53 protein-coding genes and 2 pseudogenes (2 of these 55 running past the window's edge) are annotated in these 55,676 nt (G+C 70.6%); 25 read left to right on the plus strand and 30 right to left on the minus strand.

Features of this window, described 5'->3' with window-relative positions:
* The 3 genes from ACZ7L9_RS16725 to ACZ7L9_RS16735 all read right to left on the minus strand — a co-directional run.
* Positions 1-1,014, minus strand: the 5' portion of a protein-coding gene (locus tag ACZ7L9_RS16725; protein ID WP_471415892.1) for an aminopeptidase P family protein. It extends 114 nt beyond the left edge of the window; only the first 1,014 of its 1,128 coding nucleotides appear in the window; its start codon is at positions 1,012-1,014; its stop codon lies beyond the left edge, outside the window.
* A 160-nt stretch (positions 1,015-1,174) separates the two neighbouring features.
* Complete coding sequence (locus ACZ7L9_RS16730) at positions 1,175-1,834, minus strand: LuxR C-terminal-related transcriptional regulator (RefSeq protein ID WP_471415893.1); 660 nt, start codon at positions 1,832-1,834, stop codon at positions 1,175-1,177.
* Positions 1,822-3,051: a sensor histidine kinase gene (locus ACZ7L9_RS16735; protein ID WP_471415894.1), complete on the minus strand. Its 1,230-nt coding sequence runs from the start codon at positions 3,049-3,051 to the stop codon at positions 1,822-1,824. Before ACZ7L9_RS16735 ends, ACZ7L9_RS16730 begins: the two co-directional genes overlap by 13 nt.
* A 163-nt stretch (positions 3,052-3,214) precedes the next feature.
* On the opposite strand from ACZ7L9_RS16735, the gene ACZ7L9_RS16740 reads away from it, so the two are divergent.
* From ACZ7L9_RS16740 to ACZ7L9_RS16750, 3 genes are all read left to right on the plus strand, one after another.
* The gene (locus ACZ7L9_RS16740; protein ID WP_471415895.1) at positions 3,215-3,937 is read left to right on the plus strand and encodes an ABC transporter ATP-binding protein; all 723 of its coding nucleotides are present in this window, start codon (positions 3,215-3,217) and stop codon (positions 3,935-3,937) included.
* The gene (locus tag ACZ7L9_RS16745; RefSeq protein ID WP_471415896.1) at positions 3,934-6,576 is read left to right on the plus strand and encodes an FtsX-like permease family protein; all 2,643 of its coding nucleotides are present in this window, start codon (positions 3,934-3,936) and stop codon (positions 6,574-6,576) included. The genes ACZ7L9_RS16740 and ACZ7L9_RS16745 overlap by 4 nt, the downstream gene beginning before the upstream one ends.
* 224 nt (positions 6,577-6,800) lie before the next feature.
* Positions 6,801-7,178 carry a hypothetical protein gene (locus ACZ7L9_RS16750; RefSeq protein ID WP_471415897.1) on the plus strand — a complete coding sequence of 126 codons (378 nt, stop codon included), beginning with the start codon at positions 6,801-6,803 and terminating at the stop codon, positions 7,176-7,178.
* A gap of 7 nt (positions 7,179-7,185) precedes the next feature.
* Here the strand turns inward: ACZ7L9_RS16750 and ACZ7L9_RS16755 are convergent, their stop codons facing one another.
* The 5 genes from ACZ7L9_RS16755 to ACZ7L9_RS16775 form a co-directional block, all read right to left on the minus strand.
* Positions 7,186-8,118, minus strand: coding sequence for a LysR family transcriptional regulator (locus ACZ7L9_RS16755; RefSeq protein WP_471415898.1), 933 nt, complete (start codon positions 8,116-8,118; stop codon positions 7,186-7,188).
* A gap of 59 nt (positions 8,119-8,177) precedes the next feature.
* Positions 8,178-9,371: a glycine C-acetyltransferase gene (locus ACZ7L9_RS16760; protein WP_471415993.1), complete on the minus strand. Its 1,194-nt coding sequence runs from the start codon at positions 9,369-9,371 to the stop codon at positions 8,178-8,180.
* Positions 9,372-9,442: 71 nt separating this feature from the next.
* Positions 9,443-10,471, minus strand: a complete 1,029-nt coding sequence (gene tdh, locus ACZ7L9_RS16765; protein WP_471415899.1) for an L-threonine 3-dehydrogenase — start codon at positions 10,469-10,471, stop codon at positions 9,443-9,445.
* A 271-nt stretch (positions 10,472-10,742) separates the two neighbouring features.
* A complete protein-coding gene (locus ACZ7L9_RS16770) occupies positions 10,743-12,002 on the minus strand; it encodes a vanadium-dependent haloperoxidase (RefSeq protein ID WP_471415900.1) in 1,260 nt (419 codons plus the stop codon).
* 315 nt (positions 12,003-12,317) lie between these two features.
* Positions 12,318-13,013, minus strand: a complete 696-nt coding sequence (locus ACZ7L9_RS16775; protein ID WP_471415901.1) for a hypothetical protein — start codon at positions 13,011-13,013, stop codon at positions 12,318-12,320.
* A 460-nt stretch (positions 13,014-13,473) separates the two neighbouring features.
* On the opposite strand from ACZ7L9_RS16775, the gene ACZ7L9_RS16780 reads away from it, so the two are divergent.
* The 3 genes from ACZ7L9_RS16780 (at position 13,474) to ACZ7L9_RS16790 (ending at position 15,378) form a co-directional block, all read left to right on the plus strand.
* A complete protein-coding gene (locus ACZ7L9_RS16780; RefSeq protein WP_471415902.1) occupies positions 13,474-13,983 on the plus strand; it encodes a sigma-70 family RNA polymerase sigma factor in 510 nt (169 codons plus the stop codon).
* A complete protein-coding gene (locus ACZ7L9_RS16785; RefSeq protein WP_471415903.1) occupies positions 13,980-14,672 on the plus strand; it encodes an anti-sigma factor family protein in 693 nt (230 codons plus the stop codon). Before ACZ7L9_RS16780 ends, ACZ7L9_RS16785 begins: the two co-directional genes overlap by 4 nt.
* A gap of 208 nt (positions 14,673-14,880) precedes the next feature.
* On the plus strand, positions 14,881-15,378 hold the full coding sequence (locus ACZ7L9_RS16790) for a COG4315 family predicted lipoprotein (protein ID WP_471415904.1): 498 nt from the start codon (positions 14,881-14,883) through the stop codon (positions 15,376-15,378).
* A gap of 456 nt (positions 15,379-15,834) precedes the next feature.
* Here ACZ7L9_RS16790 and ACZ7L9_RS16795 read toward each other — a convergent pair.
* From ACZ7L9_RS16795 to ACZ7L9_RS16820, 6 genes and pseudogenes are all read right to left on the minus strand, one after another.
* Positions 15,835-16,637: pseudogene (locus tag ACZ7L9_RS16795) on the minus strand (IS5 family transposase).
* Between the two features lie 169 nt (positions 16,638-16,806).
* Positions 16,807-17,235: a TIGR03668 family PPOX class F420-dependent oxidoreductase gene (locus ACZ7L9_RS16800; RefSeq protein ID WP_471415905.1), complete on the minus strand. Its 429-nt coding sequence runs from the start codon at positions 17,233-17,235 to the stop codon at positions 16,807-16,809.
* 79 nt (positions 17,236-17,314) lie between these two features.
* Positions 17,315-18,139: an LLM class F420-dependent oxidoreductase gene (locus ACZ7L9_RS16805; protein WP_471415906.1), complete on the minus strand. Its 825-nt coding sequence runs from the start codon at positions 18,137-18,139 to the stop codon at positions 17,315-17,317.
* A 601-nt stretch (positions 18,140-18,740) separates the two neighbouring features.
* Positions 18,741-19,052, minus strand: a complete 312-nt coding sequence (locus ACZ7L9_RS16810) for a hypothetical protein (protein ID WP_471415907.1) — start codon at positions 19,050-19,052, stop codon at positions 18,741-18,743.
* Between the two features lie 389 nt (positions 19,053-19,441).
* The gene (locus ACZ7L9_RS16815) at positions 19,442-19,870 is read right to left on the minus strand and encodes a hypothetical protein (RefSeq protein WP_471415908.1); all 429 of its coding nucleotides are present in this window, start codon (positions 19,868-19,870) and stop codon (positions 19,442-19,444) included.
* 20 nt (positions 19,871-19,890) lie between these two features.
* Positions 19,891-20,523, minus strand: a complete 633-nt coding sequence (locus tag ACZ7L9_RS16820; RefSeq protein WP_471415994.1) for a TetR/AcrR family transcriptional regulator — start codon at positions 20,521-20,523, stop codon at positions 19,891-19,893.
* 160 nt (positions 20,524-20,683) lie between these two features.
* Between ACZ7L9_RS16820 and ACZ7L9_RS16825 the strand changes: the two genes are divergently transcribed.
* Positions 20,684-21,124: a VOC family protein gene (locus ACZ7L9_RS16825; protein ID WP_471415909.1), complete on the plus strand. Its 441-nt coding sequence runs from the start codon at positions 20,684-20,686 to the stop codon at positions 21,122-21,124.
* A gap of 102 nt (positions 21,125-21,226) precedes the next feature.
* On the opposite strand, the gene ACZ7L9_RS16830 is transcribed toward ACZ7L9_RS16825, so the two are convergent.
* Complete coding sequence (locus tag ACZ7L9_RS16830) at positions 21,227-21,691, minus strand: ATP-binding protein (RefSeq protein ID WP_471415910.1); 465 nt, start codon at positions 21,689-21,691, stop codon at positions 21,227-21,229.
* 158 nt (positions 21,692-21,849) lie between these two features.
* Here ACZ7L9_RS16830 and ACZ7L9_RS16835 point away from each other — a divergent pair, with 158 nt between their 5' ends.
* The gene (locus ACZ7L9_RS16835; RefSeq protein WP_471415911.1) at positions 21,850-22,704 is read left to right on the plus strand and encodes a helix-turn-helix domain-containing protein; all 855 of its coding nucleotides are present in this window, start codon (positions 21,850-21,852) and stop codon (positions 22,702-22,704) included.
* Complete coding sequence (locus ACZ7L9_RS16840) at positions 22,701-22,946, plus strand: DUF397 domain-containing protein (protein WP_471415912.1); 246 nt, start codon at positions 22,701-22,703, stop codon at positions 22,944-22,946. The genes ACZ7L9_RS16835 and ACZ7L9_RS16840 overlap by 4 nt, the downstream gene beginning before the upstream one ends.
* Before the next feature lie 88 nt (positions 22,947-23,034).
* On the opposite strand, the gene ACZ7L9_RS16845 is transcribed toward ACZ7L9_RS16840, so the two are convergent.
* Positions 23,035-23,919, minus strand: a complete 885-nt coding sequence (locus ACZ7L9_RS16845; RefSeq protein WP_471415913.1) for a peptidase S1 — start codon at positions 23,917-23,919, stop codon at positions 23,035-23,037.
* A 377-nt stretch (positions 23,920-24,296) separates the two neighbouring features.
* On the opposite strand from ACZ7L9_RS16845, the gene ACZ7L9_RS16850 reads away from it, so the two are divergent.
* Positions 24,297-26,759, plus strand: coding sequence for a GTPase-associated protein 1-related protein (locus ACZ7L9_RS16850; RefSeq protein ID WP_471415914.1), 2,463 nt, complete (start codon positions 24,297-24,299; stop codon positions 26,757-26,759).
* Between the two features lie 35 nt (positions 26,760-26,794).
* Here the strand turns inward: ACZ7L9_RS16850 and ACZ7L9_RS16855 are convergent, their stop codons facing one another.
* The 3 genes and pseudogenes from ACZ7L9_RS16855 to ACZ7L9_RS16865 form a co-directional block, all read right to left on the minus strand.
* On the minus strand, positions 26,795-26,938 hold the full coding sequence (locus ACZ7L9_RS16855) for a hypothetical protein (RefSeq protein ID WP_471415998.1): 144 nt from the start codon (positions 26,936-26,938) through the stop codon (positions 26,795-26,797).
* A 104-nt stretch (positions 26,939-27,042) separates the two neighbouring features.
* A pseudogene (locus ACZ7L9_RS16860) lies at positions 27,043-27,294 on the minus strand (MFS transporter); the annotation flags it as partial.
* 384 nt (positions 27,295-27,678) lie between these two features.
* Positions 27,679-28,542, minus strand: coding sequence for an alpha/beta hydrolase (locus ACZ7L9_RS16865; RefSeq protein ID WP_471415915.1), 864 nt, complete (start codon positions 28,540-28,542; stop codon positions 27,679-27,681).
* Between ACZ7L9_RS16865 and ACZ7L9_RS16870 the strand changes: the two genes are divergently transcribed.
* Together ACZ7L9_RS16870 and ACZ7L9_RS16875 are read left to right on the plus strand one after the other, a co-directional pair.
* Entirely contained in the window at positions 28,541-28,759 is a 219-nt protein-coding gene (locus ACZ7L9_RS16870) for a hypothetical protein (protein ID WP_471415916.1), read from the plus strand. The genes ACZ7L9_RS16865 and ACZ7L9_RS16870 overlap by 2 nt on opposite strands.
* 68 nt (positions 28,760-28,827) lie before the next feature.
* Positions 28,828-29,298: a hypothetical protein gene (locus ACZ7L9_RS16875; protein ID WP_471415917.1), complete on the plus strand. Its 471-nt coding sequence runs from the start codon at positions 28,828-28,830 to the stop codon at positions 29,296-29,298.
* Positions 29,299-29,360: 62 nt separating this feature from the next.
* Here ACZ7L9_RS16875 and msrB read toward each other — a convergent pair whose 3' ends face one another.
* From msrB to ACZ7L9_RS16895, 4 genes are all read right to left on the minus strand, one after another.
* Positions 29,361-29,768: a peptide-methionine (R)-S-oxide reductase MsrB gene (msrB, locus tag ACZ7L9_RS16880; protein WP_093899298.1), complete on the minus strand. Its 408-nt coding sequence runs from the start codon at positions 29,766-29,768 to the stop codon at positions 29,361-29,363.
* 9 nt (positions 29,769-29,777) lie between these two features.
* Positions 29,778-31,172, minus strand: a complete 1,395-nt coding sequence (gene murC / locus ACZ7L9_RS16885) for a UDP-N-acetylmuramate--L-alanine ligase (RefSeq protein ID WP_471415918.1) — start codon at positions 31,170-31,172, stop codon at positions 29,778-29,780.
* A 41-nt stretch (positions 31,173-31,213) separates the two neighbouring features.
* Positions 31,214-31,666, minus strand: coding sequence for an indole-3-glycerol phosphate synthase (locus ACZ7L9_RS16890; protein WP_389987176.1), 453 nt, complete (start codon positions 31,664-31,666; stop codon positions 31,214-31,216).
* Between the two features lie 149 nt (positions 31,667-31,815).
* The gene (locus ACZ7L9_RS16895; RefSeq protein ID WP_471415919.1) at positions 31,816-32,580 is read right to left on the minus strand and encodes a pyrimidine reductase family protein; all 765 of its coding nucleotides are present in this window, start codon (positions 32,578-32,580) and stop codon (positions 31,816-31,818) included.
* Positions 32,581-32,817: 237 nt separating this feature from the next.
* On the opposite strand from ACZ7L9_RS16895, the gene zapE reads away from it, so the two are divergent.
* The 4 genes from zapE (at position 32,818) to ACZ7L9_RS16915 (ending at position 37,009) form a co-directional block, all read left to right on the plus strand.
* Positions 32,818-33,957 carry a cell division protein ZapE gene (gene zapE, locus ACZ7L9_RS16900; RefSeq protein WP_471415995.1) on the plus strand — a complete coding sequence of 380 codons (1,140 nt, stop codon included), beginning with the start codon at positions 32,818-32,820 and terminating at the stop codon, positions 33,955-33,957.
* 83 nt (positions 33,958-34,040) lie between these two features.
* Positions 34,041-34,466 (plus strand): OsmC family protein, encoded by a 426-nt coding sequence (locus tag ACZ7L9_RS16905; protein WP_471415920.1) that lies wholly within the window; start codon positions 34,041-34,043, stop codon positions 34,464-34,466.
* Between the two features lie 136 nt (positions 34,467-34,602).
* On the plus strand, positions 34,603-35,982 hold the full coding sequence (locus ACZ7L9_RS16910) for an alkaline phosphatase PhoX (protein WP_471415921.1): 1,380 nt from the start codon (positions 34,603-34,605) through the stop codon (positions 35,980-35,982).
* 199 nt (positions 35,983-36,181) lie between these two features.
* Positions 36,182-37,009, plus strand: a complete 828-nt coding sequence (locus tag ACZ7L9_RS16915; RefSeq protein ID WP_471415996.1) for a polysaccharide deacetylase family protein — start codon at positions 36,182-36,184, stop codon at positions 37,007-37,009.
* Between the two features lie 45 nt (positions 37,010-37,054).
* On the opposite strand, the gene ACZ7L9_RS16920 is transcribed toward ACZ7L9_RS16915, so the two are convergent.
* Genes ACZ7L9_RS16920 through ACZ7L9_RS16930 form a run of 3 tightly spaced genes read right to left on the minus strand, consistent with a single transcriptional unit; the run spans position 37,055 to position 39,320 of the window.
* The gene (locus tag ACZ7L9_RS16920) at positions 37,055-37,723 is read right to left on the minus strand and encodes an ABC transporter (protein ID WP_471415922.1); all 669 of its coding nucleotides are present in this window, start codon (positions 37,721-37,723) and stop codon (positions 37,055-37,057) included.
* Entirely contained in the window at positions 37,720-38,598 is an 879-nt protein-coding gene (locus ACZ7L9_RS16925; RefSeq protein ID WP_471415997.1) for an ATP-binding cassette domain-containing protein, read from the minus strand. The genes ACZ7L9_RS16920 and ACZ7L9_RS16925 overlap by 4 nt, the downstream gene beginning before the upstream one ends.
* A 44-nt stretch (positions 38,599-38,642) precedes the next feature.
* Positions 38,643-39,320, minus strand: coding sequence for an AIM24 family protein (locus ACZ7L9_RS16930; RefSeq protein WP_471415923.1), 678 nt, complete (start codon positions 39,318-39,320; stop codon positions 38,643-38,645).
* 72 nt (positions 39,321-39,392) lie between these two features.
* On the opposite strand from ACZ7L9_RS16930, the gene ACZ7L9_RS16935 reads away from it, so the two are divergent.
* On the plus strand, positions 39,393-40,151 hold the full coding sequence (locus ACZ7L9_RS16935; RefSeq protein ID WP_471415924.1) for a peptidyl-tRNA hydrolase: 759 nt from the start codon (positions 39,393-39,395) through the stop codon (positions 40,149-40,151).
* 161 nt (positions 40,152-40,312) lie between these two features.
* Complete coding sequence (locus ACZ7L9_RS16940) at positions 40,313-41,659, plus strand: MbnB/TglH/ChrH family RiPP precursor modification enzyme (protein WP_471415925.1); 1,347 nt, start codon at positions 40,313-40,315, stop codon at positions 41,657-41,659.
* A gap of 325 nt (positions 41,660-41,984) precedes the next feature.
* Here ACZ7L9_RS16940 and hemQ read toward each other — a convergent pair whose 3' ends face one another.
* Together hemQ and hemG are read right to left on the minus strand one after the other, a co-directional pair.
* Positions 41,985-42,713 carry a hydrogen peroxide-dependent heme synthase gene (gene hemQ, locus ACZ7L9_RS16945; RefSeq protein ID WP_471415926.1) on the minus strand — a complete coding sequence of 243 codons (729 nt, stop codon included), beginning with the start codon at positions 42,711-42,713 and terminating at the stop codon, positions 41,985-41,987.
* Positions 42,714-42,717: 4 nt separating this feature from the next.
* Complete coding sequence (hemG, locus tag ACZ7L9_RS16950; RefSeq protein ID WP_471415927.1) at positions 42,718-44,205, minus strand: protoporphyrinogen oxidase; 1,488 nt, start codon at positions 44,203-44,205, stop codon at positions 42,718-42,720.
* Positions 44,206-44,332: 127 nt separating this feature from the next.
* On the opposite strand from hemG, the gene ACZ7L9_RS16955 reads away from it, so the two are divergent.
* Both ACZ7L9_RS16955 and ACZ7L9_RS16960 read left to right on the plus strand, forming a co-directional pair.
* Positions 44,333-45,313 (plus strand): DUF4349 domain-containing protein, encoded by a 981-nt coding sequence (locus tag ACZ7L9_RS16955; protein ID WP_471415928.1) that lies wholly within the window; start codon positions 44,333-44,335, stop codon positions 45,311-45,313.
* A 37-nt stretch (positions 45,314-45,350) separates the two neighbouring features.
* Positions 45,351-46,739 carry an FAD-dependent oxidoreductase gene (locus ACZ7L9_RS16960; RefSeq protein ID WP_471415929.1) on the plus strand — a complete coding sequence of 463 codons (1,389 nt, stop codon included), beginning with the start codon at positions 45,351-45,353 and terminating at the stop codon, positions 46,737-46,739.
* A gap of 37 nt (positions 46,740-46,776) precedes the next feature.
* On the opposite strand, the gene hemE is transcribed toward ACZ7L9_RS16960, so the two are convergent.
* On the minus strand, positions 46,777-47,850 hold the full coding sequence (gene hemE, locus ACZ7L9_RS16965; protein WP_471415930.1) for a uroporphyrinogen decarboxylase: 1,074 nt from the start codon (positions 47,848-47,850) through the stop codon (positions 46,777-46,779).
* A gap of 91 nt (positions 47,851-47,941) precedes the next feature.
* Here hemE and ACZ7L9_RS16970 point away from each other — a divergent pair, with 91 nt between their 5' ends.
* The 5 genes from ACZ7L9_RS16970 (at position 47,942) to ACZ7L9_RS16990 (ending at position 54,625) form a co-directional block, all read left to right on the plus strand.
* Positions 47,942-48,601: a DUF3000 domain-containing protein gene (locus ACZ7L9_RS16970; RefSeq protein WP_471415931.1), complete on the plus strand. Its 660-nt coding sequence runs from the start codon at positions 47,942-47,944 to the stop codon at positions 48,599-48,601.
* 256 nt (positions 48,602-48,857) lie between these two features.
* Positions 48,858-49,520, plus strand: a complete 663-nt coding sequence (locus ACZ7L9_RS16975) for a helix-turn-helix transcriptional regulator (protein ID WP_024488613.1) — start codon at positions 48,858-48,860, stop codon at positions 49,518-49,520.
* A 116-nt stretch (positions 49,521-49,636) separates the two neighbouring features.
* Positions 49,637-50,911, plus strand: a complete 1,275-nt coding sequence (locus ACZ7L9_RS16980; protein WP_471415932.1) for an HRDC domain-containing protein — start codon at positions 49,637-49,639, stop codon at positions 50,909-50,911.
* Between the two features lie 367 nt (positions 50,912-51,278).
* A complete protein-coding gene (locus ACZ7L9_RS16985; RefSeq protein WP_471415933.1) occupies positions 51,279-52,499 on the plus strand; it encodes a thiolase family protein in 1,221 nt (406 codons plus the stop codon).
* Positions 52,496-54,625, plus strand: a complete 2,130-nt coding sequence (locus ACZ7L9_RS16990) for a 3-hydroxyacyl-CoA dehydrogenase NAD-binding domain-containing protein (protein ID WP_471415934.1) — start codon at positions 52,496-52,498, stop codon at positions 54,623-54,625. The genes ACZ7L9_RS16985 and ACZ7L9_RS16990 overlap by 4 nt, the downstream gene beginning before the upstream one ends.
* Positions 54,626-54,694: 69 nt before the next feature.
* Here the strand turns inward: ACZ7L9_RS16990 and ACZ7L9_RS16995 are convergent, their stop codons facing one another.
* A protein-coding gene (locus ACZ7L9_RS16995) for a GDSL-type esterase/lipase family protein (protein ID WP_471415935.1) crosses the window boundary here: on the minus strand, positions 54,695-55,676 show its 3' portion. It continues 413 nt past the right edge of the window; only the last 982 of its 1,395 coding nucleotides appear in the window; the start codon falls outside the window, past its right edge; its stop codon occupies positions 54,695-54,697.

A 55,676-nucleotide genomic window follows, 5' to 3' on the forward strand; every position in this document is an offset into this window, starting at 1 on the left:
CGGCTCCACCGAGAAGCACATCCCGGGCACCAGCGGCTGTTCCTCACCCTCGATCATGTACGGCGGCTCATGGGTGGTGACGCCGATGCCGTGGCCGGTGCGGTGGATGAAGCGCTCGCCGTATCCGAACTCGGTGATGACGGCGCGGGCCGCCCGGTCGATCTCCTGGCAGGCGACGCCGGGCCGGACCGCGTCGAAGCCCGCCTCCTGCGCCTCGCGCACGATGTCGTGGACCCGCTGCTCCTCGGCGGTGGGCTCGCCGACATGGACCGTACGGGAGGTGTCGGAGCCGTAGCCGTGCTTGAGGCCGCCGAAGTCGAGCACGACCATGTCGCCCCGCTCGATGGTGCGGTCGCCCGCCTCGTGGTGCGGATTGGCGCCGTTCGGGCCGGAGCCGACGACGGTGAAGTCGACCTGGGAGTGCCCGAACCGCTTGAGCAGATCGGCCAGATCGGCGGCGATGTCGGTCTCCTTGCGCCCGGCGAAACGCACCTTGAGGATCTCGCCGTACGTGGCGTCCGCGGCGGCCCCGGCAGCCGCGAGCCGCTCCAGCTCAGCGGCGTCCTTCACCGCGCGCAGCATCGGCAGGGCCTCGGTGAGGGAGACGTACGAGGTGTCCGGAAGCGTCCGCTGCAACCCGAGCAGATGCATCGCCCAGGCGTTGTCGCTGATCCCGAACCGGCCCCGGTCGTCGAGCAGCAGGGCGGTGACGGCGTACGGGTCCTTGCCGTCGGTCCAGTCCCGCAGGGTCAGGGCCGGTGCGCCGACGGCCCTCTCGGCGTCCGGGGCCTCCAGGGTCGGGACGACGAGGACCGGGTCCTGGCCGGCGGTGAGGACGAGGACGGTGAGGCGTTCGGTGTTCACGGGCTGGTAGCCGGTGAGGTACACCAGGTCGGGTCCGGGGGCGACCAGCACGCCCGCGAGCCCGGCCCCGGCGGCGGTCTCGGCGGCGCGCGCCATCCGGGCCCGGTAGTCGTCGGCGGTGAACGGTACGGGCTGGTTCGAGCTGGACATGCGGACCTCCTGGCGACGCGACACGGCATACAGCATCCTGCCCGTGCGCTCCGGTCCGCGCGAGCGGGGATCAGGTTTCGCGGTGCGGGCGTACGCCGTTGTGCGGCTTTACGGCGACTCCTGAGCGAGGAACTCGAGCCCGGAAGCAGCCGCCACTCGCTCAGCGCGTGCCCTTGCCCTCCAGGTACGCCAGCACCGCGAGCACTCGCCGGTGCACCGTGCCGTCGTCCGGTTCCAGGCCGAGCTTGGCGAAGATCGAGCCGATGTGCTTGCTCACGGCCCGTTCCGTCACCACCAGTTCGGTGGCGATGGTGCCGTTCGCCTTGCCCTGTGCCATCAGTTCCAGGACTTCGCGCTCGCGCGGAGTGAGGCTCTGCAGGGGCTGGGCCGACGACTTGCGGGTCAGCAGCTGGGTCACGACCTCGGGGTCGAGCGCCGTGCCGCCGCCCGCCACCCGGTCAAGGGCCTGGAGGAACTGGTCGACCCGGCCCACCCGGTCCTTCAGCAGGTAGCCGATGCCCTGGGCGCCCTGGGCGAGCAGCTCGGCGGCGTATGTCTCCTCGACGTACTGGGAGAGCACCAGGATCGGCAGGTCGGGCATCTCCGCGCGGGCGGCGAGGGCGGCGCGCAGCCCCTCGTCACGGAAGGTGGGCGGGAGCCGTACGTCGAGCACGGCGGCGTCCGGGCGGTGTGCCAGCAGCGCGGGCAGCACCTCGGGCCCGGTCGCGGCGTCGGCCACCACCTCGTGGCCCGAGCTGGTGAGCAGCAGGATCAGTCCCTCCCTCAGCAGCGCGTTGTCCTCGGCGATCACGATCCGCACGGCAGCTCCACTTCGATTTCCGTCGGCCCCCCGGTGGGGCTGTTGATGCGGGTGGTGCCGTCGAGGGCGGCTATCCGTCGCCTGATTCCGACCAGCCCGCTGCCGGCGCGTTCGTCCGCGCCGCCGTGACCATCGTCGCCGATGGTCACCCGCAGGGTGCCGGGGGTCCGGTCGATCCGTACGGTCGCGGCCGTCGCGCCGCTGTGTTTGCTGATGTTGGTGAGGGCCTCGGCGATGACGAAGTAGGCGGCGGCCTCGATCGCGGCCGGCAGCCTTCGCCCGTCCTCGACACCGTCGAGCTCCGCGGTGACGGGCACGCTGACGTCGGCGGCCAACGCCCGTACCGCGCCGGCCAGTCCACGGTCCGTCAGTACGGGTGGATGGATGCCGCGCACCACGTGCCGCAGTTCCGCGAGGGCCTCCTCCGCGCCGTCCTGTGCCTCGTCGAGGCGGATGCGCGCGGCGGCCGGGTCGCGGTCGAGGAGCTGTTTGGCGAGGCCGATGCGCATCGACAGGGCGACGATCCTGGCCTGGGCGCCGTCGTGCAGATCCCGTTCGATGCGTCGCAGTTCGGCGCCATGCGCCTCGACCGCCCCGGCCCGGGTCTCGGTCAGCTGGGCGATCCGGTCGGCGAGCACGGTGGACGGCGAGGAGGTGAGCAGCGACCGGGTCCAGCTCGCAGACAGATCCGCGAGTACGCAATGCCAGCGCAGCACCCATCCCTGGCGCGCGGGCAGCGGTGTCCCGTACTCATCGGCGGCCCGCCGGTCCAGCAGGTGCACGACGGACAGCGCGGCCCCGTCGAAGAAGAGCCCGACCGGCCACAGCACCATCGTCAGGTAGCCGAGGCCGTTGCCCACGAGCGCTTGGATCGGCAGCCAGAGCGCGTCGCGCCAGACCGTCGGGTCGGTGAGGACACGCCGGACCCGCTCCGAGAGTTCACCGCTGTCCAGCGGCGGATACGGCGTCGGTGTGAACGGAACGCCGAGTTGCTCGGCCGCCCTGCGGCGTTCGAACTCCGCGAACCGGCGCAGTACCTTCGCGGCCTCGGGCAGGGCGGGCAGCCCGACGATCACGACGGCGAACAGCAGAACCGCCACCACCAGGAACGTGCCCAGGTATGCGAGCAGCGCGATCGGAATGCCGATGAACAGATAGCGCGAGGCATCCCACGAACGCCGGATGGCGACCGTCAGCGGGGCAGGAGTGGTGCTCATGACGCATCACGTTACGGGGGTTCACCCGCCGCCGGAGTGGGGGCCTCTCCCTGACCACGGTGGAGCTGGCTGTACCCCTGTCCGGGAGCGCACACCCTCGCCCGGGCACCCCGTTCCTCATAGCGTTTATGCAGGTCAGAAGGTGCGAAGCAGAGAAGGAACGGTGGAGTCGACGGTGGACACGATCACAGCGGCGCGGGCGACCGCGCTGAGTCTGGAGTCGGTGAGCCGACACTACGGACGGCGTGGCGGCGACCGCGAGGCGATCGCGCTCGACGCGGTGAGCTGCGCGGTCCCGGCCGGCAGCTTCACCGCGGTGGTCGGCCCCTCGGGATCGGGGAAGAGCACGTTCCTGCAGTGTGCGGCGGGCCTGGACCGTCCGACGGCGGGGACCGTACGGATCGGGGGCACCGATCTCGGCTCGCTGTCCGAGGCCGCGCTGACCCGGTTGCGCCGGGACCGGATCGGCTTCGTCTTCCAGTCGCACGCCCTGAATCTGGTGCCTTCGTTGAACATCGAGGAGAACGTCGTGCTGCCGCTGGTGCTGGCGGGCGCCGATCCGGCGGACGAACGGGTGCTGGCCCGCGGCCGGGATCTGCTGGCCCGGGTCGGCCTGGCGGGTCGCGGGGCGCAGGGCCCCGCGACGCTCTCGGGGGGCCAGCAGCAGCGGGTCGCGGTGGCGCGCGCGCTGGTGACCGAGCCTGATGTGATCTTCGCGGACGAGCCGACGGCGTCCCTGGACCCGGAGTCGGCGGCGCTGGTGCTCGGTCTGCTGCGGGACGCGGTACGGGTCGACGGCCGTACGGTCGTCATGGTCACCCATGATCCGGTGGCGGCGAGCTGGGCGGACGCCGTGCTGACGATGGACGGCGGCCGACTGCGATGAGCACGCGTACGGATACGGCTACGGACACGCGTAGGTCGCGCACCGATGTGCGGCACGGGGTGCGGCGGGCGTCGGCGTTCCTCGCCCGGCGTTCGCTGAAGACCCACCGCCGGGCGTGGGCGGCGGTGTTCGCGGCGACGACGGCCGCGGCCGCGCTGATCGGCGCGTTCGCCTTCGTCCTGGGTTCGCTGCTGCTGGCGCAGCCGCCGGTGGAGCGCTATGCCGGGGCCGACGCGGTGGTGGCGGCCGATCAGAAGGTGACGTACACGGCGAAGCCATGGGGCAGCGAGCCGCAGACCGCCACGACGTATCTGCCGGAACGGGTCCGACTCGACCGCTCGGCGGTGCAGAAGGCGGCCGCCGCCGACGGCGTCGCGAAGGCGGTCGCGGACGACTCGGTGCCGGTGGCCGTGAGCTCCGGGAGCGACACCGGGCGGGACGCGGCTTCGGCGGTCGGCCGGTCCTGGGAGTCCGCCGTGCTCACTCCGTACCGGCTGACGGACGGACACGCACCGAGGACGTCCACCGAGGTGGTCATCGACAGCGCACTGGCCACCGCTGCCGGGAGCAAGCCCGGCAGCCATGTGACATTGCAGTCTGACGGGACTGCCCGCCCGTACACCGTGAGCGGCGTCGCCGACACCGCGCACCGGGGCGCCGCCCCCGCCGTCTTCTTCACCGAGCAGCGGCTGACCGCCCTGGCCGGGCACCCCGGCACGGTCGATGCCATCGGCATCGTCGCCGAGAAGGGCGTCCCGGCCGGCACGCTGCGGGCGTCACTGGCAGCGGCGCTGCCCGACCGCGCGCACGGCGACCGCGGGATCCGGGTCCTCACCGGCTCGGAGCGCGGCCAGGCCGAGTACGTCGACGCGCTCGGCGCCCGCGGCGATCTGCTGCCCCTGCTCGCCTCCATCGCCGGAACCGTCCTCATGGTGGCGCTCCTGGTGATCGCGACCACTCTCTCCCAGGCGGTCCACCAGCGCTCCGGCGAAATGGCGTTGCTGCGCGCGGTCGGGGCGACGCCCCGGCAGCTCAGGTCGGCCGTCGGCCGTGAGGTGAGCCGGGTCGCCGGAGCCGCCGCGGCGCTGGGCGCGATCGGTGCCGTCCCGCTGGGGTTGCTGATGCGGTCGCTGCTGGCCACGGACCCGCTGCCGCTGCCCGTGCCGGTGTGGCTGCCGTTCGCGGCGGGCGCCGTGGCGGCGCTCCTCGTCACGCTCCTGGCCCGTCCGGTGTCGGTGCTCGCGGCGAGGTCCGTCACCCGGCTGCGGCCCGCCGCGGCACTGGAGGCGGCCCGCGCACCCGAACCGGGCGAGCCCGGCCGGGTGCGTACGGTCGCCGGAGTGGTGCTGGCCGTCGCGGGCGTCGGTTCGGCCGGCGCGGCGACGGCACAGAGCGGTCAGGCCGCCGCGGTGGCCGCGTCGGGTGCCGCGACCTCGCTGATCATCGCGGTGGCACTGCTCGGTCCGTGGATCGCCCGGGTGGCGATGCGGGTGCTCGGCGGGCCGGTGCGGCGGCTGGGCGGGGTCTCCGGCTTCCTGGCCGCCAGGTCCGCCGCCGCACACCATCGTCGGCTCGGTGCGGCGATCACCCCGATCGTGCTGGTCGTGGCCTTCGTCTGCGTCCAGCTGTCGGCGGGCTCGACGCTGGAACGGGCCGCCGGCCGGCAGGCCGCCGCCGCGCTCCGGGCGGACCTGGTGGTGACGGGGCCGGCCGCCGGGCTGCCGGCCGGTGCGGCCCGGGCGGTGCGCGAGGCCCCCGGGGTGACGGCGGCGACCGGTGTGCTGCGCTCCGGCGTCGTTCTGGCCCGTAGTGAGCTGGGCGATCCGGTGCTGGATCGGCTTCCCGTCCTGGGGGTGACGGCGGACCAGCTGTCCGGCACGCTCGATCCGCACGTCACGGCCGGTGATCTCGCGGACCTCACAGGCCGGGGCACGGTCGCGGTCGGCGAGGACCGGGCCGCCGACCTGGACGTCGGTACCGGCGACACGGTGGAGCTCCGCCTGGGTGACGGTACCGAGGTCCGGCTCCGCGTGGTGGCGCTCTATGAACGGGCCCTGGGACTCGGGGAGTTCATCCTGCCGCGCCAGACTCTGGCCGCGCATGCCGCGGCGCCGCGCGACCAGCGGATCCTGGTCCGTACGGCAGACGGCGGTGCCGCTTCGGCCGCCGCGGTGCGGCGTGCGCTCGCGCCGTACACCGGTGTCCGGGTGCGTGCCGCGACGGCGGACGACGTACGGATCGCCGCTGCGTCATCGGACCAGGCGGACGCCATGGTCATCATCGGGGTCGGGGTGATCGGCGGCTTCGCGTTGCTCGCGGTGATCAGCACGCTGTCCCTGATCACGGTGGGCCGCCGCCCGGAGTTCCGCCTGCTGCGCATGGTCGGCGCGGGCCGACATCAGGTGCGGCGGATGCTGGTCGTGGAGACGGGGCTGGTGGCGGTGGCCGGGCTGGTGATCGGCACCATGGTCGCGGCGGTGCCGCTGGTGGCGTTCGCGGTGTCGACGACCGGTTCGGTGCCGTATCTGTCCCCAGTCCGGTACGGGGCGCTGGTGCTGGCCGTGGTGGTGGCGGCCGGGCTTGGGACGATGCGTCCGGGCCCGTCCGGGGGACGCCGCGTCGCCGGGCGCCGGGGCTGAGCCCGGGCGGTGTCACCGCACGGCCTCACCGGAGTAAGCGCCTTGTACGATGCCAGGGTTTACGGATGGGGGAGTTCCAACTTCGTGGGGTCCGTGGTCGGCATCGCTCTCAAGGGGGTCCATGACTCGGTCTCCTCCGTCGTGGACTGGTTCACCGCATGACCGGTAGCAGGTACGGCGCGGTGATGAAACGTCTCACCGCCCCCTACCAGTGAGGAACAGGAATGGCGTTGCACAATTCGCCGCTGTGGTGGCTCTTATCGGCGGTCTGCGTTGCGTTCTGGTTCGCTGTCATGCTTCCGGCCATGCCCACCAGGAATCACAAAATAATCGTTTCCCTCGGCCCACCGGTGAGTTTCGCGGCAATAGCGTTGTACTGCGTCAAATTTGGCGATGCCTTCACGGAAATGCTCCCCGTGTACTGCGGACTGATCCTCGCCGTCCCGGTCGGAATTCTGGGGCACCGCAAGGCACTGCGCGAAATGCTGAAAGATCCGAATATCCCCTACGACGAGGCGACCGGTCCCTGGACACTGCAGGGTGCTGTCGCCCTGGCAGTGTTCCTCGGACTCTCCGTCTACTACGTGTACGTGGGTCGTTGATCCTCCGTCACGGCAGGGCGGGCGGCGGCAGCGCCGCCTCGCGCTGCGCCGCCGCAGCCAGCGCGTCGAGCACCGGCGTGATCAGCGGGTGCCCTTCCGCCCCGTGGCGCACTGCGGCGAAGACCCGACGGGTCGGCGCGCTGCCCCGCACGGGCCGCACCACCACACCCGTCAGCTCCATCCCCCGCAGTGCCGAGCGCGGCACCAGCGCCACCCCGGCCCCCGCTCCGGCGAGCGCGACCACCGCCCGGAAATCGTCCGAGGAGTGCTCCAGCCGGGGTTGATAGCCGGCGAACTCGCAGGACAGGACCACCACGTCGTGGCACGGGTTGCCGGGGTACGGCCCGATCCACGGGTCCTGCTCCAGGTCGGCGATCGCCACCGTGTCCTGCCCGGCCAGCCGGTGCCCCACCGGCAGCACCGCGTCGAACGGCTCCGAGTACAGCGGCACCCGGGTCAGCCGCCGGTCGTCCTCGCCCGGCGCGCCCCGGTACTCCACGGCAACCGCGACATCGACCTGCCGGTCCAGCACCATCGGCACACTCGCGTCGCCCTCGGCGTCCTGGACGCGGACCCGGATGCCGGGCGCGGTGCGGGTCAGCTCGGCGATCGCGGGGGCGAGGACCAGGCCGATGCCGGTGGCGAACGCGGCGACCGTGACCGTACCGGCCTCTCCGGCGCTGTAGGCGGCGAGTTCCGCCTCGGCCCGCTCCAGCTGGGCCAGCACCGCGTTGGTGTGGGCCAGCAGGATCTCCCCGGCGGGGGTGAGCCGGGCACCTCTCGCGTTGCGTTCGACGAGCCGGTGCCCGGTCTCCTGCTCCAGCGCGGCGAGCTGCTGGGAGACCGCGGAGGGCGTGAGGTACAGCGCGGCGGCTGCGGCGGTCACCGTGCGGTGGTCCGCCACCGCACGGAGAATGCGCAGCCGCCGTGCATCGATCATGTGCCCCATTGTCCCAGGTCACGGAGGGGACCCCGGCGCCCGGGTGGCGGAGCCGGGCGCTACTCCCCCAGCGCGGCCCGTGCGTCGACGAACGCGTCCACTGCCCGGTTCACATCCGCCGTGGAGTGCGCGGCGGACAGCTGGACGCGGATGCGGGCCGCACCCTGCGGGACGACCGGGTACGAGAACCCGATCACGTACACACCACGCTCCAGGAGCAGCTCCGCCATCCGGCCTGCCTTCGCCGCGTCCCCGATCATGACGGGGGCGATGGCGTGGTCGCCGGGCAGGATGTCGAAGCCTTCCTCGGTCATCCGGGTACGGAAGAGCGTGGTGTTGGCGTTGAGCCGCTCGCGCAGGTCGCCGGCCGCCTCCAGCAGGTCCAGGACCTTGAGCGAGGCCGCCGCGATGACCGGGGCGAGGGTGTTGGAGAAGAGGTACGGGCGGGAGCGCTGGCGCAGCAGCGCGACGATCTCGGCGCGGGCCGCGACGTAGCCGCCGGACGCGCCGCCGAGCGCCTTGCCGAGGGTGCCGGTGATGATGTCGACGCGGTCCATCACGTCGTGCAGCTCGGGCGTGCCGCGGCCGCCGGGGCCGACGAATCCGACGGCGTGCGAGTCGTCGACCATGACCATGGCGTCGTAACGCTCGGCCAGGTCGCAGATCTCGCGCAGCGGGGCGACGTATCCGTCCATGGAGAAGACGCCGTCGGTGACGACGAGGCGGCGCCGGGCCCCGGACGCCTCCTTGAGCTGCGTCTCCAGGTCGGCCATGTCGCGGTTGGCGTAGCGGAAGCGCTTGGCCTTGGAGAGGCGGATGCCGTCGATGATGGAGGCGTGGTTGAGGGCGTCGGAGATGACCGCGTCCTCCGGGCCGAGCACGGTCTCGAAGACACCGCCGTTGGCGTCGAAGCAGGAGGAATACAGGATCGTGTCCTCCTGGCCGAGGAACGTGGAGAGCCGCTGCTCCAGCTCCTTGTGGACCTCCTGGGTGCCGCAGATGAAGCGGACCGAGGCCATGCCGTAGCCCCAGCGGTCCAGTGCCTCGTGGGCGGCGGCGATCACCTCGGGGTGGTCGGCGAGGCCCAGGTAGTTGTTGGCGCAGAAGTTGAGCACCTCGCCGGGGCGGCCGCCCGCGGTGACGGCGACGGTCGCTGACTGCGGGGTGCCGATCACGCGCTCGGGCTTGTGCAGTCCGGCGGCCCGGATCTCGTCGAGGGTGGTACGCATGTCGTCGCGTACGGATTCGAACATGAGGGGTGTCTCCCAGCTGTCTACGGTGGCGTCGTCCACGGAGGCGTCGGTTCGTCTACGGAGGCGTCGGGTCAGGAGGTCCAGTCGAGGATGACCTTGCCGCCGCGGCCGCTCGCCGCGTCGTCGAAGGCCGCTTCGAAGTCGCGGAAGCCGTACCGGCCGGTGATCACGGGGGTGAGGTCGAGGCCGCCCTCCAGCAGTACGGACATGGCGTACCAGGTCTCGTACATCTCACGGCCGTAGATGCCCTTGATGGTGATCATCGAGGTGACGATGCGGGACCAGTCGACGGGGAACTCCTCGGACGGCAGCCCGAGCATGGCGATCCGGCCGCCGTGCGTCATGTTCTCGATCATGTGGCGCATCGCCTCGGGCCGCCCGGACATCTCCAGGCCGATATCGAAGCCCTCGCGCAGCCCGAGGCGCTTCTGCCCGTCGTAGACGGTCTCCTCGGTGACGTTGAGAGCCAGGCTGACGCCGACCTTCCGGGCCAGTTCCAGCCGAGCCTCGCTGACGTCGGTGATGACGACGTTACGGGCCCCGGCGTGCCGGGCGACCGCCGCCGCCATGATGCCGATCGGCCCTGCGCCGGTGATCAGTACGTCCTCGCCGACCAGCGGGAACGACAGCGCAGTGTGCACGGCGTTGCCGAACGGGTCGAAGATCGCCGCGACGTCGAGGTCGACGGGGACCCGGTGGACCCACACGTTGGACGCGGGCAGGGCGACGTACTCGGCGAACGCACCGTCCCGGCCGACGCCGAGCCCGAGCGTGGAGCGGCACAGGTGACGGCGCCCGGCCAGACAGTTGCGGCACTTCCCGCAGACCAGGTGGCCCTCGCCGCTGACCAGGTCGCCGACGTTGATGTCGACGACATCGGCGCCGGTCTCCGCGACCTCGCCGACGAACTCGTGTCCGAGGACGAGCGGGGTGCGTACGGCCTGCCGGGCCCAGCCGTCGTAGTTCCGGATGTGCAGATCGGTACCGCAGATGCCGGTGCGGAGCACCTTGATCAGTACGTCCGAGGGGCCGATCTCCGGCTCGGGCACGTCCATGAGCCAGAGTCCCGGCTCGGCCTTCTGCTTCACGAGTGCCTTCACGGCTGCGGCTCCCTGCGCTGTACGGAGTTGAGTGCCCCGGGCCGGGGCAGCATGGGGGGGGAAGCCTGCGGCCCGGGGAAGAATGGGACGGCATGGCAGCGCGCGTCGATCGGCTGCCGCGCTCCATCCTCTGCCGTCACGGAGAAATCTGCCGCACCCCGCGCCACAGGTCCATCGAGGATTTCTTAAGCGCGCCCGCAGCTCCGCTTCATGCCCCGCACCACACCCCCCGGAGGCCGACCCCAGTCGAGGCGGCGTTCGCTAGGCCGGTTCAGTGTTCCTGGAACAGCAACTGGGCGTGGTTCAGGCCATACCTGGCCACATCGGTACCCAGTGCGACTCCGGCCTCGTCCGCGAGTCGGGTGTGGATACCCAGCCAGACCCGCGCGTCCATGTTCTCCAGCGTGAGCTGGTGCCACGCGGTGTAGGTGCGGACGACGCCTGGTGCGGTGACGCTGGTCAGGGTGAACGGGGCCGTGCGCGGTCCTACGAGGGCGGTGAGAACGGTTTCCGTCGCACCTGCGTAGGTGTTGTGGCCGCTGGGGTAGTCCGGATGCGCCGGGGTGGTGTGCAGGGGGGTCCATGACGGGTCGGCAGGGATCTCACCGACGCCGGTTCGGATCGCGGTGACGGGGCGCCACAGCGGGTAGGTGTACTTGCTGTCGGAGGTGGCGATCTGGGTATCCACCAGCGTGGCGTTGGTCAGGGCGACGAGTTCGGCCTGTTTGAGCAGCGGCTGGTGGGAGGTGGCGGCGAGCGCGACGCGAATCGGCTTGGTCCACAGGGCCGGCGAGGAGTCGAACCAGAAGTTGGCCGTGTCGGTCTGCCGCGCGGTGCGCACGGTGCTGTTCAGCTCGCCGAAGTCTCGTACCTCCTTCAGGTCGGTCTGGTACCGCTTGGACGTCGGAGCGGGAGGCGCGGGCAGTCGGAACTGGCTGCCGCTTTTCAGCAGGAAGGGCCGGGCGAACCGGGTGCCGTTCTGGATGGCGGGGGCGAACGCGGGCGGGGTGGGTTGCCAGACGCCCGGCGCGGCCGGCGGCACGGTGAAGGGGGCGTTTACCGAGGCCGCATCGAGGCCGTCTCCCTCGCGTTCGTGCAGGACCTCCAACGCCTGGCGTTCGCCGGCTGTGGCACCCGAGGTCTCGGCCGGGCCGTCGGGGATCTGCTCCAGGGTCTGCCGCAGGGCGGCATCCAGCTCCGGGGCGCGGGTTGGCACCAGCTCCACCAGGGCGCGGTGCACCGCGGCGGCCAGCGCCGCGTCCTGGTAGTCCCTACGGTCGACCCCAGCCGGCACATGTTGCAGGGCCCGCGCCGCCGCGATCCAACTGACCGCCCAAGTACGGCTGTTGGTCACCGGAGGAAGTGATGAGCCGGCCGTCGCGATCGTCTCGGCTGTGGTGTCGTACCAAGCGAGCGCCACGGATGTGCGGCCGTGCCCGGGCGCAGGGGCGGCGGCGCTCGGCGCTGCGCCGGAGACGACCAGCAGTGCCGTGGAGGCCACCAGGGCCGCACAGGTCTTTCGGGAGTTCATGGGAGTAGCTCCTCATGGTGGGGTGGGGTTGGGGGCGCGTTTCGGCGCGTGCGTCTGGCTCTCATGTGCGGCGGGACGTGGAGGATTGAGGTCCTTGTACTGGCCGCAGAAGGTTCCCGGACGAAGCCGTGGGGCCTTCGCCCGGGAACCCGTGGAGCACGGTGCCGTGTCCGCCCGGGTCCACGTACGGAGCAGCAGACGAAGACGTGCGAGACGGCATCGTCGCCGCTCCGTCTCATCAGCGCCGGCGCGCACTCGGCACACGCGCAGGCGTTCACGGGCCCAGCAGCGGCGCCCTCGTGAACTGACGGGGGTTCAGGCGGGGTCGGCCTCGATATGGAAGGGGATGGTGACGATGTTGGAGGCAACGCCCATCAGACCCAGGTCCTTGGCGTCGATCTCCCCATCGCCGTTGAGGTCCTTCACAACGCTGGGTGCGTCGTTGTAGATGCCGTCGTGGTCGAGGTCGTCGACGACGGCCACGGTCAGCGTGGTGTCGACATTCTGGCCCGCGATGGGGGCGCCGACGATCCAGGTGTCCCACAGTTCGGTCTTGTGCGGAGTGCGGTTGGTGACGCCGGAGAGGTTGAACAGGTTGGCCAGGTTGGTGCCGGGCCCGGAGAAGCCGGGGAGGGTGCTGTTGGTGGTGGAGTCCAGCACGACCAGTCCAGGGATCTTGTCGTCCTGGCCGGTGGAGAACGTGCCGGGGAAGGGGGCAATGTTGTTGTGCTCGGCCGGGCCGGTGAGCTGGAGCCCCTTGAAGCCGGTCTGGGCCAGGGTCTTGACCCGGAAGGAGAGCTTCAGGTCCACGACCCAGCCCTTGCCCTCCACCCCCGCGTTGTCCCCGCGCTTGGGTGCCAGGACCTCCACCTTGACCGGGCGCGTTGCGGTGGAGGCGGACGTGTCCAGGCTCGAGGCGTTCGCGCTGGACAGCCCGGAGGCCGCGGCGCCCAGGCCGAGGATCACTGCCGAACCCGCGCCGAGGGCCCAGCCGAGCTTCTTCTTCCTCATGACTTGTTCTCCTGAGTGTTGAGAGGCTTGCCGCCATGTGTACGACCACCTGCAGCACTCGGTTCAGCCCGCAGGCCGACCAGTAATGCCTTGTTGGGTGGCGCGCGCCCGGGGCTGGTAACGCGCTCCTGTGGGCACCCCTGCTACCAAGGGCGCCGACGGGCCTTCGCTCCAACAGACGGCGAGAACCTGAGTGCGTCCGCTGCCTGCGGGTGAACTCAAACAGCCGGCTCGTCGTACACGTAGCCGCAAGGGCACACGATCAGTGCCTCAGGACACAAGAAACCGCATGTCGCAGCCGCCCTCGAAGACGGCGCAGCCGGTGCGGTCAGGTACGGAAGTGAGTCGGATGGATCGGATCTGGTTCCGCGCCTCTCCGGGGCGCGGACTGTCCACCGCCTGCAGCCCGGGCCCGGCGACGCTCCAAGCGACCCCAGCCTGCGAGACGAGGACATCGAGCGTGACGCCGGACGAGCAGTTGATGACTGCGTTGTACACCGAGCACCACGATGTGCTGCTCTCCTTCGTGCGCAGGTACGTGCACAGTTCTGAGCAGGCGGAGGACGTCGTGCAGGAGACGCTGCTGCGGGCATGGCGCAGCATCAACAAAATCGAGCCACGCCACGCCACCATCCGCTCCTATCTCTTCACGATCGCCCGCAACGTGCTCACCGACGGCTGGCGCGCTGAGCAGCGGCGTCCGCAACTGCTCTACGACAACGAGGCACTCGCGGCTGTACCTTCTGCCGACGATGTGGAGGCTGCGCTGGAGGGGCACGTGATTACCGCAGCGTTGGAACGCTTGTCCAGCGAGCATCGTGACGTGATCCAGGCGCTGTACTTCGAGGGGCTGACTGTCGCCGAGTCCGCGTCACGGCTCACGATCCCGGAGGGAACGGTCAAGTCCCGCGCCTACTATGCCGTACGCAACCTGCGCGCAGCCTTTGAAGAAATGGGAGTTCTGCGGTGAGCACCGACCACGATGACGTGCGCATGCTGATCGGTGCGTATGTGCTGGGCGGTCTCAGCGAGACCGACCGCCGCGTCCTGGATTCCCACCTGCCCACGTGCCAGGAATGCCGTGACGAGCTCACGCACTCGGCCCCACTGGCGGGACTGCTCCGCCGTGCCCCGGGCATGTCCGCGCCCCGTCCCCAGGCCACGCGCGAGGCCGACACCGATACGGCGACCCCGGCTTCGCCGGCCCGGCTCGAGCGTCTGCTGGAGCAGGTCCGCGCCGCCGATGTCGCACGCAGGCGCCGGGCTCGTCGGCAGTGGCTGGCATTGGCTGCGGCCCTGATCGTGGTTGCCGGGCTCGGACTGGGGTCGATGCTGCCGTTCCGGCACTCGACCGGCCCGGCCACGGCCTTCACCTCGGCCGCCGGGTACTCCGTGTCCGGCCGTGCCACGCTCACGGCCAAGCCCTGGGGCACTGCGGTGAGCGTCACCCTGGCCGACCTGCCCGCAGAAGCACCAGGACCCTTCGTCCTCCAGGTCTCCTCGGTGGACGGCCGCAAGGAACAGGCGGCCACCTGGGCGATCACCCCCAACGGCAGCGCCGCCGTGACGGGGGCGAGTGCCCTGCACCTTCCCGACATCCGATCCATCTCCGTGATGGACCATGCGGGACGCCTGGTCGCCACGACCCGACCACTCTGACCTGCCTCGACCACCATCCCGCGGACCGCTCCACTGCCGGGCCCACGTGATGGCCCAGCCTGCCCTGATGCGGGGCGACACGCCACTGAGCTGACGTCGTTGCCCCTGCAGAGCGGTTGCCCCAGCACGTGCGACCTGGGCAACCGGGCGTGCGCCGCCCCAAGCCGCCTCACCGCTATTCCTGATTCCTATCAAGAGGGTTACCCCGATGAAGATTCACACCCGCGTCGCATCCGCCGCGGCCATCATGCTCGCCGTCGCCGCCCTGGCAACCGCCTGCTCCTCCGGCGACGGCAGCACAACCACCGCAGCATCCGCACCGGCTTCGTCGGATGCCGCTGCCACTCCCGGGATGGTGAGCACGTCGTCGTCGCCGACGCTGGGCACCATCATCGTCAACGAGGTGGGCCGTACCCTGTACGCGTTCGACAAGGACACCACAAGTCCTCCGAGGTCGAACTGCTACGCGGACTGTGCCGCCAAGTGGCCGGTGGTCCCGGCCACCACCAACGTCAAGGGCATCGACGCCAGCCTGCTCGGCTCGGTCACGCGCAAGGACGGCACCAAGCAGCTCACCATCAACAATCACCCGGTCTACCTCTTCGCAGGCGACCATGCGGCCGGTGACACCAACGGCCAGGCATTGAAGGGCGTCTGGCACGCCCTCACCACCCAGGGAATCGAGATCAAGACGCCGAAGGCTTGATCGTCGGTCCCGGTACGCAACTGGTGAGAGGCCGTCCGCCGCGTGAACCCCGGCGCATGCGGGCGGCCTTGTGTTTGCCTCGATGTCGCAGACAGGCCCCGACCTTGCGGTTGCCTTACGCCTTGACGGCGCCGACGCCGGTGGGAGGGCGCCGCGGACGACCGCGAGGGCGCGCAGCCGGAGCCCGGCGGCGATCGTGTCGGCGAGGGCGGTGCGGGCGGGGTCGAGGCCGTCCTCATCGTCGCCGTAGGCGTCGGCGACCTCCTGGGCGATGAGCTGCGGGGCGTTGGTGATCCACTGGAAGTCGAGGGCGAGGCCGTTGACCACGTCGAGGATCATGTCGAGCTGGTCGCGGGTCAGTTCGCGATGCCGTTCGCTGCCGTCCTTCGTCCTCGCGGCCAGGCGATCGTCATGACTCGGCCTTACACCCGCCCATAGGGCATGACAGGGCTGTGATCAAGACGCGCCTCGGGTGAGGTCTTTGATCCAGCCCGTCGAGGCGCACAGTTGGAGTCCGGCGAGGTAGCTGTCCGGGGTCTTGTCGTGCCGGGTCGCGATGCCTCGCCAGGCCTTGAGCTTGTTGATCAGGCGCTCGACGGTGTTCCTCTCCTTGTAGAGGTCGGCGTCGTGGCCGACGGGGCAGCCGCGTCGGGAGCCCTTCTTCTTCCGATTGGCAGCCTGGTCCGACTTCTCCGGGATGACCCCTTGATATGGCGTTTGCGCCAGTGGGCGCGGTTGCCGCGGGACGAATAGGCCTTGTCCCCGGCGACCGCGTCCGGCCGGGTGCGAGGGCATCCCAGGGGCCCGCGAACGCGGATCTTCCGCAGCACAGGAATGAACTGCGGACTGTCGCCGGCCTGGCCCGCGGTCAGAATGAACGCCAATGTGGGCGACACCTGCGGTCGGCGGCCAGGTGGACCTTGGAGGGCCGCCCACCCCACGAGCGCCCAAGCAGGGCAGCCTTCAGCCGGAGCTTTCGACGACGCCGGACGCGTCGTCGCTCCTCTCGCACGGGATCGGCGGCCCTCCAGCACGGCCTCGAACACGCCGGCGTCACGCCACTGCCGGAACCGGTTGGAGACGGTCGACCAGGCGCCGAACTCCTGCGGCATCTCCCGCCACTGCCCGCCGGTCTTGAACCGCCAGATCACGCCCTCGAACTGCTGCCGCAGCCGCTCGGGGTACGGGCCGTACTCGCCAATCGGCAGGTACGGCCCAATGAACTCCCGCTCCCCATCGGTCAGTTGCACTCGCACCATCCAAGACGATCTACCGGATCAGGCTGCGCCACGCGAGCCAAACGCGCCGATTGATCACGACTGGATACGCGCCCGGTGAACGGCGTCCTGGTGACGGGCCCCCGAACTGGCCCGACCCGGAGGCAACACGACAACGAGCCGGCCGAGGTGGCTGTCTGCCGACGTGCGGTCATGAGGCGCGCCAGCCGCTCCAGCGCAGAACCGAGACCCTGACCACCGGTCCGCCGGGGGGCCGGTCGGCGTACTGCTGGTATTTCGCCGTCAGCAGGCTGATGCCACGGGCTGCCTCGACGGACCGGTCCGGCGGCGGGAGCACGCGGGCTTCGCCGTCGGCCCGGGCCCACCACAGGCGGCCCCACTCCTCCTCGTAGTGGTCGGTGAGCAGGCAGACCGACGGGTTGGCGGCGATGTTGGCCAGGCGTTTCAGCCGCGTCGTCCGCTTCGGCTTGTGGTCCACGGCCAGCATCACCGTGTCGCCTTCCACGGCGAACACCACCGGAACAAGGTGCGGGCGGCCCTCCGTGTCGGCCGTCGCAAGGTGGGCGATGCGCGCCGCGGCGAATCTCTCCCGTGCCTCAGCACTCGTCAGGGCGGGCATCACACGTCTTCCCAACAGTCGCGGCGGTCACGGACTTTCGGATCGTTCCCACTCCCGAGGCGCAGCGGTCTCGGGCGCCTCAGCGGTACCGGGCAGCGACTTCGGCCAGTCGGTCCAGGTACTCCAACGTCTCCCGTGCCGGCATCGTCGGTACGTAGAACAGCAGCCGCTCGACCCCCAGATCGGCATAGCCCTCGACCTGCTCGGGGTCGTCGGGAGCCGCGTACACCGTCACCGGCACCTCGCGGTCGGCGAGGGCGCGCAGCCGCTCGATCTGCGGACCGAGCTCCTGCGGCGACGTGCTGTTGGCCAGCCACGCGTCTCCGAGCTGCGCCACCCGTCGGAACGCGCCCTCGCCACCGCCGACGTAGATCGGCGGATGGGGGCGCTGCACAGGCTTGGGCCAGGCGAAGACCGGATCGAAGTTCACGAACTCGCCGTGGAACTCGGCCTTCTCCTCGGTCCACAGCTCCCGCATGGCGCGCAACCGCTCGTCGGTGAGCCGACCGCGGGTGCCGGGGTCGGTGCCGTGGTCCCTCATCTCCTCACGGTTCCAGCCGACACCGACACCGAGGATCACGCGGCCACCGGAGACCAGGTCGAGCGAGGCCACCTCCTTCGCCGTGGTAATCGGGTCGCGCTGCGGGATCAGCGCAATGCCGGTCCCCAGCAGCAGCCGCTCGGTCACCACACCGATCGCGGTCAGGGCCACGAAGGGGTCGAGGGTGCGGTAGTAGATCTCCGGCAGCTCACCACCGCCCGGGTAGGGCGTCTCGCGGCTCGCCGGGATATGGCTGTGCTCGGCGATGAACAACGAATCGAATGTGCGTTCCTCAAGGGCGGTTCCGAGCGAGGTCGGGCTGATGCCCTGATCGGTGATGAAGGTCGAGACCCCGAATTTCATGACGGCTCCTCAAGGGTCGAGTAAGGGACAGCACGGGTGGCACAGATCCCTGACTACTACCCTCCCCGGGTGATCCCGCCCCCATGACCACCCGGGAGAACCATCACGGAACAAGGTTCCGGACTTGCGGCCGCAACCATGGGCCGGGGTAACGACGACCGCTTCGGCTCGCAGAACAACCGCCGCTCGGCGGATTGATTCGCCATTGCGCGTCGTGTGTCGGCTCGACCTGATCCTTCCGGATGATGATTGCGTCATCCGGAATGAACCCGGGCCGACCGACCGTCTGCATCCACCACTATCGGGAGTAGTGACTATGGGTAAGCTCCAGGGAGGAGTAGCCGTCATGCCTGGCGGCACCACAGGGATCGGGCTGGCCACAGCAAAGCTCTTCGCGGACGTCATGGACGTCTCCCGGGGTGGAAAAGGCAACGAAAAACCCGGCCATACGCAGGCCGGGTGAAGGGGGGTTGGGGGCGGTCTGGACCGAGTCAGCCCAGAGTGAGGCTGATGAGGATGGCTGCCGCGACCAGGTCAAGCGCGAGGCCGACAGGGCCTAGGAGCAGAGCGATGAACAGGGGGTTTTACTGTCCTGCTCCATTCACTCCGCCGCATCTGAATTTGAGGGGCAGAGCGGGTCGTACAGAACGCTGATTTCCGCACCAGGGACGACTGCTGTGCGCGAGATGGGGGACGATGTGCCGTGGTACTCGACGCCTTCCACCTCATATATGAAATGCAGAGAGATGGAGCTGTCGTGTATCTGCAGATGTGTGCAGACTGCGACGCTTTGGGCGCCGCGACGTTTCAGTCGTCGCCCCGCTTTCCATGCACGGAAGAAATGTACTGCCGCGGCACTAAAAGAAGCGCCGAGGCCGCCTAAAAGCACCAGTGCAAGGAGCGCCTTGCCCATGGTTCCCCTTCTGTCCCGGAGCGGTAGATTATCGCTCCTCAGCGCTCAGGAGAAGATTTTCGTAGCCTCCGCCGCACTGCACATAGTGAATGGCCGCGATCCCGGGGGCGACGGCCGGATGATGCTGTTGAGCGGGCATGACTGGGCCGAGGTCCGGCGACGAACAGCAGCTCGTCGCCGGACCTCGGCCCAGTCGGCGATCCGGGCGGCGTTGGGTTCCAGCATCTAGTGCCCCTCCCGGCAAGCTTTGCCCCGTCGCGCCGCCCAGCACGCACGCTCGCTGCGTTGGCCAAAAGCCCTGGTAGCTCCGCTACAAGGGCTTCCGGCCGCCTTGCGATCGCACGCACCGGACGACGCTCCTTACGGGGCAAACATTGCCGGTCGCGGCACTAGCCGGCTGAGGGCCTGGCCCCGAGCCGGCTGACCGCGAACGCGGCCAGCAGCAGTACGGTCAGGCCGCCGTCCCAGGTGATGATCGTGCCGGTGTCCGCGATCCCGCCATGGGCCTGGTAGGCGAGGCCGGTCACGGTCAACGCCAGCTTGTTCATGATGACCAGCAGCCACACCACGAGGTTGCCCAGGGGTCTGACGGTCAGGAGCGCGAACAGGCCGGCGAAGACCACGAACCCGTACAGCCGCCAGGTCTCCACCACCTTGGTCGCACCGTCCGCATCGAACACGACCTGGATCTGGGTCACCGCGGCGCCAACCGCACTGACCGTGGCGATGATCAGCAGGATGCGGGCAAGGCGTAGTCGCCCGGGCGGAATCGAGGAGTGGACGGTGGATTGCTGTACGGAAGCGACGGGCGTGGACATGGCTTCCTCCAGGGTGATGCTCAGGCTGGGTGGGCGTGGGATGGTCGGGCACCGCGAAGGGCGCCGTCGATGATCAGGTCCAGGTAGGGATGGTCGACCGGCTCGCCGGTAACCAGGATCCGGTAGTACAGCGGGCCGACCAGCTGATCGAACAGGACGGCGACATCGAGGTCTGTGCGCAGCGCGCCGCGTCGGACTGCGGAGGCCAGCAGTCCGATGGCCATCGCGTTACGGCGGGCGAACACGGCCCGAATCAGCGTGCCGAGGTCGGCGTGCCGGGCCGCCGCCGCCGCGATTTCCGCGACGACGCCGGCCGAGCGGTCGTCCGCGCCTTCGGGCAAGCCGGCCCGGCGCATGGTGTTCAGGCCGTCGGCCACTTGATGCAGGTAGTCGGTCAGATCGGCCCGGATGTCACCGGTATCCAGGATCGGCACGTCATCCTGCATCAGCGCAACAACGGCCACGATCAGATGGTCCTTGGTCGGCCAACGCCGGTAGAGGGTGGTCTTGGCGACGCCGGCCCGGTCGGCGACCTCGTCGATGGACAGTGCGGCGTAACCATTGACCAGCAACAGATCCCGGGCGGCGATCAGGATCCGCCGGTCAACGTCGATGTCTCGGGGACGGCCCCGAGAGGGGCCACGTTCGGGCATGGCCACCACCTTTCCGATACCTGAGTAGCGGAAATAAGGCTAGGTGAGGGCAACCAATTGCGCAACCCAGGTAGCGATACTGCCCGTGTTGGCTGGCGGGCGGGCAGAAAGGGTGTTGACAGGGGCCGCGTACCCGGTTCCACCGAGCGATGATGGCAGCGTGGGCCAACGTGACGGCATGCTGTGCGTGGCCGGCTCCCTGGTCGCGAACCGCGTCCACGGCTGGACGCGCGGCCGGCTTTATACCGGGTTCCAGGTCGCGGCCTTCTGGTGCGAGGTCCTGGACTTCAAGGTGATCGACCGGAGCGAGGGCAAGGTCGAGATCGGCTCCTGGGTGCCGACCGTGGAGGATGTTCGGGCCCGCCAGATGTCGCCCACCCTGCTGTTCATCCAGGTGCCCGAGGGCAAGACCGTGAAGAACCGGCTTCACCTCGACGTCAGCCCGATCGACGGCAGCACCGAGGACGAGGTGACCAGATTGCTCGGCCTCGGCGCCACCAAGACCGATGTGGGCCAGGGCCCAGACCGAAACTGGGTGGTCATGGCAGACCCCGAGGGCAACGAGTTCGACGTCCTGCGCACCCTGGCACCGCAGAACTAGGCTGCGAGCGGGCAACCGCACCCCGACTGCGCCACCGCGATGGCGCACGTAGGCGTCCTCACTGCCCGGATGATCCGGCCGCGACGGGCAATCCCGCGCCGGTCAGTACAGCAGGTCCAGCTCGGCACGGACCGTCTTGCCCGACGGCACACGGTCCAGCACCGCCCACCGGTCGGCCAGCGCGTCGACGATGATCAGCCCGTTGCCGCTGCCGGAACCGGATGACGGCGCCACCAGCTCCCCCGGCCCGGGCGGGCGCCGCTCGCCCCGCATATCGCTGACCTCGATCCGCAGGACGCCGAGTGCGTCCGTATCGCCCGGCGCGTGGGTCAGCCGCAACTCGAAGTCGCGGCCCGGCACCCGGCCGTGCGTGGCCGCGTTCGCCGCCAGCTCGGCGACGATCAACGCCGCCGCCTCCGATGCGTCACTGCGGTACGGGACGCCCCAGTCGTGCAGCACGTGCAATGCCAGATGACGGGCGAGCCTCGCTCCTCGCGGCGTCGAGCTGAAGCGTTGCGCGAACACACTTACGGTGAGCGGCGGTTGGGGGGTGGTGAGTGGTTCCATGCGCCCACCGTGACGGCCGGAACACCCATCGGACCAGCTCAGCAACCCGTACGCTGAGTCAGCGTACGGGTGCGGAGAGTGGACAGTACGCGTAACGGTCCGTGACCATGGGCGAGTTGCGGACCGGGGCAGGCACAGGGCACGAGAGGTGGCCGGACATGACGGACGGCGTCGGCGGAACGGGTGGAGCGACGGGTGCGAACGGGGAGCCGGAGCCCTCGGACAGCCTGAAGGCGTTCGGGGAGGTCGTCAAGGTCTTCCGCAAGCGGGCGCTGCTGACGCAGGAGCAGTTCGCGCCGAAGGTGCGGTACTCGGTGCCGACGGTTGCCTCGATCGAGCAGGGGCGGCGGTTTCCGCCGCCGGCCTTCGTGGACCGGGCGGAGGAGGTGCTGGATGCGTTCGGAGTCATCAGGGCTGCGGCAAAGCATCTGTCGCGGAAGTCGGGGCTGGCCAGCTGGTTCCGGCAGTGGGCGCAACTGGAGGCGGAGGCGCTGAGCCTGTACACGTACGAATGCCGTTTGATTCCCGGCCTGTTACAGACGGAGGCGTACGCGCGGGCGTTGTTCACGGACCAGCTCCCTCCACTGTGCGACGAGCAGGTGGAAGCCCAATTGGCGGCACGGACCGAGCGCCAGCGCCTGCTCCGGGATCGGCCGAACACCAACTACAGCTTCATCCTTGAAGAGCACTTGTTCTTGCGACGGACAGGCGGGCGGGCCGTCACCTTGGAGCTCATTGACCATGTACTTGATCTGTCGCGACTGCGAAACATCGAGATCCAGGTAATGCCACAGGTGCGGGAGCGTCACGCGGGGCTCCACGGCCCCATGCGACTACTTGAAACACCGGAGAACAAGTGGTTCGGATACTCCGAAGGGCAGGAGACCGGCGACTTCATCACTGACCGAAAGGTCGTCAGCACGCTCCAGATGCGGTATGCCAGGATGCGTTCACAGGCTCACTCCCTCGAATACTCCGTGGGCCTGTTGCAGCGGATGCGAGGAGCGGTATGACCACCACAGACCTGGCCTGGTTCAAGAGCAGCTACAGCGGCGGATCCGGCGATTCTTGCGTAGAAGTCGCCCTCTCCTGGCACAAGTCCACCTATAGCAGCGGTTCCGGCGACGACTGCGTAGAGGTCGCCACCTGCCCCACCACCGTCCACGTCCGGGACTCCAAGGTCGAGAAGGGCCCGCAGCTCGCGCTCTCCCCCGCCGCCTGGACCGGCTTCGTCGCGTACGCCGTGAGCGGCTGACCGGACGCAGACGGACACGACACCGCGCCGCGCACCGGATCAACTCCGGGGCGCGGCGCGGCGGGTATCACGCGTCAGACGTCAGGCGTCAGGACAGCGCCAACTCGGTGACGTTGTTGGCCTCCAGGACCCACGTCGCGCCGAGGCCGCCTCCCTTGACCCGTGCGGTGCCGTCGCCCTTGAGGACACCGATGCGCTTGCCCGACAGGGCGATCTGGATGGTGTGGGTGTACTCGTGGACCCACCTTGCGCCGAGGCCGCCCTCCTTCACATACGCGTTGCCCCGGTCCGTCAGGACGCCGATGCGGTTGCCGGACAGTTCGAGCTGGATGACGTCGTCGTGCTCCCGGACCCACTTCGCGCCGAGGCCGCCCTCCTTCACCCACGCGATGCCGTCACTGGTGAGGACACCGATGCGGTTGCCCGCCAGGTCGAGGCCGATGACGTTGCCGGATTCCTTGACCCACCTCGCGCTGAGGCCGCCCTCCTTCACCCACACGGCTCCGTCGCCCGTCACGATGCCGATACGGTTGCCCGAGAGCTCCAGTTCCTTGACCTTCACGGATTCGCGGACCCACGAGGCGCGGAGGCCGCCCTCCTTGACGTACGCGTCGCCGTTGTCCTTCAGGACGCCGATGCGGTTGCCGGAGAGCGCGATCTGCTTGACGTCGTCGGACTCGCGGACCCACGTCGCGCCGAGGCCGCCCTCCTTCACCCACGCGGTGCCGTCACCGGTCAGAACGCCGATGCGCTTGCCGGACAGGACGACCTGCTTGATGCCGCCGGACTCCTGGACCCACCTTGCGCGGAGGCCGCCCTCCTTCACGTACGCGTCACCGTTGGCGCGCAGAACGCCGATGCGGTTGCCACCGTTGCCCGAGACCGTGCCGGGCACAGCGTTGGCCGTGGCCGCACCGGTGAGGCCGACCAGGGCCAGGACGGCGGCGACCGCGGAGAGAGTCTTGAGATTCATCCGTTTAACTCCTGTACGCAGAGCGACCCTTGGGACCGGAGATGCGGTGCCCGCGGGGGATTCATCCATCCGAATACGATCAACGACCCGAACGGCCGGGCGTGCGTAGGCCATTGGAGTGATGCAGAAGCACCGAACGGACTTTTGCCGCGCGCCGTCCCGGTGGGCCGAACACCTCCGTCGGCGGCACCCGCGCGACCTTCCGGCAGGGTGCGTGCGGGGGCGGCGCGCCTTGATAGCGTCGCTCCCGCGATTGCGGACCGCTCCCCGCCGGGGTCGTCGCTGCGCCCGGACGGCCTGCCCTCGACGGGCGGCCCTCGGAGCGAGCGTGCTGACGGTACGGGGACGTTCGCGGCAAGGACGAAAAGGGCCTACGCATGAGCCTCGCGCAGTTGCATTACACCTCTGCCTCTGCGGGGGACGACGGGGACGGCAACGGGGGCGGTGCGCGGTTCACTGCGGTCAGCGCGGGCATACCCACGCCGGTGCTGGCCGAGGCCGAGCAGCTCCTCGGTTACGAGCCGCCCACTGCCGCCCCGTACCACCCCACCGCTGATGAACTCCGGTCGTTTCCCGAGGCGTTCAGCTTCAGCGCGCTGTCCGACGGCAGCCATCTGCTGAGTCGGGCGGTGGCGCTCGGCGGCCCCGGTGCGGGCCGTTTCCACGCGCACGCGGTGCATCTTCCGGCCGGTACCCGGCTGCCGGGCGACGCGTTGCCGGTCACGGCCTGGCGGTCGCCGAACTGGGCGTCCACCCCACCGGACGGCGGGGTGCCCGGCCGCATGGCCCACCTGCCCGCCTCCGCCGCCTTCGGGCCGGAGGCGCTCAATGACTTCGCGGTCTCCCGGAGCCCCTGGCTGGCGGCGGTCTTCGCCGACCTGCGCCGGGTGAGCGAGGAACCGTCCTCGGCGCGCGTGGTACTCGTGGAACGACAGAGCGCCGATGTGGCCCGGTGGATCGCCCTGGCCGCGGCCGTGCTCCCGCCGGAGACCGCGCAACGGCTGACCTTCACGACGTACACCCGCCGTCCGGCACAGTCCCCGCACCAGGTCGTCGGGGTGCTGCCGGACGACGCGCCCGGAACGGCCGGCAGCGGGCTGCGGGTGCACGACTGCACCGGCCCGCGTCCGGAGGGGCCGGTGGCCGACGCCTGGGCCGAGACCTGCGCCCGGATCTGGCGGAACCGGTCTCCGGAACTGTTCCGGGCGGCGGCGGAGCTGCCCGGCGAGCCCTTCGCCGCCGGACCGCTCGCGGTGACGGCCCTGTGCACGGGCGTCGAGCTCGGCCCCGACGGGCGGGCCGCGGCAGCCGCCTGGGCCGCCGAGCGGCCGTACGCGCTGGACGAGGAGCGGACGCGGCGGCTGACCGATGCGCTGACCGCTCCCGGCATCAACCGTACGACCGATGAACTCGCTTGTGTGGCACGATTGTTGACGGCTCTCGACGGTCGTTCCCCGGCCGCCACGACCACGCCGCTCGCGGCTCTGCTGGTGACCGAGGCGGTGCACGGTGGTGATGTCGCACTCGAACCGCCCGCGCGCTCGGCCTTCGCCGGGCCGGTCGGGGAGAGTGCCGCCGCCGCGCTCGTCACGGCCCTGGGCGAGGACCTGCGTACCGAACTCGCCACCGGTGCGCCCACCACGTCCGCGTCGTCAGCGTCGTCGGCCGCACCCGGCCGGGGTGTGGCGCGCACGGTGCAGCTGCTTCGGATCGCTCGGCTGCTCGATGTGGACTGTGCGGACCTGCTCCCCGATGTCGTACGCCGGATGGCCCGGTCGCTGCTGGACGAAGGGGCGGCCGGCTGCGCGCCGGTGCTGCTCGACCTTCTGGACGAACAGTTCGATGTCCGTACGGCGTTGCTGGGCGAGCTGGACCGGATCGCCCCGCACGATCCGGCGGGGACGGAGCGGCTGTTGACCGGGGTCGCCCTGCCGTTCACCGGAGCGCAGGCGCTGCCGCATCTGCGGATGTGCGCGGCGGCGCCGGACGCCAGGGCGGGCGGCAGGGACCGGGTGAAGGTGCTGCACACGGTGCTCCGCGCCGGTGGCATGTCGCCTTTCACCGAACCGCTGGTACTGCGGACCGGGGTGGGTCTGGTGTGGGGCGAGGATCCGCCCACCGCGGGCGAGGCCCGGCTGCTGCTGGGCGGGACCACCTCCGACGCGCACCGTACGGCCGGTACGTGGTCCGTTCTCGTCGCGGCGGCACTCGGCGCCCCCGCGGACGACGAGGAGGCCCCCGAACTCGCCCATGACCTGCTGCGCGGCTTCCCGCAGGAGATCGACGCGCGGGCGCGCGGCGCCCTGCTGCTCCTGGAGTTCGCCCGGGAGCTGCGATCGGGGACGGCGGAGCCCGGCTGGGCGGCAAGAGCCCGGAAGCTGTACGCCGGGGCGGAACCGGTGGAGCCGGGCGTACGCGACCAGGCGTTCGGCGCCCTGGCCCGGCAACTGCTCGCCCCGGACCGCCCCGAGGCGGAGCTCTACGCGTTCGTCCACAGCGACGACGCGGACCTCATCGCGGCCTACGGCAGAGCGGCGCGCCATGAGACCGTACTCGCCCGGCTGCGGGCCGAACCGGCTTATGCGGCCGACTGTTTCACCGTCTGGACGGTCCACCCGCACGCGGGCCGCGCATGGACGCGTACCACCGCCTCCTTGCTGGAGGACGTGCTGCGTCCGGCGGTGGGTGCCTTGTCCTCCGCCGCGATCACCGCGGTGGAGGAGGCCGTCGAGCGCGCCGGCAGCAGGCAGCGCGCCGAGGCGTTCGGGGCGTGGAACCGCCCCGGAGGCACCCTCGGCAGACTCGGCAAACGGCTGGCGCGACGCGTCCGGCGGCCCTGACCGGGGAGGCGTGAATGGTCCTGGGTTGCTGTGGCTCAGCACAGGTGAGAGGTCCTGCCGCGGTCATCGCGGCTGTGCTGATCGACGTCCGGCTTACAGCCCGACAGCAGCCGCTCGCCGAGCAGCACCGCGCGGGCCCCGACGGTCAGCAGCCCGCCCACGAGGAAGGTGCCCTGCACGTCGACGAGCGGCAGGACCAGTCCCCCGAGTGCGGCGCCTGCCGCGATACCGGCGTTGTAGGCACCGGAGTTGGCCGCGAGCGCAATGTCCGTGCGACCCGGTGCAGTCCCGTGAGCACATGACGTCGAGGTATGGCCCGCGTGACATGGGCCAGTGGCAGGGACGCCACGGCGACCGTCACGCCATAACCGGTGACCAGGTAGCCGACCGCCGGCACTGACACCCGCAGGCCCTCGGAGATGAGTTCCAGGAGGCCGATCGGCAGGTTCTCCGCGGTGTTGAAGGTGAAGGCGGACAGCATCAGGGCCACGAGCACCGCCGGCCTGTGCCACAGAGCCGGTCGTGTCGTGACCATACGGCCTCTTCTCGTCCTCGCCCGTCAAAGCGGCTCGTCAGCCTGGCAGAGTTGGACCAAGCGCCGCTGCACCAGCACCGCCTCGCAGTGGCTCTTCCCCGACCGTCGGCCCGGACAGCCGATGAATCCGGTCAGCCTCCAAGTCCACCTGCGTGAGATCGGCGTCCCGCCGCAGCGCTGCAGGACATCCGCGATCCGTCAACTCGTCCTCCAGGCCCCGGCCCCCATCATCGCGAAGGCCCTCGCACCTCAACATGCGAGCCCACCATTCCCAAGGCCGTTGCCGGGCCCGGGGCGGTGGTGGTCACCCCGCTCACGCCCGGAGGGTGAACGGCGCCCCCGTTGCCGAGACGACCGGCGGCGGGGACGCCGAAACGTGTGGAGCTAGCCCAGGCCGGCCAAGAGGTCCGCGAAGAGTTGCGGCCGACTGAAGTAGCCTACGTGTGACGTGGCCAGGGTGTGCACCTCGAACGGATTGTCCGGGGTCAGCTCGTCCGCTTTCCGGATCATGTAGTCCTGGACGGCCGGGGTGATGCTGCGGTCCTCGGACAGGCGGACGTAGGTGTGCGGGACGCGACCCCACCCATCGGCCTGGACCAAGGCCCCCGGCTCCAGCACCGAATAGTTCTCGTCCGGGTCCATCGAGTCCAGCAACACTCGGAACTGGTCGTCGGTGGCGTCGGCCATAATGGCGGTTTTCAGTTGGGCGAACAGGGCCGGATCGGCGTGGGCGCTGCGCCAGTTCAGCCGGGTCACAGCGGGGTCACGCACGTCCGGCACGGTGATCCGCGCCGCCGCCGCGTCCAGCAGATTGTCATCCACCACGTCCCACGGCTCGGTGAGCATGGCCGGGGCGCTGAGGCACAGCGCGGAGAGGTAGACGACGCGCTCGAGCAGGTCCTGCACGGCGTTGGCAACGGCGCTGACCGTCAGGCCACCGAAGCTGTTGCCGACCAGGACGACCGGCCCGTGTTCGGCGAGCCGGCGCACGGCGTCCACCACGTGCTCCACGTTGTCCCGCAACGTGACACCACGCATCGGGGAGGGAGCGGCGGCCAGCGCCACAATGTCCTGGGGCTGCCGGTAGTAGGCGGCGGGGCTGTCGGCGCGGGCACCGTGGCCGGGTAGATCGACTGCGTATGAACGGTGTCCGAGAAGGGCCAGTTCGTTCTGCAACGGGCCCCAGGCCCGGGAGTTGCTGGAACCGCCGTGCACGAAAACGAAAGTGGGGCGCGAGTTTGCGCGCATGTTGAAGATCCTCGTCATCCGGAGGCGAACGGTGGACGTGGACCCCGATGCCGACGCGGCCGACACCACGGGTCAGAACGTCGACCGCGTGCGCGTGGCCTGCCAGTTGTGGATGACGGAACTCATGCCGGTGATCGTAGCAGCGCGTCAGCCGACGGGCCCTGTGGGGGAGCCGGAGAAGAAGAACGCCCGGACGTGTCGGAGCCCCTCAAAGTGACCGGTACCGTGTGACATATCGATCTCGTGTGCTCCCGGCGGGCTGCGTGACACCCCCAGGAGGAACAGATGACGACGAACCGTGGACGCAAGGACGTCATCCGGGACCGGATGGCCGCGACCGGCGAGTCGTACAACGTCGCCGCCCGCAATCTGAAGGCGATGAAGGACATGGGCGCCACGCGTGAGGCCGTCCTCACCCAGCGCTGGCATCCCGCCGAATCGCTCGACGTGCCGTGCCCCTGCGGCGGTACGTGCGAACCCGGCGAGCGATGCGATCGCTGTCACGCGCAGCACCGGCACGTGGCGCGCTACCCCGGGAGCGTCACGGACGTGGAGACCTGGGCGGACCGCTACGACTGCATGGGCTGCGCGTCCTCGTACATCCTGACCGTGGTCCTGCCCGGCCGGCCGTGGGGCGTCGCCGAGACGGTCGTCCGGGGCGGGTCCGCGGAGCCGGTCGTACGGGCCCGGGTCTTCCCGGGCGTCGCCCACCCGCTGCTGCGGCCGGAGAACCCCGAGGGCGAGGGCGAGGGCTGACGCCCGGCGTCAGCCCTCGCTCGGGTCGTCGCCGTCAGGTCGTAGCCGTCAGGTCGTAGCCGTCAGCCCTCATCGGGCGTCAGCCGCAGCGAGATCGAGTTGATGCAGTACCGCTGGTCCGTCGGGGTCGGGTAGCCCTCGCCCTCGAAGACATGGCCGAGGTGCGATCCGCAGCGGGCGCAGCGGACCTCGGTGCGGACCATGCCGTGGCTGCGGTCCTGGATCAGTTCGACCGCGTCCGTGTCCTTCGGGTCGTAGAAGGACGGCCAGCCGCAGTGCGACTCGAATTTGGTGTCGGAGCGGAACAGCTCCGCGCCGCAGGCGCGGCAGGAGTAGACGCCCGTGGTCTTGGTGTCGGTGTATTCGCCGACGAAGGCGGGCTCCGTGCCGGCCTGGCGCAGGACCGCGTACTCGGCGGGGGTCAGCTCGGCCCGCCACTGCTCGTCCGGCTTCTCGATGTCGTACGACACGTCGCTCCCTCAGCTCGACAGATGGTCCAGGATCTGCGGGCCGAGGTCCGTGACGTCGCCCGCGCCCATGGTGAGAACGAGGTCGCCGGGCTTCGCCATTCCCGCGATGGTCCCCGGGACCGCCGCCTTGTCGTGGACGGCGGTGACGTCGGCGCCCGCGGCCCTGGCGGCGTCGATGATCAGGGCGCTGGTGATGCCGGGGATCGGGTCCTCGCGGGCCGGGTAGATGTCCAGGACCACGGAGGCGTCGGCCAGTGCGAGGGCCTGGCCCATCTCGGTGCCGAGCTCCTGGGTGCGGGAGAAGAGGTGGGGCTGGAAGACGACCAGGAGACGGGCGTCGGACGCGGCGCCGCGCATCGCTTCGAGGTCCGCGGTCATCTCGGTGGGGTGGTGCGCGTACGAGTCGATGACCTGGACGCCCGCCGCCTCGCCCTTGAGCTGGAGGCGGCGCTTGACCCCGGTGTACTTGCCGAGGGCCGAGGCGAGGTTGTGGGCCGGGATGCCGAGGGCGACACCGGCGGCGAGGGCGGCGACCGCGTTGTGGGCGTAGTGGCGGCCGGGTACGGAGACGGTGAAGGTGAGGTACTTCCCGTTCAGGATGACCGTGACCTCGCTGGTCAGGCCGCGCGGGGTGACCTTGTGGACGCGTACGTCGGCGGTCTCGGACTCGCCGTAGGTGACGACCTTCACCGAGGAGAGCGCGCGCACCCGCTCGGTCAGCTCGACCGCGCCGGGCTGGTCGGCGGCGATCACCAGCGTGCCGCCGGGGACGATCTTGCCGGCGAACGTCTCGAAGGATTCGTAGATCTCGTCCATCGAGGCGTAGTTCGCGTGGTGGTCCAGCTCGACGTTGAGAACGATCGCGACCTCGGGGTCGTACTTCTGGAAGCTGCGGTCGCTCTCGTCCGCCTCGGCGACGAAGATCGCACCCTCGCCGTGCGCGGCGTTGGTGCCGGGGCCCGCGAGGTCGCCGCCGATGGCGTACGAGGGGTCGAGGTTCAGCTCGGACAGGGCGACGGCCAGCATCGACGTGGTGGTCGTCTTGCCGTGCGTACCGGCCACCGCGATCGCGCGCGCGCCCTCCATCAGGGAGGCCAGCGCGTCGGAGCGGTGGACGACGGGGATCGACAGCTCGGCGGCGCGCACCAGCTCCGGGTTGTCGGGGCGGATGGCGCTGGAGACGACCACGCACGAGGCGTCGTCCGCCAGATGCGCGGCGGCGTGTCCGATGTGGACGGTCGCACCCAGCGCCCGCAGCGCTTCGGCCGTACCCGACTCCTTGGCGTCACTGCCCGCGACCTTCGCACCGCGCTGGGTGAGGATCTTCGCGATGCCCGACATTCCGGCGCCGCCGATGCCGATGAAGTGCGGTCGTTCCATGGCGGCAGGAATACCGGGTGCCATGCGTGTGTCTCCCCAGAAGTCGAAACGAGTACCCGCCCAGCCTATTCGCTGTGCGCGAAGAGCTTGAGCACCGGGACGCCGACCTTGTGCCGGGCCCTCGACGCCCAGTCCCGGTGGAAGAACTCCTCCACGTAGTGCGGCGCGGTCAGCACGATGACCTCGTCCGCCTTCGCGTCGTCGACCACGGTCTTCAGCTTGTCCAGCGGGTGCTCCTCGATCACCTGCCCGACCGCTTCGGAACCTGCCTGCCGCAGCGCTTCGAGCGACACTTCGAGCGCCAGTTCGGCGGATTGCCGGGCATCCTTGCCCTCGGGTTCCTCGGCCTCGCGGGCGGCTTCCTTCAGTTCGCCCATCGCCAGGTCGTCGATGGCCCGCAACAGCACATCGGCCTGGTCACCGCGAGGCTGCATGAGCACGACGAAGGAGGTCTGCTCCTCCCCGTGCAGGGTGGTGACGAACTCGACGTCCTCGGAAGTGAGGGCCTTCTCGATCATCAAAACGCTGGTGAACACCACGGGCGCCCTTCTGCTTCAGTGACCGTCACCGGCCTCTGCTGAAACCATCCTTCCCCGTGTTCGCACGGGGTCTGCGAGAGTAATTGTGCCCACCGGAAGCTAACCGGAACGGTAGATTCCGCCGATTGTCAGATCCGACGGTATCGGGTGAAGAGGAACCCGGCCTCTTCCAGCAGCGATGCCAGGGCGAATCGTTCCGGAACGGCCACCGAGGGCCCCCCGGCGATCCGCTGCGCGTCGCCGGCGGTCAGCATCGGCGAGAGGGTCAGACAGAGCTCGTCCAGCACCCCGGCCGCCACGAACTGGCCCAGCATCCTGGGTCCGCCCTCGGTCAGCAGCCGCTTGAACCCGCGTTCTGCCAGCTCCCGTACGGTCCTGGCGGGGTCCACCCGGGAGCCCTCCCCCGCGATCACCACCTCGGCGCCCGCCTGCCGCGCCGCCACGATCCGGTCGGGGGGTGCTCCGGCGCCGGTCAGCACCAGGGTCGGGACGAGCGGCGAGACGAAGAGCGGCAACGCGAAGTCCAGGTCCAGGCTGCCGCTCACCACGGCGATCGCCGGCGCGGGCCCCTGCCCGGCCGCGGCCCGGCGGGCGGCGAAGGCCTCGCGCGCCCTGGCGGGCCGGTAGCCCTCCAGCCGTACCGTCTCCGCCCCCACCACGACCGCGTCGGCCAGCCCGCGCAGGGTGCCGAAGATCCGCATGTCGCTCGCGCAGGAGATCGGCTGCGAGCGGCCGTCGTGCTGGGCGGCGCCGTCGAGCGTCGAAACCATGTTGGCGCGCAGCCAGGGGCCGTCCTGCTCGGGGTACGCGTAGGCCTCGGCCAGATCGTCCAGGCTCCACTCCCCCTCGTCGTCAGCCGGTGTCAGGTCGGTCACAGGGAAGAGGCGTCGCATGTTCTGCAGTCTGGCACGGCGCTCCCAGACCGACCGGCACATGGGGGGTGGGAGAAGGAGCGGGGCTGGGTGCGTGCAGTTGCAAGGCGGAGGAGGGAGGCGATGGGGTCTCCCCTGCTCGAACGCAGCTGAGAGCTTGGGGAAGGAGCGTTGTTGACTGACGACAACGCGGCAGATGTGCGTGCCCAGCCCCGCGACGCCATCCCTCATGTGCCGGTCGGTCTAAGGTTGATGGTTGTGTCGTCCTCCACCGCCGTGCCTGGGCAGAGCCCCATAGCCGAAACGGCCCCGCTGTCCCTGTGCGCCCTCGAGCCGCACGTCCCCGCCGACCGGCTGGTCGCCGAGATGGTGCCGCCGCCGCGCTTCGACTCCGTGCGCTTCGATACGTATGTCCCGGACCCCCACCAGTCGAGCCAGATCGAGGCGGTCAAGGTCCTGAGCGGCTTCGCGACCGGGCTCGGCGGGGCGCACGCCACCGGATCCGGCAAGAACAGAAGAGCGCGAAGCGCATCCTCACAGGGGTGGTGGCGGGCGACGGGTGGGCGGTTCAGCAAGAAGGCCGCGGCGCCCTCGGCCCCTCTCGGGGTCTACCTCGACGGCGGCTACGGCGTCGGCAAGACGCACCTGCTGGCCTCTCTCTGGCACGCCACGCCCGCCGCGCCCTCGCTGAAGGCATTCGGCACCTTCGTCGAGCTGACGAACCTGGTCGGTGCGCTGGGATTCCAGCAGACCGTGCGGACGCTGAGCGGGCACCGGCTGCTGTGCATCGACGAGTTCGAGCTGGACGACCCGGGCGACACGGTCCTGGTGTCGTCGCTGCTCAGCAGGCTCGTCGAGGCGGGGGTCGCACTCGCCGCAACCTCGAACACGCTGCCCGGCAAGCTGGGCGAGGGCCGGTTCGCCGCCGCCGACTTCCTGCGGGAGATCCAGGGGCTGTCCGCGCACTTCCGTCCGCTGCGGATCGACGGCGAGGACTACCGCCACCGCGGGCTGCCCGAGGCCCCCGCGCCGTACTCCGACGAGCAGGTCACCAAGGCCGCGTACGCCACCGAGGGCGCGAGCCTGGACGACTTCCCCTCGCTCCTCGACCACCTCGCCCGGGTCCATCCGAGCCGCTACGGCGCGCTGACGGACGGTCTGCGGGCGGTCTGTCTCACCGACGTCCAGCCGGTGCCGGACCAGTCGACCGCGCTGCGGCTCGTCGTCCTCGCCGACCGGCTGTACGACCGGGAGATGCCGGTGCTCGCCTCCGGGGTGCCGTTCGACAGGCTGTTCAGCGACGAGATGCTGAACGGCGGGTACCGGAAGAAGTACTTCCGGGCGATCTCCCGGCTGACGGCGCTGGCGCGCGACGCGAAGGGCCTGGTGGCGCAGTAGGTTCGGGGGCGTACCACCCGAGGTGCCCCCGGGCGCCTCGTTCGTCCCGTATCAACCGCGCACACCGTTCGAAGGGATTCACCATGGCTACCACGCGCCAGGCGCACACGGTCTGGGAAGGCAACCTGATCGAGGGCAAGGGGGTCGTCACCTTCGACTCCTCCGGCATCGGCGACTACGAGGTCTCCTGGCCGTCGCGCGCGGAGCAGGCGAACGGCAGGACGAGTCCCGAGGAGCTCATCGCGGGGGCCCACTCCAGCTGCTTCTCGATGGCGCTGTCCAACGGCCTGGCCACCGCCGGTACCCCGCCGACCCGGCTGAACACCAAGGCCGAGGTCACCTTCCAGCCCGGTACCGGCATCACCGGTATTCACCTCACCGTCCAGGGCGAGGTGCCGGGTCTCGACGAGTCGGGATTCGTCAAGGCCGCCGAGGACGCCAAGGCGAACTGCCCGGTCAGCCAGGCGCTCACGGGCACGACGATCACGCTCACCGCGTCCCTGGTCTGACTCCACGGGGCTCTCACGGGCCCCTGCCGGCCCGTGACGCGCATGAGGCTCAGTGACCCGCGTGGTTCCCGCGCGACGACGCGCGTGGTACACACATGCGGGTCACTTCTCCTGTCCGCCAGCAGGGAGTTGCCTCATGTCATCAGCACTGTCACGAAAACGCGCAACACGACGCCAGGTCCTGGCCGGCAGCGGCGCGGCCGTTGCCTCGATCGCCTTCGCCGGGGCGTTCTCCGAACTCTTCGCGGGTACCGCCGCCGCCTGGGGACACAGCGGCTACGGCCCGCTGGTGCCCGACCCCGACGGTCTGCTCGACCTCCCGAAGGGCTTCCGCTACCGGGTCCTGTCCCGGGAGGGCGACCCGCTCCGCTCCGGCGAGGGCCAGGTCCCCAGCAACCATGACGGCATGGCCGCCTTCGCGGGCCGGCACGGTCACGTCCGCCTCGTGCGCAACCACGAGAACCGCGTCACCGCCAAGATCCCGGTTCCGGTCGTCGAGGGCCTCACCTACGACCCCATGGGCAAGGGCGGATGTACGGCTCTGGAGCTGGACGGCCGCAACAACGTCCTCGGCGAACGCGTCGCCATCGCCGGTACGGCGGTGAACTGCGCGGGCGGCCGCACCCCTTGGAACACGTGGCTGACCTGCGAGGAGACCGAGGACAGGGCCGGTACCAACGGCTACACCAAGGACCACGGCTTCATCTTCGAAGTGGACGGCGCCGATCCGCACCGCACCGGAGCCGTGCCGCTCACCGCGATGGGCCGCTTCCAGCACGAGGCGATCGCGATCGATCCGAAGAACGGGATCGTGTACGAGACGGAGGACGCCTTCGACAAGCCGTTCGGGCTCTTCTACCGCTTCCTGCCGAACAAGCCGCTCGGCGGAACGGGCTCGCTGCGGGCCGGCGGTCATCTGGAGGCCATGCGGGTGCCGGGCGTCCCCGACCTCTCCGTGGTCCAGGAGACGGGCGCGAGCTTCGAGGGCATCGAGTGGGTCCCCGTACCGGATCCGCTGGCCACCGGGACCCCGATCCGGTTCCAGGACTTCGGCCCGAAGGGCATCACCCACGCGCAGAAGCTTGAGGGCTGCTACTGGGGCGGGTCGTCGGTCTACTTCGTCTCCAGCTTCGCGCACAGCTCGCAGGGTTCGGCGGCCGACCACTACGGCCAGGTGTGGCGGTACGAGCCGAAGCGGCGCCGCCTCACGCTGGTGATCGTCTTCGGCCCCGGTACGGACGTCCAACTGCCCGGCGAGTCCCCCGACAACATCTGCCTGGCCTCCGACGGGGGGCTGATGGTGTGCGAGGACGGGGACGGCGCGCAGCATGTGTTCGGCCTGACGCGGAGCGGCGAGGTGTACGCGATGGCGCGGGGCCGGCAGAACATCGGGACGCCCGAGGAGCCGGCGTGGGGCGAGTTCGCCGGGGTCACGTTCGCTCCGGACGGCGGGACGATGTTCGTCAACTGCTATACGCCGGGGACGACGTTCGCGGTGACGGGTCCGTGGCGCTGAGGCACTGACGGACTCGATGCACCGAGGGTGCTGGGCCGGTCGGGGGTAGCGGTATGTTTATCTACCTCCGGCCGGAGCGCCGCCGCCCATCACGACATGGCTGATCGGCTACCTTCCACAAGTGACCACCTCTGTAAGAAGACTTACGGTAACTGCGGCGTTGAGTGCCGTACTGGGCACTGTTCTGACCGGTTGTGGCATGCACAACGCCGCGACAGGGCACGACAAGCCGGACGCAGGCGCTCACGCGACCGAGCACTCATCAGCACCGGCTTCACCCCCGCCGTCCGTGAAGACGGCTCCCCCGTCGTCGAAGCCGCCCGTCATGCCTCCTGGGCAGGCCGGGCGGACGCCCGTGTTCGAGCGGGGTCCGAAGACCACCACCGACAAGGTCGTCGCCCTCACGTTCGACGCCGACATGACGGCCGACGAGGGACCGCGCGCGGCGGCGGGCGAGCACTTCGACAATCCCGAACTGATCGCGCTGCTGCGCCGGTTGAAGGTCCCCGCGACGGTGTTCATGACGGGACGGTGGGCCGAGGAGTACCCGGCGCAGGCCCGGTCCATGGGTGCCGACCCGCTCTTCGAGATCGCCAACCACTCGTACAGCCACTACGCCTTCACATCCCCCTGCTACGGACTGCCGACCGTGGCGAAGGGCCGGATGCGCGCCGAGGTGGAGCGTGCCTTCGCCGCGTTCCGGAAGGCCGGCGTGCGCCACGTGGTGCCGTACTTCCGCTTCCCGGGCGGCTGCTACGACGATGCGGCGCTGCGCGCACTCGCGCCCGAGCGGGTGACGGCGGTGCAGTGGGACGTGGTCAGCGGCGACGCGTTCGCCACGGATGCGGACGCGGTGGCGCGGCAGGTGCTGGACAGGGTGAAGCCGGGCTCGTTGGTCGTCATGCACTGCACCCGCAGCGCGGCGCCCGTCACGGACGAGGCTGTACGCAAGGTGGTCCCGGAGCTGCGCAGCCGCGGGTACCGCTTCGTGAAGGTCTCCGATCTCATGCGCACCCGACCGTCCTGAGGGCCGGGGAAGGCTTGCGATATCGCGGCGGGGCCCCGGGCCTGCTCAGCCGCGCAGCGAGGTGAGTCTGCAGGCGAGCACGGCCACCACCGCGGCAAGGACGGCGGCTGCGAGGAGCGACAGGACCGGCAGGTGCACCGTGCCGGTCTGCGAACCGGTGACCAGACCCGTCACGGCGTCGTTGGCCGGCGAGCCGGTGGTCACCAGGGCCAGGAGAGCGGCGAGCACGGTGGTCGCGACGGACCAGCCGCGCCGGTGCAGCAGCGGCCGGGTGCACAGTGCGCCGGCCGCAGCGCCCACCAGCACGCAGCAGGCCGCGGCGAGGAGTCCGGCGAGCCCGGCGGGCAGCAGGTGCACCCGTACGGTGTTGTCGGTGCTGGCCGGCGTGCTGATCAGCAGCACGATCGGGGTGGCGACCGCACCCAGGAGCCCGGCGTACCCGAGCGCGACGAGCAGCGACGCCAGGTGGACGCGCGGCGATCCCGCCACCGCGGCGGCGACGCTGCGGGCGGCGGGCGGCTCCTGGTTGACGCAGAGCCGTACGAGCCAGGCGGTGACGGGCAGGAGCCCGGCGGCGGTGTATCCGAGCGAGTCGAGGACGGGCTGCCCCGACTGCACGCCGATGCCGAGGAAGGCCGCGTACAGCAGTACCGGGGCGAGCCAGCGCTGGGAGCGGAACAGCAGCGCGGCCTGATAGCGGAGCAGGGCGGTCATGGCGCCTCGGGAGTCGAGCGGGTACGGGGGGTCGGCGCAACGGCCGTGGGGGCGGACCCCGGAACGGCACCCTGGTCCGGGGCGGCAGTGCCCGGGACGGTCGTCAGGTGCCGGATGTGCCAGGGCGGGCGCGCGGTGAGCAGGGCGCGCAGAGTTGCGTCGGAGTGCTCGGCCGCGACGGTGAGCCGTACGCTCCCGTCGGCCGCGGGCGTGCGCTCGGGCGTGCCCGGCAGTCCGGTGGGGAGGGCCGCGCCCGGTGGGCCCGCCGCCTCGATCCGTACCCGCGGCCCCGTCCCGGCGGTCCCCGGCACGGGGGCGGCGAACAGGCCGTGCCCTTCCACTCGGAACGCGGCGTCGGCCGCCCCGGCGAGCCGGCGCGGGTCGTGGTCGACGAAGACGACGGAGGAGCCCGCCGCGACCCGCTCGGCCACGGCCCGGTCCAGCTCGTCGCGGGCCGCGGTGTCCAGGCCGGTCCATGCCTCGTCCAGGACCAGCAGCTCCGGTTCGGCCAGGAACGCCTGGGCGACGGCGACCTTCTGGCTGGTGCCTTTGGAGAGTTCCGCAAGCGGCGTACGGGCGTGTTCGGCGGCCCCGAAGCGGGCGAGCCACGACTGCGCCCGGTCCGCCGCCTCGGAGGTCCGCAGGCCGTGGATCCGGCCGAGGTGGACGAGATACCCGGCGGCGGTGAACGGCAGCGCGGCCGGGAAGCGCTCGGGAACGTAGGCCGTACGGGGCCTGCGGCCGGTGATCCGGCCCTCCGTCGGGGTGTCGATCCCGGCGAGCAGCCTCAACAGCGTCGACTTGCCAGTGCCGTTGGCGCCCTCGATCCGGATCAGGGTGTGCCGGGGCAGGTCGAGGTCGACCCCGCGCAGCACCCAGGGTCCGCCGAGGCCGTAGCGGCGGCCCACCCCGCGCAGGTTCAGTTGGCCGACGCCTTCTCGGGCTTGAGCTCGCTGGGCCGTACGATCACGAATCCTTCCCCGTCCAGCCGCAGTTGGACGGCCTCTCCGGAGCCGCCGCGGATCATCGAGCCGAAGCTCTGCGAGCGGTGCAGCGAGGTGTTCAGGTTGGCGCTCCAGCCGACCACCGCGTCGGTGTCGACGCATACCGGCTGATGGGGCGTGACGGGTATCACAATGGGGTGGCCCTCACACATCAGGCCGAGCTTGCCGTACCCGGTGAAAACGCTGTTGAAGAGTCCGCCGCCGGTCATCCCGGCGCCCTTCACGGTCTTGATCTCGTAGGAGAGCGTGGGGTCGAAACAGAGCACGTTGCGGCCGTTGATGGTGAGGACGTCGCCCTGCTCCATGTCCACGATGAAGCAGTTGGCGGCCTCGTGCGCGAACCAGGCCTCGCCCTGGCCGCGGACCGCCATCAGCGCCAGCCCCTCGCCGGTGACGGCGCGCTTCAGCAGGCCGCCGAGGCCCTGGCTCTTGTGCTCGAACTGCAGATCACCACGGAAGGCGATCATCGAACCCTGCCTGGCGTGCATCTCGCCGTTGACGGCGTATTTGATGGACTTGGCGTTCTGCAGGCTCATCCCGGGGGCTGTTGCCTGCTGCGCCATGTGCTCGCTGGAAAAGAGATCACTCTTCATGCGGTGCATCCTCACCCGGAGCGATTCATTCCGCCAAGAAGGGTTTCCCGGGCGGCTGGCAGACTGGGACGGGTGAGCGAAAACGACACCTCCGTATCCTCGTCCGGACATCCGACGACGACCTACGCCCCCGCGGCGGACAGCCCGTTCAGGTCCGGGCGCACGAACCGCGACGAGGCGCCGCAGTACGTGCTGCCGCTGGTCGTGCACATCGAGAAGGCGGCTCCCCCGGCCCGTACCGACGCGCTGCGGACCGCCGCCCGCGCGGTGCTCGTGATGCTCTCCGACGAGCGCTCGGCCGGCGAGGGCGAGTGGGCCCGGGCGATGCGGGACTGGCAGGACGCCCGGATCCGCAAGGTGGTACGGCGGGCGCGCGGCGCGGAGTGGCGCAAGGCGTGCGCGCTGCCCGGCATCACGGTCACGGGCGAGAGCGCCGAAGTGCGGGTCTTCCCGCCGGTGCCGCTGGACGGCTGGCCGAAGGAGCTGGCGAAGCTCCAGGTCTCGGGGACGGATCTGGACGACCCCGAGCCGCCGGCCGCGCCCGGCCTCGCGGGCCCGGTGCTGTGGCTGAACCCGGAGCTGGACATGTCGGCGGGCAAGGCGATGGCGCAGGCCGGGCACGGTGCGCAGCTCGCCTGGTGGGAGCTCTCGGACACGGAGCGCAAGGCGTGGCGCGAGGCGGGCTTCCCGCTCTCCGTCGCCACTCCGGAGGCGCGCCGCTGGCGGGAACTCACGGTGAGCGGGCTTCCGGTGGTGCGTGACGCCGGGTTCACCGAGATCGCACCGGGGTCCTGCACGGTGGTCGCGGACCATCCCGCGCTGCGCGTCTGAGCTCCTCCGAGTCATGAGCGGGCCGGCCGGCGGCGGCGCTCCGGATTCCCCGTACCGGGAACCTCAAATCAACCTCTGAACGTCCCCGTCCTCGGGTTGACCACCGCTCGCCGGGGCCATGAGCCCTGCACGGAACGGACCGGTGCGGAGGAGGGGGCGGCATGAAGCTGGGGATCGGTATCGGCTGGCGGCCGGAGATCGCGGACGCCGTCGAGGCGCTGCCGGGGATCGACTGGGTGGAGGCGGTCGCGGAGAACCTCTGCGTCGGCCATCTGCCCGATTCGCTGGTGCGGCTCAGGGAGCGCGGTGTCACCGTCGTGCCGCACGGTGTCTCACTCGGCCTCGGTGGGGCCGAGCGCCCCGACGCGGGACGGCTCGCGGATCTCGCGGCCCGCGCCGAGCTGCTGGCCGCCCCGCTGGTCACCGAGCACATCGCGTTCGTACGGGCCGGGGGGCCGCGCACCGCTTCGCCGGGGCTGGAAGCGGGCCATCTGCTGCCCGTGCCCCGCACGTGGGACGTGCTGGACGTGCTGTGCGAGAACGTACGGATCGCGCAGGACTCGCTGCCGGTGCCGCTCGCGCTGGAGAACATCGCGGCGCTGATCTCCTGGCCCGACGAGGAGCTGACCGAGGGGCAGTTCCTCGCGGAGCTGGTCGCACGCACGGGGGTCCGGCTGCTGATCGATGTCGCCAATCTGCACACCAACCACGTCAACCGCGGCGAGGATCCGGCCACCGCGCTCGACGAGCTGCCGGTGGAGGCCATCGCGTACGTGCATGTGGCGGGTGGCGTCGAGAAGGACGGTGTCTGGCACGACACCCACGCCCACCCGGTCACCGAGCCCGTGCTCGACGTACTCGCCGAACTCCGTTCCCGGGTAGACCCGCCCGGCGTCCTCCTGGAACGGGACGACGACTTCCCGCCGGCCGAGGAACTGGCGGGCGAACTGACCACGATCCGCGCCACGCTGGACCGGGCGGCCGCTCTGGGCGCGGGCGCGCGGGCGCTGGCCGCACAGCCCGTCCCGGGCGCCGGCTCGTCCGCACCCGACGCGAAGCCCGCCCCGCGCCGCCGTCCCGCCTCGAACCCCTCCTCCCCCGGCTCCGTGCGCGACCGGGTCGCCGTAGCCCAGACGGCGCTGCTCTCCGCCCTCGTCGCGGGCGCCCCCGCGCCGCACGGCTTCGACCACCGTCGGCTCGGGATCCAGAGCCGCGCCCTGGCGGCCAAGCGGGCCGGGGTCGTCGCCAAGGTGGCGCCGGAGCTGCCGGAGATCCTCGGTGCCGGCTACCGGGACGCCTTCCTCGCGTACGCCAGGAACCATCCCATGTCCGCCAGATACCGGCGCGACGCGCTGGACTTCGCCGAGGGGCTGCTGATCGCCGGCCGACCCGCCGACGTCGCGGCACGGCGCCGGCTGACCCACTGGTGGCAGGACCGGGCGGCCGCCCGGCCGCCGCGCCGCTCCACCCGGCTGGTACGAGCGGCCGCGGCCCTGATCGGAAGATGACCGGACGCTGCACGGCATGAACACCGTCGCGGTGCTGGTGGACCACGACTTCCTGGCGGCGATCGCCGTACCAGGGTGCGCGCTGTGACCGACCCGGCGCTGCGGGCCGCGCTCAAGCTCAAGGGCAGGCCCGGCGGCGCCGGCCGGTAGAACTCCCCGTCCGCATGTCCTGGGGGAATAAGTCCCGAAAAAACGCCGGTGCGGCGCGCGGAAGGCGCGCCGCACCGGGGGCCGAACCCGGTGTCGCTGGAACGACGGGCAGCGCGAGAACGCGCCGGGTGCCCGCTGTCTGATCTTCCGGGTTGGGGTGGTCGGAGCCCGCTCGCTACGCGAGCCCGGCCACCAGGTCTGCGACCGACTTCCTGCGTCCCGTGAAGAACGGAACCTCCTCGCGGACGTGCATCCGCGCCTCGGAGGCCCGCAGGTGACGCATCAGGTCGACGATGCGGTACAACTCGTCGGCCTCGAAGGCGAGGACCCACTCGTAGTCGCCGAGCGAGAAGGAGGCGACGGTGTTGGCCCGGACGTCCGGGTAGCCGCGGGCCATCTTGCCGTGGTCCGCGAGCATGCGGCGACGGTCCTCGTCCGGCAGCAGGTACCAGTCGTAGGAGCGCACGAAGGGGTAGACGCTGATGTAGTTGCGCGGCGTCTCGTCGGCCAGGAACGCCGGGATGTGCGACTTGTTGAACTCGGCGGGGCGGTGCAGCGCCATGTTCGACCAGACGGGCTCCAGTGCCAGGCCCAGCTTCGTGCGCCGGAAGAGGTTGTACGCCTCCTGCAGCTCGTCCGCGGTCTCGGCGTGCCACCAGATCATGATGTCGGCGTCGGCACGCAGACCGGAGAGGTCGTAGGTGCCACGGACGGTGATGTCCTTCGCCGCGAGCTGGTCGAACAGCTCCTGGACCTCGTCGGCGTAACCGGCACGGTCCGCGGGCAGGACATCGCGCAGCTTGAAGACGGACCACAGTGTGTAGCGGATGACCTCATTGAGGTCCTTGGCCTTCTTACCCGCGTTGGGGCCCTTGCTTGATTTCACAGTCTCAGGCGCACTCATACGGCTATTGTCCCGCCTCGCTCCCTGTGCCCTGAACCAGGGTCGACGTGGCGATGATCTCTTCCCCGGCCCCGTCCGCGAGGTCGCGGGCGATCTCGTCCGCGGCCCGGTGGGCGCTCGCGACGCACGCCGGGATGCCGACGCCGTCGTAGACCGCTCCGCAGACCCGCAGCCCGGGCAGCTTGGCGACCTCGTCTCGGATCCGGGCGACCCGGGCAAGGTGTCCCACCGGGTACTGGGGCAGTCCGCCGATCCACCGGGTGACCTCGGTGTCCACGGGCCTGGCGGCCAGTCCGGTCGCCGCTGCGAGGTCGCGCAGCGATACGTCGACCAGCTCGGTGTCCTCGCGATGCAGGTGGTCCTCCTCGCCGTACCGGCCGACGGAGGTGCGCAGGACGAACAGGTCGGGGGCGGAGTCGGCGACCCAGTTCCACTTGTGGGTGGAGAAGGTGGAGGCCTTGATGGTGCGGCCGTCCACCGGTGGTACGAGGAAGCCGGAGCGCCCGTGGAGTGCGCCGGTCGCGGCCACGTCGGAGCGGCGGAACGCCATGGTGACGAGGGCCATCGACGCGTACTCGACACCGGCGAGCTCCACGGAGGCGGCCGGGGACTCGGCGGCGAGCAGGGTGGCGGCGGACCAGGCGGGGGCGGCCAGCACGATGCCGTCGGCGGTGATCACCCGGGCGTCCGTGCGGACGTCCCAGCCGTCGGTGGTACGGGTCAGACCCAGCACGGGGGTGGCGGTAACGATCTCCCCGCCCGCCGCGCGCACGGCGTCGGCGACCGCGTACGGAAGGGTGCCGATGCCACCGTCGATGCCCTGGAAGACCGGTCCGGTCTGCTGCCGGGCCGCGGCCCGCTCCTGGATGCGCCGGACGCCGTCGAGCAGCGAGCCGCCCTCGCGCACCACCTCGAAGAGCTGCGGTACGGCGGCGCGCATCGAGATCCGGTAGGCATCGCCCGCGTACACGCCGCCGAGCAGCGGTTCCACGAGCCGGTCGACGACCTCGCGGCCGAGCCGGTCGGCGACGTACGCGCCGACCGCGACATCGTCGCCGACGGCGGTCGGGGTGAGGTCGCGCTCCTGTGCGATGCGGGCGAGGCCCTGAGGGGAGAGCACTCCGCTGAGCGCCGCCGGGTCGCCCGGCACGCCCATCACATGGCCCTTGGGCATGGGACGCAGGGCGTCGCGCGTCCAGACCGACGCGGTGGCGGTGGCGGGCGGCTGGAGGCGGTCGCCGAGCCCGACGGCGCGTGCCAGGGCGACCGCTTCCGGGCGCCGGGCGAGCATCGACTCGGCGCCCAGGTCGACCCGGGTGCCCGCGATCTCACCGGTCATGAGCTTGCCGCCGAGCCGGTCGGTGGCCTCCAGGAGGGTCACCCGCAGCCCGGCCCCGAGGAGCCTGTGGGCGGCGGCGAGACCGGCGATGCCACCGCCGATGACGACGACATGGCCCGTGCCTGTGTTCGCGCGGTTGATTGATCGCTGCATGCCCCCACTCTCTCAAACCTCATCCGAGTCCCGAACGTGACCGCTTCGAAACCCGTATCGGGCAACCCGTTCCCCTGCCCCGTACGTCGAACCGGCACCATCAACCACCCGCACCTGAGGAGCAGTTATGCAGACCGACCGGCATTCCGGCCGTTCGTCCGCCCGTCGTTCGCGCACGGTCCTGGCCGCCGGAGTCGTGGCCGGCCTCCTCGCACTGAGCGGCTGCAGCGCCTCCGGCGCGAGCGACTCGAACTCGAAGAGCGACAGGGCGGTCGCGGCGGACGAGCGGAGCGCCGCGGACCCCGGGGCCGCGAAGGCGGCGCAGGGTCCGCAGGACGCGGGCGGCTCACCCGCGGAGCGGAAGAAGTCCGGCACGCTGCCGGCCGGCAGCCATGTCATCCGCACCGCCACGCTCTCCGTGGAGGTGAAGAGCGTGCCGAGAGCCGCCGCGGCCGCGCGCTCGGCCGCGGAGAGCGCGGGTGGCCTGGTGGCCGGAGAGGAAACCGAACGGGTCGACGACACACGCGAAATGTCACATATCGTGCTGCGCGTTCCGCAGGCCGAGTACGACGCGGTGCTGCGGGAGTTGGCGGGCGCCGGGAAACTGGTGTCGCGCACGTCGTCCGCGAAGGACGTCACCGACCAGGTGGTCGACGTGGAGAGCCGGATCGCCACCCAGCGGGCGAGTGTGGCGCGGGTGCGGAAGCTGATGGACCGGGCCGAGAAGCTCACCGACGTGGTCACGCTGGAAGGTGAACTGAGCAGCCGTCAGGCCTCGTTGGAGTCACTGCTCGCCCAGCAGGCGTCGCTGAAGGACCGCACCACGCTGGCCACGATCACCCTCGACCTCTCCGAGCCGGAGGCGACGGCGAAGGAGGGCGGTGACGACGGCCCCGGATTCCTGGACGCGCTGGGCGGCGGCTGGCACGCGTTCGTCACGGTGCTGCGGTGGCTCGCGATGGCGGTGGGCGCGGCGGCTCCGTTCCTGGCCGCGGTCGCCGTGCTCCTGCTGCTGGGGCGGCTGCTGCGGAGCCGACTGCGCGGACGCCGTACGCCGTCGCCGTCGCCCGAGCCGGCGAGGTCCTCGTCCACACCCCCGGCGTCGTAGCGTGGTCCCTTCGGACTCGGTGTCGAAGGGACCAGGCATGACGGCGGAGCGACTGGTGGTCATCGGTGGTGACGCGGCGGGCATGTCCGCCGCGTCCCAGGCCCGCAGGCTCAAGGGCCCCGACGAGCTGAGCATCGTCGCCTTCGAGCGCGGCCATTTCACCTCGTACTCCGCCTGCGGCATCCCGTACTGGGTCGGCGGCGACGTCGCGGAGCGCGACGACCTGGTCGCGCGTACGCCGAAGGAGCACCGGGCCCGCGACATCGAACTGCGGATGCGCACCGAGGTCACGGAGATCGATGTCGCCGGGCAGCGGGTGCGGGCCCTGGACCGGGAGACCGGTGACACGTACTGGGCGGACTTCGACAAGCTGGTGATCGCGACGGGTGCCCGGCCGGTGCGTCCGGCGCTGCCCGGCATGGACGCGCCCGGGGTGCACGGGGTGCAGACGCTGGACGACGGGCAGGCACTGCTGGAGTCGCTGGACCGGGTGGCGCCGGGGCGCAGGCGGGCGGTCGTCGTCGGCGCGGGCTACATCGGCGTCGAGATGGCGGAGGCGATGCTGAAGCACGGTTTCGAGGTGACCGTGCTCAACCGTGGCGAGCAGCCGATGGCGACGCTCGACCCCGACATGGGGCGGCTGGTCCATGACGCGATGGACGGCCTGGGCATCACCACGGTCAACCGGGCCGAGGTCACCGCCATCCGCACCGGCCCGGACGGCCGGGTCCGCGCGGTCGTCACGGGCGACACCTCCTACCCGGCGGACGTGGTGGTGCTCGGCATCGGCGTGGAACCGGAGACGACGCTGGCGCGGGCCGTCGGTCTTCCGCTGGGCCCGCACGGCGGGCTGCTCACCGATCTTTCGATGCGGGTCGTCGGGCACGACACCATCTGGGCGGGCGGCGACTGCGTCGAGGTCCTCGACCTGGTGGCGGGCCGCACCCGTCACATCGCGCTGGGCACCCATGCCAACAAGCACGGCCAGGTCATCGGGGCCAACGTGGCGGGCGGCTACGGGACGTTCCCGGGGGTGGTCGGCACGGCGGTGAGCAAGGTGTGCGATCTGGAGATCGCCCGCACCGGGCTGCGCGAGAAGGACGCCCGCGCGGTGGGCCTGCGGTTCGTCACGGCGACGATCGAGTCGACGGGCCGGGCGGGCTACTACCCGGGGGCGCAGCCCATGACGGTGAAGATGCTCGCGGAGTACCGCACGGGGCGGCTGCTCGGTGTGCAGATCGTGGGCCGGGAGGGGGCGGCCAAGCGCGTGGACATCGCGGCTGTGGCGCTCACGGCCGGGATGACCGTGGACCAGATGACCGCCCTGGACCTCGGCTACGCGCCGCCGTTCTCACCGGTCTGGGACCCGGTCCTGGTGGCGGCCCGCAAGACGGTGACGGCACTGCGGCGGGCGGGCACCGCCTGAGTGCGCGGTGCTCTGGTCCCCTCAGCGCTCGGTCCGCTCAGCGCTCGGTCCGCTCGTGCACGTACTCCACGAGCCGCGTCAGGGCGTCCGGGTCCATCGACGGCATCACGCCGTGGCCCAGGTTGAAGACGTGGCCCTCCAGGCCGGCGGCCGCGTCCAGCACCTCCTGGGCCTTCTCCTCCACCACAGTCGTCGGCGCGAACAGCACCGCGGGGTCGAGGTTGCCCTGGAGCGCCTTGCCGGGGCCGACCCGCCGCGCGGCCTCGTCCAGCGGAACCCGCCAGTCGACGCCGACGACATCCGCGCCCGCCTCGCCCATCAGTCCGAGGAGTTCGCCCGTGCCGACACCGAAGTGGATGCGCGGGACCCCGTACGGGGCGACGGCCTCGAAGACCTTCGCCGAGGCGGGCAGCACCGAACGCCGGTAGTCGGCGGGGGCCAGCGCGCCCACCCAGGAGTCGAAGAGCTGGACGGCCGAGGCGCCGGCCTCGATCTGGACCTTGAGGAAGGCGCCGGTGATCTCGGCGAGCCGGTCGAGCAGATCCGCCCAGAGCTGCGGGTCGCCGTACATCAGGGCCTTGGTGTGCTCGTGGTTGCGGGACGGGCCGCCCTCCACGAGGTAGCTCGCGAGCGTGAAGGGCGCGCCCGCGAAACCGATGAGCGGGGTGGAGCCCAGTTCGGCGGTGAGCAGACCGATGGCCTCGGCGACGTAGTGGACGTCCTCGGGCGTGAGGTCGCGCAGCCGGGCCAGATCGGCGCGGGTGCGGATCGGGTCGGCGATGACGGGGCCGACGCCGGGCTTGATGTCGAGGTCGATCCCGATGGCCTTGAGCGGGACGACGATGTCGCTGTAGTAGACCGCGGCGTCCACCTTGTGGCGCCGTACGGGCTGCATCGTGATCTCGGCGACCAGCTCCGGCATCGTGCAGGAGTCGAGCATCGGGATGCCTTCGCGGACCTTCAGGTACTCGGGCAGCGAACGCCCCGCCTGGCGCATGAACCAGACCGGCGTGTGCGGCACGGGCTCGCGGCGGCATGCCTTCAGGAACGCCGACTCATGGGTGGCGTAGGTCTTCGTCTGCTGGCCCATGGGGCGGTCGTTGGCACTCACACACAGAATCTTCGCACGAAGCCGCAAGCAGCCGGGCCCGCCCGGGTGTCCCTCCCTGCGCGAGGCTCCGGTTCCGCCTACTCTTCCCCGCATGGCTCCGGCTCAGGAACAGTTCTCCGATCAATCCGATGGCGCTGACAGCAAGGACAGCGCGGAGGGTGGTTCCGTCCCGCCCGCGTTCCGGTCGGCGGTGGACGCGTTGCAATCGGCGCGGCTGCGGCCCGAGCTGGAAGTGGAGTCGACCCCGCCGCCCAAGCGGCTCGCTCCGTACGCGTACGCCCTGGAAGCGGCGGTCGTCCAGCGCGAGGAGGATCTCGCCGACGGACGTCTGGTGCTGCTCCATGATCCGGCCGGGCACGAGTCCTGGCAGGGGACCTTCCGCCTGGTGACGCTGGTACGGGCCGAGCTGGAGCCGGAGATGGCTTCCGATCCACTGTTGCCGGAGGTGTGCTGGTCGTGGCTGACCGGTGCGCTGGATGCGCGCGGTCTGTCGTACGGGGAGGCGGGCGGCACGGTGACCCGGGCGGGCTCGCACTACTTCGGCGCACTGGCCACGCGACGCCCGGCGACGCAGATCGAGATGCGGGCGTCATGGACGCCGCGCGAGGGCCGTGGCGGGGTACCGGACACGGCGGCGCACTTGATGGCGTGGGGCGATCTGCTGTGCCAGATCGCCGGCCTGCCGCCGTCGGACCCCGCCGACGCGGCGGTGGTGACACTCCCTCAGCGGCGCGGACCCCAGGCCCCCTGAAACCCTTCACGCACCTCCTCCGCCACGAAGCCTTCCCCATGCCGGTAACACTGCGTCACAAACGTCGCAGTACTACCGGCATTTTTTTCGTACAATCGATCGCGCGTCCGATTTGCCCGAATTGTTACTCACTAAATCGTGATCTTCCCCTAAAGGAGGACGGGTCTGCTGCCGAAGAGGTCAATGACCCTTCAAGCACGGTTCGCCCCGGCTTCATCCCCGAGCCGGCCCGTCCCGCCACTTCCCAGGAGGCCTGGTGTCCGTTCTCCTAGAGCAGCCCGCAAGCCTGGTCGCCTACCGCCCGAACAAGCCGACGGCCATGGTCGTCGTGGCCGACCCGCGCGTCCGTTCCACCGTCACCCGCCATCTGTGGGCACTCGGAGTACGTGACGTCATCGAGGCGTCGTCCATCGCGGAGGCCCGTCCCCGCGTCGGCAATCCACGCGACATCTGCGTAGCCGACGTCCACCTGCCCGACGGTTCCGGGCTGACCCTGTTGTCCGAGACCCGAGCCGCCGGCTGGCCGAACGGCCTCGCCCTTTCCGCCGCCGATGACATCGGCGCCGTACGCAACGCCCTCGCGGGCGGCGTGAAGGGTTACGTCGTCACCGGCACCCGAACCAATATCGGCCACCCCACCCGTCCCGGCGTCGCCCCCATCGGCGCCAATGCCGCCCGTATGCACCGCCGGCCCCCCGGCACCCCGAGCCACCCGGGCGGCTACCGCGAACTGTCCGGCCGCGAGGTCGAGGTCCTCCGGCTGGTTGCCGAAGGCCAGTCCAACAAGGCCATCGGCGTCTCGATGGGCCTGTCCGCCCTGACCGTCAAGAGCCATCTCGCCCGAATCGCCCGCAAGCTCGGCACCGGAGACCGCGCGGGAATGGTCGCCGTCGCCCTGCGAACGGGCATCATTCACTGACCCCCGCCCCCGGCAGGTCCGCGCAGCGATGCGAACCGGCTGGTTTACATTCATCGGCGCCCGTCGACGGAACATTCCGTCGACGGGCGCCGTGCATACACAGATACCCTTGACACGTGACCGACGCCCAAGAGACCGCAGCAGACACTTCACTGCGAACCACCGGGGGCGCTCCCCCGGACGACGTCGCCCCGGCGCCGATCCCCTTGCTCGAACCTCGCGAGGGCATTCCCCCGGTGGTGGCATCCGACGACGCCCTCGCCCGGGTGATCGCCGCCTTCGCCGCGGGCTCCGGGCCGGTCGCCGTCGATGCCGAGCGCGCCTCCGGCTACCGCTACGGCCAGCGCGCCTACCTCGTGCAGCTGCGCCGCGACGGCGCGGGCAGCGCGCTGATCGACCCGGTCGGCTGCCCCGACCTGTCGGGACTCGGAGACGCTCTGTATGGCAGCGAGTGGATCCTGCACGCCGCCACTCAGGATCTGCCCTGTCTGCGCGAAATAGGGATGACTCCCACCGGGCTCTTCGACACGGAGCTGGCCGGACGGCTGGCCGGCTTCCCGCGGGTCGGCCTCGGCGCCATGGTCGAGAGCGTGCTCGGATACTCGCTGGAGAAGGGCCACTCCGCCGTCGACTGGTCCACCCGTCCGCTGCCCGACCCCTGGCTGCGCTACGCGGCGCTCGATGTCGAGCTGCTGATCGATCTGCGCAACGCCCTGGAGGACGAGCTCGACCGGCAGGGCAAGCTGGAGTGGGCGCGGGAGGAGTTCGACGCGATCGCCTCGGCACCGCCCGCTCCCCCGCGCAAGGACCCGTGGCGCCGGACCTCCGGCATGCACAAGGTCCGCCGCCGCCGTCAGATGGCGGTGGTACGGGAGCTGTGGACCGTCCGTGACCAGGTGGCCCGGCGACGGGACATCTCGCCCGGCAAGGTGCTGGGCGATGCCGCGATCGTCGAGGCCGCGCTCGCCCTCCCGCCGAACGCGCATGCGCTGACCGCCCTGCCCGGCTTCGGCCACCGCATGGGGCGCCGGCAGCTTGAGCAGTGGCAGGCGGCCATCGACCGGGCCAGGGCGCTGCCGGAGTCGGAGCTGCCTCAGCCCGGCCAGACCCTCGCCGGTCCGCCGCCGCCCCGCGCCTGGGCGGACAAGGACCCGGCGGCAGCGGCCCGGCTCGCGGCCGCCCGCGCGGCGGTCTCGGAGCTCGCCGAGCGGCTGCACATGCCGCAGGAGAACCTGATCACGCCGGACACGGTGCGCCGGGTCTGTTGGGAGCCGCCGAAGAATCCGACCGCGGACTCGATCGAGTCCGCGCTCATCGGGTACGGGGCGCGGCGTTGGCAGATCGAACAGGTGACCCCGCTTCTGGTCCGCTCGCTGACGTCCGCGGCCTGAGGGATCGCCTTAGAGGGTCGTAATCACGCCAGGTTGCGCGGGCCTCGGGTCACACCGTGTCCTCGATCGCCGGACGGGCTGTTCTCTCCGCCCCGTCCGGCGATCTGCCGTTTTCGGCGTGACGCGTGGCCGATTTCCGGGCCGTTCCGGGGTGCGGCACTGCCACGCCCCCGGCGGGCGGCACTTCGAGGACGCCCGGCGTTTGAGGACGAAACGGTCCTCGCGGCCGACTCGCCCGTGTGTGACCTTCGCCGCTCCCGTCGCCAGGGGTGGGCAGTCCGGTTACCCGCAAGTAGCATGAGGGGAGCGGCGCGTCTGTGGGCGTGCCCCGCAGCAGTGCCATCCCGCACCCTGGAGGAGAGCCACCGTGCCTCGTACCATCCGGGACGTCGTCTTCGTCGACGGCGTCCGCACCCCGTTCGGCAAAGCGGGCCCCAAGGGCATCTACCACGAGACCCGCGCCGACGATCTCGTCGTGAAGGCCATCCGGGAGCTGCTGCGCCGCAACCCGGACCTGGACCCCGCCAGGATCGACGAGGTCGCCATCGCCGCGACCACGCAGATCGGTGACCAGGGTCTGACGCTGGGCCGTACCGCCGGAATTCTGGCCGGGCTGCCGCAGTCCGTCCCCGGCTACTCCATCGACCGCATGTGTGCGGGCGCCCTGACCGCCGTCACGTCGACGGCCGGCTCCATCGCCTTCGGCGCGTACGACGTCGTCGTCGCCGGTGGTGTCGAGCACATGGGCCGCCACCCGATGGGCGAGGGTGTGGACCCGAACCCGCGCTTCGTGTCGGAGAAGCTGGTCGACGAGTCCGCCCTGTTCATGGGCATGACCGCGGAGAACCTGCACGACCGGTACCCGCAGATCACCAAGGGCCGTGCCGACGAGTACGCGGTCCGCTCGCAGGAGAAGGCCGCCAAGGCGTACGCCGACGGCAGGATCCAGCAGGACCTGGTACCGATCTCGGTGCGCCGCACCAACCCGGAGGGCGGCGAGACCGGCTGGGGCCTGGTCACCGCCGACGAGCCGATGCGCCCGGGCACCACCCTGGAGTCCCTCGCGGGTCTGAAGACCCCGTTCCGCGCCCACGGCCGGGTCACCGCCGGGAACGCCGCGGGGCTCAACGACGGCGCCACCGCCTCGCTGATCGCCGCCGAGGACGTCGCCCGCGAACTGGGCCTGCCCGTCAAGATGCGCCTCGTGTCGTACGCCTTCGCGGGTGTCGAGCCCGAAGTGATGGGCTACGGCCCGATCCCGGCGACCGAGAAGGCCCTCGCCAAGGCCGGGCTGACCATCGACGACATCGATCTGTTCGAGATCAACGAGGCGTTCGCCGTCCAGGTGCTCGCCTTCCTCGACCACTACGGCATCGCCGACGACGACGCGCGCGTCAACCAGTACGGCGGCGCGATCGCCTACGGCCACCCGCTCGCCTCCTCCGGTGTGCGTCTGATGACGCAGCTGGCCCGCCAGTTCGAGGAGCAGCCGGAGGTCCGCTACGGCCTCACCACCATGTGCGTCGGCTTCGGCATGGGCGCGACGGTCATCTGGGAGAACCCGAACTTCACCGGAGGCAACAAGTGAGTTCCACCACTGAGCTTCTGAAGGGCGCGGCCGAGCTGTTCCCCGGCGAGGTCGTCACCCAGGCGCACGTACGCCACCTCGACCTTCCGGCCGGTGCGGGTCGCTTCGCCCTCATCACGCTGGACAACGGCCTGGACCACACCAAGCCGACCACCTTCGGACCGCAGTCGCTGGCGAATCTGAACGCCGCGATCGACCAGGTCGAGAAGGAGGCCGCCGAGGGCGCGATCACCGGCATCGGCATCACCGGCAAGCCGTTCATCTTCGCGGTCGGCGCCGACCTCAAGGGCGTCGAGCTGCTGAAGGAGCACAAGGACGCGCTGGCCATCGGCAAGGGCGGCCACGACGTCTTCCGCCGTCTCTCCGGCCTCGCCGTCCCGACGTTCGCGTACTACAACGGCGCGGCGATGGGCGGCGGTGTCGAGGTCGGTCTGCACTGCTCGTACCGCACCGTCTCCAAGGCGCTGCCCGCGTTCTCGCTGCCCGAGGTCTTCCTCGGTCTGGTCCCCGGCTGGGGCGGCTGCGCACTGCTGCCGAACCTGATCGGCGCCGACCGCGCGGTCTCCGTCATCATCGAGAACTCGCTGAACCAGAACCGCCAGCTCAAGGGCAAGCAGGTCTACGAGCTCGGCATCGCCGACGCGATCTTCGAGGGCGCGGACTTCCTGGAGCAGTCGCTGATCTGGACCGCGAACGTGCTGAACGGCACGGTCACGGTGGAGCGCCCCGAGGTCGACCGCGGTGACGCCTGGGACCAGGCCGTCGCGCGCGGCAAGGCCATCGCCGACTCCAAGGTGCACGGCGCCGCCCCGGCCGCGTACCGCGCGCTGGACATCATCGCCGCGGCGAAGGACGGCGACCTGGGCGCCGGCTTCGACGCCGAGGACCAGGCCCTCGCGGACCTGATCATGGGCGGCGAGCTGCGTTCCGGGATCTACTCGTTCAACCTGGTCCAGAAGCGCGCCAAGCGCCCGGCCGGCGCTCCGGACAAGTCCCTGGCCCGCCCGGTCACGAAGGTCGGCGTCGTCGGTGCCGGTCTGATGGCCTCGCAGTTGGCGCTGCTGTTCCTGCGCCGTCTGGAGGTGCCGGTCGTGCTGACCGACATCGACCAGGAGCGCGTCGACAAGGGGGTGGGCTATGTCCACGCCGAGATCGAGAAGCTGCTCGGCAAGGGCCGGATCAACCAGGACAAGGCCAACCGTCTGAAGGCCCTGGTCTCCGGTGTGCTGGACAAGGCGGAGGGCTTCTCCGACGCCGACTTCATCATCGAGGCGGTCTTCGAGGAGATCGGCGTCAAGCAGCAGGTGTTCGCGGAGGTCGAGGCGGTCGCTCCGGCGCACGCGATCCTCGCCACCAACACCTCGTCCCTCTCGGTCACCGAGATGGCGTCGAAGCTGCAGCACCCGGAGCGGGTCGTCGGCTTCCACTTCTTCAACCCGGTCGCGATCCTCCCGCTGCTGGAGATCGTCCGCGGCGAGCAGACCGACGACGCCTCGCTGGCCACGGCGTTCGGTGTGGCGAAGAAGCTGAAGAAGACCGCGGTGCTGGTGAAGGACGCCCCTGCGTTCGTCGTCAACCGCATTCTCACCCGCTTCATGGGCGAGATCCAGAACGTCATCGACGAGGGCACCCCGGTCGAGACCGCCGAGAAGGCCATCGAGCCGCTCGGGTTGCCGATGTCCCCGCTGGTGCTGCTGGAGCTGGTCGGCCCGGCCATCGGTCTGCATGTCTCCGAGACCCTGAACCGCGCCTTCCCGGACCGGTTCACCGTCTCCGAGAACCTGGCGGCGGTCGTCAAGGCCGGCAAGCGAGGCTTCTACGTCTACGACTCCGGCAAGCCGGAGCTGGACCCGGAGGTCGCCGCACTCCTCAAGCAGGGCGACGTCGTCCTGTCCGAGGAGCAGGTCCGCGACCGGGTCCTGGACGCGGTGGCGCAGGAGATCGGTCTGATGCTGGACGAGGGCGTCGTCGCCGAGGCCCAGGACATCGACCTCTGCCTGATCACCGGCGCGGGCTGGCCCTTCCACCTGGGCGGCATCACGCCGTACCTGGACCGTGAGGGCGTCTCGGAGCGGGTGAACGGACGGAAGTTCCTGGCGCAGGGCGTGGCGAGCGTTCCGGCGTAAAAATTCTTCGCGCATAGGCGGAACGGGCCGTACAGGATGCTTCCTGTACGGCCCGTTCGCATGACCGACCTACCAGTTTCCGGTGAATGGCCTGTGCTCACAGACGTCGTCGCACTCCGCCCGTGACATACCTGCGGACCTGATGGGGCTGTTTTCAGGGATCCCCACCACCTTGAACCGGGTGACCGTCCGGGGCGACTCAAGTGCGCCGAAGAGCGCCAGTACGTCCACCTCGTGGCTGCCGGCCCGCCAGGGGTGCGGATGTGTGAAGGCCCACTCGCCTCCCTCTCCGACACCTGTCGCGCCGATCAGCACCCCCCGCTCCAGAAGAATGATCTTGGTGGCACCTGGAGGTACTGTGCCCGCGAAGCGGATCCGGGGCCCCGAGAAGCCGTTGGGCTTCGGCGAGGCGACCACCGGCGGCGGAACCTCGGAAATCACGGCGAAATGATGGTTCACGACGGGTGAGCATCCGTCCTGCCGCAGCCCGACCACCTGGATCGCGTGGTCGCCGGCGACCCATTCGACCGATCGCCGCCAGAGCCACTGGCCGGCCGAGCCCACCCTCGTACCTCCGAGGTACTGGCCGTGCTCGAAGAACAGCAGGTAGTCGACGTCTGGACCCGCCGTGCCGGACAGCTTCGTCATGGGGCCGGCCTGCGCGCCCTGAGCGGGATGCGCGACCACGGGCGCCTGCCCCACCGCGGGGCCGTAACTCAGCGCCGCTTCCGGGGACTGCACACTGAATTCGTAGGTCACCGGCGGCACGCCCGGGGGCTCCATCAGCGCCGCGACATCTACATCGGCGCCTGCCAGGATGCCCTTCTCGCACAGGCCGGAGGCGACGACGCGGGCGACCTCGTAGGCGCCGAGATGGTTCGTATGCGTAGAGTCGATCTTGCCTTCGGGGTGGAGTGGGTGTTCTCCGGCGTCCACCCAGCAGAAATACTGGCGCAGTCGCATCGGACCTATCCTCGCCCAGAGGTCCATCGTGATCCGGGTGAGGTCGATCAGCGGCACGCCGGTTGCCGCGGCGACCTCGGCCATGGAA

The organism is Streptomyces sp. NPDC111516, from assembly GCF_055635345.1.

Coding starts and splice junctions, on each gene's coding strand:
- ACZ7L9_RS16735 (WP_471415894.1), bottom strand. CDS start 3,051: ATGAGCACCACTCCTGCCCCGCTGACGGTCGCCATCCGGCGTTCGTGG.
- ACZ7L9_RS16745 (WP_471415896.1), top strand. CDS start 3,934: ATGAGCACGCGTACGGATACGGCTACGGACACGCGTAGGTCGCGCACC.
- ACZ7L9_RS16750 (WP_471415897.1), top strand. CDS start 6,801: ATGGCGTTGCACAATTCGCCGCTGTGGTGGCTCTTATCGGCGGTCTGC.
- ACZ7L9_RS16755 (WP_471415898.1), bottom strand. CDS start 8,118: ATGATCGATGCACGGCGGCTGCGCATTCTCCGTGCGGTGGCGGACCAC.
- ACZ7L9_RS16760 (WP_471415993.1), bottom strand. CDS start 9,371: ATGTTCGAATCCGTACGCGACGACATGCGTACCACCCTCGACGAGATC.
- ACZ7L9_RS16770 (WP_471415900.1), bottom strand. CDS start 12,002: ATGAACTCCCGAAAGACCTGTGCGGCCCTGGTGGCCTCCACGGCACTG.
- ACZ7L9_RS16775 (WP_471415901.1), bottom strand. CDS start 13,013: ATGAGGAAGAAGAAGCTCGGCTGGGCCCTCGGCGCGGGTTCGGCAGTG.
- ACZ7L9_RS16790 (WP_471415904.1), top strand. CDS start 14,881: ATGAAGATTCACACCCGCGTCGCATCCGCCGCGGCCATCATGCTCGCC.
- ACZ7L9_RS16800 (WP_471415905.1), bottom strand. CDS start 17,235: ATGCCCGCCCTGACGAGTGCTGAGGCACGGGAGAGATTCGCCGCGGCG.
- ACZ7L9_RS16805 (WP_471415906.1), bottom strand. CDS start 18,139: ATGAAATTCGGGGTCTCGACCTTCATCACCGATCAGGGCATCAGCCCG.
- ACZ7L9_RS16810 (WP_471415907.1), bottom strand. CDS start 19,052: ATGGGCAAGGCGCTCCTTGCACTGGTGCTTTTAGGCGGCCTCGGCGCT.
- ACZ7L9_RS16815 (WP_471415908.1), bottom strand. CDS start 19,870: ATGTCCACGCCCGTCGCTTCCGTACAGCAATCCACCGTCCACTCCTCG.
- ACZ7L9_RS16820 (WP_471415994.1), bottom strand. CDS start 20,523: ATGCCCGAACGTGGCCCCTCTCGGGGCCGTCCCCGAGACATCGACGTT.
- ACZ7L9_RS16830 (WP_471415910.1), bottom strand. CDS start 21,691: ATGGAACCACTCACCACCCCCCAACCGCCGCTCACCGTAAGTGTGTTC.
- ACZ7L9_RS16835 (WP_471415911.1), top strand. CDS start 21,850: ATGACGGACGGCGTCGGCGGAACGGGTGGAGCGACGGGTGCGAACGGG.
- ACZ7L9_RS16840 (WP_471415912.1), top strand. CDS start 22,701: ATGACCACCACAGACCTGGCCTGGTTCAAGAGCAGCTACAGCGGCGGA.
- ACZ7L9_RS16845 (WP_471415913.1), bottom strand. CDS start 23,919: ATGAATCTCAAGACTCTCTCCGCGGTCGCCGCCGTCCTGGCCCTGGTC.
- ACZ7L9_RS16850 (WP_471415914.1), top strand. CDS start 24,297: ATGAGCCTCGCGCAGTTGCATTACACCTCTGCCTCTGCGGGGGACGAC.
- ACZ7L9_RS16870 (WP_471415916.1), top strand. CDS start 28,541: ATGTTGAAGATCCTCGTCATCCGGAGGCGAACGGTGGACGTGGACCCC.
- ACZ7L9_RS16865 (WP_471415915.1), bottom strand. CDS start 28,542: ATGCGCGCAAACTCGCGCCCCACTTTCGTTTTCGTGCACGGCGGTTCC.
- ACZ7L9_RS16875 (WP_471415917.1), top strand. CDS start 28,828: ATGACGACGAACCGTGGACGCAAGGACGTCATCCGGGACCGGATGGCC.
- murC (WP_471415918.1), bottom strand. CDS start 31,172: ATGGCACCCGGTATTCCTGCCGCCATGGAACGACCGCACTTCATCGGC.
- ACZ7L9_RS16890 (WP_389987176.1), bottom strand. CDS start 31,666: ATGATCGAGAAGGCCCTCACTTCCGAGGACGTCGAGTTCGTCACCACC.
- ACZ7L9_RS16895 (WP_471415919.1), bottom strand. CDS start 32,580: ATGCGACGCCTCTTCCCTGTGACCGACCTGACACCGGCTGACGACGAG.
- ACZ7L9_RS16905 (WP_471415920.1), top strand. CDS start 34,041: ATGGCTACCACGCGCCAGGCGCACACGGTCTGGGAAGGCAACCTGATC.
- ACZ7L9_RS16910 (WP_471415921.1), top strand. CDS start 34,603: ATGTCATCAGCACTGTCACGAAAACGCGCAACACGACGCCAGGTCCTG.
- ACZ7L9_RS16915 (WP_471415996.1), top strand. CDS start 36,182: ATGCACAACGCCGCGACAGGGCACGACAAGCCGGACGCAGGCGCTCAC.
- ACZ7L9_RS16920 (WP_471415922.1), bottom strand. CDS start 37,723: ATGACCGCCCTGCTCCGCTATCAGGCCGCGCTGCTGTTCCGCTCCCAG.
- ACZ7L9_RS16930 (WP_471415923.1), bottom strand. CDS start 39,320: ATGAAGAGTGATCTCTTTTCCAGCGAGCACATGGCGCAGCAGGCAACA.
- ACZ7L9_RS16940 (WP_471415925.1), top strand. CDS start 40,313: ATGAAGCTGGGGATCGGTATCGGCTGGCGGCCGGAGATCGCGGACGCC.
- hemQ (WP_471415926.1), bottom strand. CDS start 42,713: ATGAGTGCGCCTGAGACTGTGAAATCAAGCAAGGGCCCCAACGCGGGT.
- hemG (WP_471415927.1), bottom strand. CDS start 44,205: ATGCAGCGATCAATCAACCGCGCGAACACAGGCACGGGCCATGTCGTC.
- ACZ7L9_RS16955 (WP_471415928.1), top strand. CDS start 44,333: ATGCAGACCGACCGGCATTCCGGCCGTTCGTCCGCCCGTCGTTCGCGC.
- ACZ7L9_RS16960 (WP_471415929.1), top strand. CDS start 45,351: ATGACGGCGGAGCGACTGGTGGTCATCGGTGGTGACGCGGCGGGCATG.
- ACZ7L9_RS16970 (WP_471415931.1), top strand. CDS start 47,942: ATGGCTCCGGCTCAGGAACAGTTCTCCGATCAATCCGATGGCGCTGAC.